Below are 57,671 nucleotides of genomic sequence, written 5' to 3' on the forward strand. Positions count from 1 at the left end.
GAGGCTCGCCGTCTGAGCAGCGGTATCCCCCCCCCCCGAGAGAGAGAGAGAGGGGGGCGTTAGAGATCGTCCTCCCCCGGCCCTCCCTCAAGGAAACCTCAACTGGCCCGGGAATCCGGTGAATTCCTTTCCGCCCAGGTCGGCCCCGGGCGGCCTGTTCCGCCTTACAGCCGGTTTACGCGCGTAACGGGCAGGATGGATGCGCACAGCCAGTGCTCACACACCTGCCCCGATCATGGGTGACGGGCCCAGAGGAAGGATCACGACGTGCGCGTACTCGTCGTCGAGGACGAGCAGCTGCTCGCCGATGCGGTGGCCACCGGACTGCGCCGGGAGGCCATGGCCGTCGACGTCGTGTACGACGGCGCCGCGGCGCTGGAGCGCATCGGGGTCAACGACTACGACGTGGTCGTCCTGGACCGGGACCTCCCGCTGGTCCACGGCGACGACGTATGCCGCAAGATCGTCGAGCTGGGCATGCCGACCCGCGTGCTGATGCTGACCGCGTCCGGCGACGTCAGCGACCGCGTCGAAGGCCTCGAACTGGGCGCGGACGACTATCTCCCCAAGCCCTTCGCCTTCAGCGAGCTCACCGCGCGCGTGCGGGCCCTCGGCCGGCGTACCACCGTGCCGCTGCCGCCCGTCCTGGAGCGCGCCGGGATCAAGCTCGACCCCAACCGCCGCGAGGTCTTCCGCGACGGCAAGGAGATCCAGCTCGCGCCCAAGGAGTTCGCCGTACTGGAGGTCCTGATGCGCAGCGAGGGTGCGGTCGTCTCGGCCGAGCAGCTGCTGGAGAAGGCCTGGGACGAGAACACCGACCCCTTCACCAATGTCGTGCGGGTGACCGTGATGACCCTGCGCCGCAAGCTCGGCGAGCCCCCCGTGATCGTCACCGTGCCCGGTTCCGGCTACCGGATCTGATCCCGGTGACCGCGACCCCCGCGCCTCCCGAGGCGCCTCCGAAACCGACCTGGGACCCGCGCGACCCGGTCCGCCCCCTGCTGCGCCCCACGATCCGGATACGCCTCACCCTGCTGTACGGCGGGATGTTCCTGATCGCGGGGATACTGCTGCTCTCGATCATCTATCTGCTCACCGCCCAGGCGCTGCAGGTCAGCGTCGGCGACCTGCCGTTCAGGATCGAGACGGGCCGGGTGCAGCCCACCACCTCCTGGTGCCAGCTGCCCGAGACGGGGACCGGCGAGCAGTTCAACCAGGCCGTCGCCAGCTGCCTCCAGCACCAGCGCGAGATGGCCCTGGACGACCTCCTGCGCCGCTCGCTGTTCGCGCTGCTCGGCCTGAGTGTCATCGCCTTCGCCTTCGGTTACGCGATGGCGGGCAGGGTCCTCTCGCCGCTCGGCAAGATCACCCGCACCGCACGTCAGGTGGCCGGCTCCGACCTCTCGCGGCGGATCGAGCTGGACGGCCCGGACGACGAGCTCAAGGAGCTCGCGGACACCTTCGACGAGATGCTGGACCGCCTGGAGCGCGCCTTCAGCGCTCAGCAGCGGTTCGTCGCGAACGCCTCGCACGAACTGCGTACCCCTCTCGCGATCAACCGCACGCTGCTGGAGGTCCACCTCTCCGACCCAGGGGTGCCCGCGGAGCTCCAGCAGCTCGGCAAGACGCTGCTGGCCACCAACGAGCGCAGCGAGCAGCTCGTGGAGGGTCTGCTGCTGCTCGCCCGCAGCGAGAACCAGATCGTCGAGCGCAAGCCGGTGGATCTGGCCGAGGTCGCCACGCGCGCGGTGGACCAGGTCCGCGCCGAGGCAGACGCCAAGGACGTCGAGATCCGCGGGGAGTGCGCGCCCGCCGTCGTCCAGGGCAATGGCGTCCTGCTGGAGCGGATCGCCCTGAACCTCGTGCAGAACGGCGTGCGCTACAACGTCCCGGAAGGGGGCTGGGTGGAGGTCACGACCGAGATCCAGCACAGCCAGGCGGTCCTGCTGGTCTCGAACACGGGGCCGGTGGTTCCCGCGTACGAGATCGACAACCTCTTCGAGCCCTTCAGACGGCTGCGTCAGGAGCGCACCGGCAGCGACAAGGGCGTCGGCCTGGGGCTTTCGATCGCCCGGTCGGTCGCCCGGGCTCACGGAGGCCGTATCATCGCGGAGCCTCGTGAGGGCGGTGGCCTCGTGATGCGAGTCACCTTCCCGGTCTGAGATGCTGACCGACGCGAATCGCTTCGTTCGCTTTACGCGGAATTTTCGGGACCCGTACCCGAGAGGGCCGTGTGGGATCGATCACAAAGGCGAATTTCAGGCCATCTACTCTCAGTGATCAAGACTCTTGCCGGAAAGCCGGGAAAAGTCCGGGTTTCCGGGGGTCGAGATCACGGGAAGTACACGGGGTGGCGCCCGTGAAGTGCGACATTCGGACCGTGTACGGTCCCGATCGCCATCCAGTCCGATCACTCTCGGGGGATCCGGTTGGGTGTCGATTGAGTAACAGACCTTGATGTGAGGCAAAATCTCCGCCTCGGGTCGGGCACAAGTCCGGCCTCTCACGCGTTACGTGCGCTGGAGACACCGCAGACACCCAGAGGGGGAGAGCGACATGGCAACGGACTACGACACCCCACGCAAGACCGACGACGACGTCGATTCGGACAGCCTTGAGGAACTGAAGGCCCGTCGGAACGACAAGACGACGTCGTCCGTCGACGTCGACGAATTCGAGCAGGCCGAGGGCCTGGAGCTGCCCGGAGCGGACCTTTCCAACGAGGAACTGTCCGTTCGCGTGCTGCCCCGGCAGGCGGACGAGTTCACCTGCATGAGCTGCTTCCTGGTGCACCACAGGAGCCAGCTCGCCCGCGAGAAGAACGGCCAGCCGATCTGCCGCGACTGCGACTGAGGTCCGGTCGGCCGTGGCAGGCGAGACACCGTCCGGGAAGCGGCGTTTCCGGCGTCAGAAACCGCCGGAGACGCACCGGGGCGGTACGGGCCCGGCGCAGGACGCGAAGGCGTCTGCCGAGCACTCGGCCGCCCTGCTGCCCCACGGCGCAGCAGACGAGGACGAGCGGGGCCGTGGGGCCTCGCTCGAAGCAGCCGGTCAGGCGGTGCCCACGACAAGGGCATCACGCCTGACCGCCGTGCGGCAGGGGGTCCACAAGGGCCGCGTGGGCGTCAGAGTGGCGCTCGCGTTCATGGCCGACCGGATCATTGAGAACGCACCACGCGTGCCGGTGCGTGATCTGGCGACCCTGCGCAAACAGTTCCCCGGACTCGGTCCGGAACAGCTCGCGGACAAGCTGGTCGCGGGCGCGGCGAACGGCACCTCAACCGTGGGTGCGGGTATCGGCGCGGCCGCGATGCTGCCCGTCCCCCCGGCGATGCCGGCCGAACTGGCCACGGAGATCATCAGCGTCGCCGCCATCGAGCTGAAGCTCATCGCCGAGCTCCACGAGGTCTACGGCATGCGGCCGCAGGGCACCCTCAGGGAGCGCAGCATCGCGTATCTGACCTCCTGGACGGAGGAGCGCGGGATCGACGTCAGGAAACCGGCGACGATCGATGTCGCGCTGGGCGGCCGGTTCAAGCGCGAGCTGCGGCAGCAGATCATGAAGCGCATGATCCGCAATCTGCCGAACCTGATTCCGTTCATGGTCGGCGCGGCCGTCGGCGCGGTGATGAACCGCCGTGACACCAAGAAGGTCGCGGACCGCATCCGCAAGGACCTGCGCAGCAGACAGATCCCCTGGGACGCGCTGCCCGCGCTCCCGCCGCTGGAACAGCCCGAGGACCCGCTGGAGGCGCTCCGGGCACCGCGCGAACTGGGCCCCTGACCCGGGTGGCCTCTCAGGCCGCGCGCACAGCCGTCAGCGCTGCAGCCAGCGCCTTCGGATTCCGGGTCGACAGATAGACGTACGGCGTCGGGTCGGCCGGGTCCGTGACCTCGATCCGCAGTGCCGTCGGCACATAGCTGCGCAGCAGCATGAAGGCCCGCGGGTCGGCCTTGTAGGAGCGCCAGGCGCGCGCTTCCTCCGCATCCAGCACCTCGGCCTCACCGAGCGCCGTGAGCGGGATCCGGGCCTCACCCGCGACCAGCGAGCCGGCCACCACCCGGATACGGACCGAGCCGTACGAACTCACCACGACGGCGGCCACCGCGGCGGCGCCGATCAGCCCGCCGAGCATCGGCAGGGGACCGAGCGGCAGCACGACGAGGCCGCCCGCGATTCCCACCAGGGCGGTGATGACCCACCACGAACGGGGCGCGGTCAGACGTTCTTCGTAGTGCGGGGCGGAAGGCTGCATGAATCCAAGCTTGGCACGGTGCGACCGGCGGGTAGCCGCGCGGGTAAGGTCTGGGCCTGTGAGTACTGCGAAATCCCGGGGGGCGGCCCCCGGTCCCTCGGCCCGGGCATCGGCTCTGACCCCTCCGGCCGATGCCGCACCGCCGGTACGGCATCCCGACGCCCCGGCCCCCGGTGAGCTCCTCGGCGCGCACTACGAACACTGCTTCGGCTGCGGCGATGGACAGCCCCACGGACTGCACCTGCAGGCGCGGGCCGGTGAAGGCGTGAGCATCACGGCCGAGTTCACCGTCAAGCCCGCCCACCAGGGCGCACCCGGCCTCGCGCACGGCGGCGTGCTGGCCACGGCGCTGGACGAGACGCTCGGCTCACTCAACTGGCTGCTGCGGACGATCGCTGTCACCGGCCGGCTCGAGACCGACTTCGTACGCCCCGTGCCCGTGGACACCGTGCTGCATCTGCAGGCCGAGGTCACCGCTGTCGCCAGGCGCAAGATCTACTCCAGTGCTGTGGGCCGGATCGGCGGCCCCGAAGGGCCCGTCGCCGTGCGCGCCAACGCCCTCTTCATCGAGGTCAAGGTCGACCACTTCATCGACAACGGCCGTCCGGAGGAGATCCAGGCAGCCATGTCCGACCCCGACCAGATCAGGCGCGCCCGCGCCTTCGAGGTGAACCCCTGATGCGCAACCCTGTCGATGTGCTGATCCGCCGTGTGGATCCCGAGGTGCCGCTGCCGTCCTACGCGCACCCGGGCGACGCCGGCGCCGATCTGGTGACCTGTGAGGCCGTCGAGATCGCCCCCGGCGAGCGGGTCGTTCTGCCGACCGGAGTGTCCATCGCGCTGCCCGACGGATACGCCGCCTTCGTGCACCCTCGTTCCGGCCTTGCCGCCCGCTGCGGAGTGGCCCTCGTGAATGCCCCGGGGACGGTGGATGCCGGGTACCGTGGGGAGATCAAGGTAATCGTGGTCAATCTCGACCCGCGCGAGAGTGTGCGGTTCGAACGGTTCGACCGGATTGCCCAATTGGTTGTCCAGCAGGTCGAGAAGGTGCGCTTCCACGAGGTGGCGGAGCTTCCCGGCTCGGCGCGGGCCGAGGGGGGCTTCGGGTCCACCGGCGGTCACGCCGTCGTGGACGGCTCAACGGGTGGGAATCGATACGCTTCGGTCGTATCCGACCGGGAAGGACAGTGACGTGTTCGGACGTCGCAAGAAGAGTGGTTCCGCCGGGGACGCGGCGGACGCAGCGGGCGAGGCCGAGCAGGTCGTCGACGAGCGCGACACGGAGTACTCCGACGAGGAAGGCAAGCCCCGCCGGGTGAACCTTCCGCCGGCGCCCCGGCCCGACGGCCCCTGGGACGTGTCCGAGGTGTCCAAGCCCGGCGAGGGCCGGGTCGATCTGGGCGGTCTTTTCGTGCCCGGAGTCGAGGGAATGGAGCTGCGCGTCGAGGTCGCGGGTGACGCGATCGTCGCCGCCACCGTCGTACTGCGCGACAGCGCCGTACAGCTGCAGGCCTTCGCGGCGCCCAAGAAGGAAGGCATCTGGGGCGAGGTCCGCGAGGAGATCGCCTCCGGCATCACGCAGCAGGGCGGCATCATCGACGAGGTCGAGGGCCCGCTCGGCTGGGAGCTGCGGGCGCAGGTGCCCGTACAGCTGCCGGACGGCACCGGCGGTGTGCAGCTGGTGCGCTTCGTCGGCGTCGACGGGCCCCGCTGGTTCCTGCGCGGAGTGATCTCCGGGCAGGGCGCGGTGCAGCCCCAGGCCGCCGGTCTGCTGGAGCAGATCTTCCGGGACACCGTGGTCGTACGGGGCGAGGGCCCGATGGCGCCGCGCGACCCGATCGTCCTCAAGCTGCCGGACGATGCCCAGATGGTGCCCGAGGGCGTCCAGCAGGAGGACCAGGAGAGCTCCCGCTTCTCCGGTGGCATGGGGCAGCTGCAGCGCGGCCCCGAGATCACCGAGGTGCGCTGACCCTTTACCGGGGACGCGCCGGCATTCAGCCTGCGGCCCGCGGTGGTTCCGGCTTCCGGACCGCCGCGGGCCGTTGTGCTGCCTGGGCGTCAGAATCGCGTCAATACGTACCTGAGGGGCGCCCCATGCCCTGAATGTCTGGATCTCTGGCCTTAGGGTCGACGCAGCGTACGCAGCTGAAACTGAAAGACAATGGGGCCATGGGACGCGGCAAGCTACGGATCTACCTCGGCGCGGCGCCGGGCGTCGGCAAGACGTACGCGATGCTGTCCGAGGCGCACCGGCGCGTGGAGCGTGGCACCGACTGCGTCGTGGGCTTCGTCGAGCACCACGGACGCGCCCGCACCGAAGTGATGCTGCACGGCCTCGAGCAGATTCAGCGCCGCGAGATCGAGTACCGCGGCACGGTCTTTACCGAGATGGACGTCGACGCGGTGCTGGAGCGCCGCCCGGCCGTCGCCCTGGTGGACGAACTGGCGCACACCAATGTGCCGGGCTCACGCAACGCCAAGCGCTGGCAGGACGTCGAGGAGCTGCTCGCGGCCGGTATCGACGTCATATCGACCGTCAACATCCAGCACTTCGAGTCGCTGGGCGACGTGGTGGAGTCGATAACCGGCGTACGGCAGCGGGAGACCGTCCCCGACGAGGTCGTCCGCCGTGCCGACCAGCTCGAACTCGTCGACATGTCGCCCCAGGCGCTGCGCCGTCGGATGGCCCACGGCAACATCTACACGTCGGACAAGGTCGATGCGGCCCTGTCGAACTACTTCCGCCCCGGCAACCTCACCGCGCTGCGCGAGCTGGCCCTGCTCTGGGTCGCCGACCGCGTCGACGAATACCTCCAGCAGTACCGCGGCGAGCACAACATCCGCACGACATGGCAGGCCCGCGAGCGCATCGCCGTCGGCCTCACCGGCGGACCCGAGGGCCGCACACTGATCCGCCGCGCCGCCCGCCTCGCCGAGAAGGGCGCCGGAGGCGAGGTGCTGGCGGTCTACATCGCCCGCAGCGACGGACTGACCTCCGCATCGCCCAAGGAACTCGCCGTCCAGCGCACCCTCGTCGAAGACCTCGGCGGCACCTTCCACCATGTCATCGGCGACGATGTCCCCTCCGCCCTGCTGGAGTTCGCGCGCGGAGTGAACGCCACCCAGATCGTGCTCGGCGCGAGCCGCCGCCCGGTGTGGCAGTACGCCTTCGGCCCCGGCGTCAGCGCCACCGTCGCCCGCGACTCCGGTCCCGACCTCGACGTACACATCGTCACGCACGACGCGGCGGGCAAGGGCCGCGGGCTGCCGGTGGCCCGCGGCGCCCGCCTGGGCCGCTCCCGGATCATCGCCGGCTGGATCACCGGCGTCGCCGGTCCCGTACTGCTGTCACTGCTGCTCACCAGCCTCGACGACGTCGGGCTCGCCAACGACGTCCTGCTCTTCCTCTTCCTGACCGTCGTGTCCGCGCTGCTCGGCGGGCTGCTGCCGGCGCTCGCCTCGGCCGCCGTGGGCTCGCTGCTGCTGAACTACTACTTCACCCCGCCCACCCACACCCTGACGATCAGCGACCCGAAGAACATCGTTGCCATCGTGATCTTCTTCGCCGTGGCCGTCGCGGTGGCCTCCGTGGTGGATCTGGCCGCCCGCCGCACCCATCAGGCCGCCCGGCTGCGCGCCGAGTCCGAGATCCTCTCCTTCCTCGCCGGGAGTGTGCTGCGGGGCGAGACCACGCTCGACGCCCTGCTCGAACGGGTCCGCGAGACCTTCTCCATGGAGTCCGTGGCGCTGCTGGAACGGCAGAGCGACGTCGACCCGTGGACCTGCGCGGGCAGCGCCGGCAAGAGCTCCGTCGTACGCCCCGAGGACGCGGAGGTGGACATGCCGGTCGGCGACCATATGGCGCTCGCGCTCTCGGGCCGGGTGCTGCCCGCCGAGGACCGCAGGGTGCTTGCCGCGTTCGCCGCCCAGGCCGCCGTCGTACTGGAGCGCCAGCGCCTGGTCGGACAGGCGGAGGAGGCCCGCAGGCTGGCCGAGGGCAACCGCATTCGCACCGCCCTGCTCGCCGCCGTCAGCCACGATCTGCGCACACCGCTCGCCGCGATCAAGGCCGCCGTCTCCTCGCTCAGGTCCGACGACGTGGCTTGGTCGGAGGAGGACGAGGCGGCACTGCTCGAAAGCATCGAGGACGGCGCCGACCGGCTCGACCATCTCGTCGGCAATCTCCTCGACATGTCCCGCCTCAGGACCGGCACCGTCACCCCGCTGATCCGGGTGACCGATCTCGACGAGGTCGTCCCGATGGCGCTCGTCGGGGTGCCGGTTCAGAGCGTGGAGCTGGACATACCCGAGACGCTGCCGATGGTGGCCGTCGACCGCGGACTGCTGGAGCGCGCCGTCGCCAACATCGTCGAGAACGCCGTCAAGTACAGCCCCGACGCCATGCCCGTCACGGTGGCGGCGAGCGCCCTCGGCGACCGGGTCGAGGTGCGCGTCGCCGACCGCGGCCCCGGCGTCCCCGATGACGCGAAGGAGCGGATATTCGAGCCGTTCCAGCGTTACGGTGACGCGCCGCGCGGAGCCGGAGTGGGCCTCGGTCTCGCGGTCGCCCGGGGCTTCGTCGAGTCCATGGGCGGCACCCTCACCGCCGAGGACACACCCGGCGGCGGGATGACGATGGTCCTCACCATCCGGGCAGCGCCGGGATTCGCGCCGGTCGGCCCCGATCTTCCCGCCCGGCTCATCTCATGACCGGGACGGCAGTGACAGTGTGGAAAGGCAGGCCCGCATGACCCGGGTGCTCGTGGTCGACGACGAGCCGCAGATCGTACGCGCCCTCGTGATCAACCTGAAGGCGCGCAAGTACGAAGTGGACGCGGCTCCCGACGGTGCGACAGCCCTCGAGCTGGCCGCGGCCCACCACCCCGACGTGGTCGTACTCGACCTCGGGCTGCCCGACATGGACGGCGTCGAGGTGATCAAGGGCCTGCGCGGCTGGACCCGTGTCCCGATCCTGGTCCTCTCGGCCCGTCACACCTCCGACGAGAAGGTCGAGGCGCTGGACGCCGGGGCCGACGATTACGTCACCAAGCCGTTCGGCATGGACGAGTTGCTGGCCCGGCTGCGGGCCGCGGTCCGCAGGGCCGAGCCGGTCGGCGGCGGGGAGGACGACCTGGTGATCGTCGAGACGGACGGCTTCACCGTCGATCTCGCGGCGAAGAAGGTCCACCGGGACGGGCGCGATGTGCGGCTCACCCCTACCGAATGGCATCTGCTGGAGGTGCTCGTACGCAACACCGGCCGGCTGGTCAGCCAGAAGCAGCTGCTCCAGGAGGTCTGGGGCCCCTCCTACGGCACCGAGACGAACTATCTCCGGGTCTACATGGCGCAGCTGCGGCGCAAGCTGGAGAGGGACCCCTCGCACCCCGAACACTTCGTCACCGAGCCGGGTATGGGATACCGCTTCGAGCGCTGATTCGGTGTCGGTGATGGCCGGTAGGCTTGACGCATGAGTGCCGTACCCCGTTCCGACAAGGCCGAGAAGCCGGCCGGCCGCTTCCGCCGCATGCTCGACCGACTGTCCAGCTCCCCGCAGGACCTCGAGTCCGAGGAGCTTCAGGAGGATGCGCAGGCATCGGGGTGTACCCGCATCGCGGAGTGCCACGACCGCCAGATAGTCCGGGTGACTGGTACCTTGCGCACCGTCACCCTGCGTCCGCGGGCCGGCGTGCCCGCGCTGGAGGCGGAGCTCTTCGACGGTACGGCCCCGCTGGACGTCGTCTGGCTCGGCCGCAGGTCCATCGTGGGCATCGAACCGGGCCGCAGGCTCATCGCCTCGGGCCGGATCTCCATGAGCCACGGCCGCCGGGTGCTGTTCAACCCCAAATATGAACTCCGACCGCTCGGACAGGAGTAGCCGGTGACGTCTCTCGACAAGCCGACCACCAAGACGAACGACCAGCAGCAGGACAGCGACGCCAAAGCAATCACGGAGGCGGCGCTGTTCGAGGCCTTCGGCGGCGTGCGCGGCATGGTGGAGACGGTCCTGCCCGGACTGCTGTTCGTCACGATCTTCACGGTCAACAAGAACCTGCACATCTCGGCGATCGCGGCGCTCGCCCTCTCGCTGCTGCTCGTCGCAGTCCGGCTGATCCGCAGGGACACCGTCAAGCACGCCTTCAGCGGCGTCTTCGGGGTGGCCTTCGGTGTCGTCTTCGCGATGATGACCGGCAATGCCAAGGACTTCTATCTGCCGGGCATGATCTACACCCTCGGCCTGGCCGCGGCGTACATCGTCACGACCATCGCGGGCGTCCCGCTGATCGGTCTGATCCTGGGTCCGGTCTTCAAGGAGAATCTCTCCTGGCGGACGCGGAATCCGGGCCGCAAGAAGGCGTACGCCAAGGCGAGCTGGGCGTGGGGGCTGATCCTGCTGGCCAAGTGCGCGATCCTCTTCCCGCTCTACTGGTGGGCCGACACCACCCAGCTCGGCTGGGTGCTGGTCGCTCTGAAGATCCCGCCGTTCCTGCTGGCCGTGTATCTGACCTGGGTCTTCCTGGCGAAGGCACCGCCGCCCATCGACGTCTTCGCGGAGATGGAGGCGGAGGAGCAGGCCGAGAAGGAGCGCAAGCGCGCCGCGGCCGCGCCCGAGGTGTAATCCGCGAGCCTCGCACGCAAGCGCCGGGCGGGCTCGGAATTCCGAGCCCGCCCGGCGCTTGCGTTCTGGGGTCCGGGGCGGCGCCCCGGAAGGGTCACGAGGCGCGTCGGACCGACAGCAGGTCTTCCAGCTGTTCCTCGCGCGCCTGCGCGGCCACGAACAGCAGCTCGTCGCCCGCCTCCAGCGTCTCCTCGGCGCCCGGCGTAAGCACCCGCGAGCCGCGGATGATCGTGACCAGCGAGGTGTCCTCGGGCCAGGCCACATCGCTGACCTGCGTACCGGCCAGCGCAGACTCCGGCGGCAGGGTCAGCTCGACCAGGTTCGCGTCGCCGTGGCTGAAGCGCAGCAGCCGTACGAGATCGCCGACACTCACCGCCTCCTCCACCAGTGCCGACATCAGACGCGGCGTGGAGACCGCGACATCGACGCCCCATGACTCGTTGAAGAGCCACTCGTTCTTGGGGTTGTTGACGCGGGCGACCACCCTCGGCACCCCGTACTCGGTCTTCGCGAGCAGCGAGACGACCAGATTCACCTTGTCGTCGCCGGTCGCCGCGATCACGACGTTGCACCGCTGCAGCGCCGCCTCGTCCAGCGACGTGATCTCGCACGCGTCGGCAAGCAGCCACTCCGCCTGCGGCACCCGCTCCACCGAGATGGCGGTCGGCGCCTTGTCGATCAGGAGCACTTCGTGCCCGTTCTCCAGCAGCTCACCCGCGATGGAACGGCCCACCGCACCGGCGCCCGCAATAGCGACCCGCATCAGTGACCGCCCTCCTCAGGGCCCTCGGCGAACGCCGCCTCGACCTTCTCGGTCTCGTCCGTACGCATCATCACGTGGACCAGATCGCCCTCCTGCAGAACCGTCTGCGACGTCGGCAGGACGGCCTCGCCCAGCCGGGTGAGGAAGGCGACGCGTACGCCCGTCTCCTCCTGCAGCTTGCTGACCTTGTGGCCGACCCAGGAGGCCGACGTGTGCACCTCGGCGAGCTGCACACCGCCGCTCGGGTCGCGCCACAGCGGCTCCGCGCCGGACGGCAGCAGCCGCCGCAGCATCTGGTCGGCGGTCCAGCGGACCGTGGCGACCGTCGGGATGCCGAGCCGCTGGTAGACCTCGGCGCGCCGGGGGTCGTAGATACGGGCCGCGACGTTCTCGATGCCGAACATCTCGCGGGCGACCCGCGCGGCGATGATGTTGGAGTTGTCGCCGCTGCTGACCGCTGCGAAGGCGCCGGCTTCCTCGATACCCGCTTCACGCAGGGTGTCCTGGTCGAAACCGACTCCGGTGACGCGGCGGCCGCCGAACCCGGAGCCCAAGCGGCGGAAGGCCGTGGGGTCCTGGTCGACGACGGCGACCGTGTGCCCCTGCTGCTCCAGGGTCTGCGCGAGAGCGGATCCCACTCGCCCGCATCCCATGATGACGATGTGCACGACCGTCCTTCCGGCTGTCCATGGTCCTGCTGAGACCTAACAGGGTCAGGGTCTCAGACCGCGGCCCAAGCTACACACGCGCGGTCCGCCCAGGGACCCCTTGTGCGGCGGAGCGAGAGATTCCGCTGCGGAGAGAGGTGAGGTGGGTGGGCCTGGCGCATATCGAACGCTTACGATCCTCTGCGTGTCCAAACTGACCGACCTCCCCAAACGGATCCTGATCGGAAGGGCGCTGCGCAGCGACAGGCTGGGAGAAACGCTCCTGCCCAAGCGCATCGCACTTCCCGTCTTCGCCTCCGACCCGCTGTCCTCGGTGGCGTACGCACCAGGAGAAGTCCTTCTGGTGCTCTCCATCGCGGGTGTGTCGGCCTATCACTTCAGCCCGTGGATCGCCGCGGCCGTCGTGGTGCTGATGTTCACGGTGGTGGCCTCCTACCGTCAGAACGTCCACGCCTACCCGAGCGGCGGCGGCGACTACGAGGTCGCCAACACCAACCTCGGCCCCAGGGCCGGCCTCACCGTCGCCAGCGCGCTGCTCGTCGACTACGTCCTCACCGTGGCCGTGTCGATCGCCTCCGGCGTGGAGAACCTGGGCTCCGCGGTCCCCTTCGTGGTCGAGAACAAGGTCCTCTGCGCCATCGCGACGATCATCCTCCTCACGCTGATGAATCTGCGGGGCGTGAAGGAGTCGGGCAAGCTCTTCGCCATCCCGACGTACGTCTTCGTCGCAGGCGTCTTCATCATGATCGCGTGGGGTGCCTTCAGGGGCTTCGTCCTCGACGAGACCATGAAGGCCCCGACCGCCGACTTCACGATCAAGCCCGAGGAGCAGGGACTCGCGGGCTTCGCGCTGGTCTTCCTGCTGCTGCGAGCCTTCTCCTCCGGCTGTGCCGCGCTCACCGGCGTCGAGGCGATCAGCAACGGCGTCCCCGCCTTCCGCAAGCCCAAGAGCAAGAACGCCGCGACCACCCTGGCCCTCATGGGCGGCCTGGCCGTCACCATGTTCTGCGGCATCATCGGCCTGGCCATGGCCACCGACGTGAAGATGGCCGAGACGCCCGCCGACGACCTCTTGCAGGGAGGCACGCCGGTCGGCGCCGACTACGTCCAGAACCCGGTGATCTCCCAGGTCGCGGCCGCCGTCTTCGGTGACGGCACCTTCTTCTTCGTACTGCTCGCCGCGGCCACCGCGCTGGTTCTCTTCCTGGCCGCCAACACCGCGTACAACGGTTTCCCGCTGCTCGGCTCGATCCTCGCGCAGGACCGCTATCTGCCCCGCCAACTGCACACGCGAGGCGACCGGCTCGCCTTCTCCAACGGCATCGTGCTGCTGGCCGGTGCGGCCATCCTGCTGGTCTGGATCTACGGGGCGGACTCGACGAAGCTGATCCAGCTCTACATCGTCGGCGTCTTCGTCTCCTTCACGCTCAGCCAGACCGGCATGGTGCGGCACTGGAACCGCCATCTGCGGACCGAGAAGAACCAGGCCAAGCGCCGGCACATGATCCGCTCCAGGGCGATCAACACCTTCGGTGCCTTCTTCACCGGTCTCGTGCTGGTCGTCGTCCTCGCCACCAAGTTCACGCACGGCGCGTGGGTGGCGTTGCTCGGCATGGTGATCTTCTACGGGACGATGTCCGCGATCCGTAAGCACTACGACCGGGTCGCCGAGGAGATCGCCGCCGAGGAGGAGCGTCCCGACGACTATGTGCGCCCCTCGCGCGTGCACTCCATCGTGCTGGTCTCCAAGATCCACAAGCCGACGCTGCGCGCCCTCGCGTACGCCAAGCTGATGCGTTCCGACCGGCTCGAAGCGCTCAGCATCAGCGTCGACGCGGCCGAGACCAAGGCGCTCAGGGACGAGTGGGAGCGGCGTGGCATCAATGTGCCGCTGAAGATCCTCGACTCCCCGTACCGCGAGATCACCCGGCCGGTCATCGACTACGTGAAGGGGCTGCGGCGCGAAAGCCCGCGGGACGTGGTCAGCGTCATCATCCCCGAGTACGTGGTGGGGCACTGGTACGAGCATCTGCTGCACAACCAGAGCGCCCTGCGGCTCAAGGGGCGGCTGCTGTTCACGCCCGGCGTGATGGTGACCTCGGTGCCGTATCAGCTGGTGTCCTCCGAGGCCGCGAAGCTGCGGGCGAGGAAGCGCCAGGAATGGAACGCGCCCGGCTCTGTGCGGCGCGGACCCGTGGACCAGCGCCCCAAGGAGCCCACCGGCAAGGGCTGAGGGGTCCGCGCACCCACGTAGACTGGGGGGCTGCCGTCCGCACACGGACGGCAGCCCCCTCATCCCTGGAGTCACCCCGTCATGCAGAACGCATCCGAGTCGTCGCTGGTCGGGGAGGAGTACGAGGTCGAGGTGGGCCCCGTCGCACACGGCGGCCACTGCATCGCCCGCACCGAGGAGGGGCGGGTGCTCTTCGTACGGCACACGCTGCCCGGTGAGAAGATCGTCGCCCGTATCACCGAGGGCGAAGAGGACTCCCGCTTCCTGCGGGCCGACGCCGTACGGATCATCGAGGCGTCCAAGGACCGCGTCGAGGCTCCCTGCCCCTACTCGGGTCCGGGCAACTGCGGCGGCTGCGACTGGCAGCACGCCAAGCCGGGCGCACAGCGGCGGTTCAAGGGCGAGGTGATCGCCGAGCAGCTGCAGCGGCTCGCGGGCCTCACTCCCGAGGAAGCTGGCTGGGACGGCACGGTCATGCCGGCGCCGGGGGACAAGCTGCCCCCGGGCGAGGTGCCCGCCTGGCGCACGCGCGTGCAGTACGCGATCGACACGGAGGGCCGGGCGGGCCTGCGCAAGCACCGCTCGCACGACGTTCAGCCGATCGACCACTGCATGATCGCCGCGCCCGGCGTTACCGAGCTGGGCATCGAGAAGCAGGACTGGCCGCAGATGGCCACGGTCGAGGCGATCGCGGCGACGGGTTCGAACGACCGCCAGGTCATCCTCACCCCGCGCCAGGGCGGCCGGCTGCCGCTGGTCGAACTCGACAAGCCGGTCTCGGTGTTGCGGGTCGAGGAGTACGACGGCGGAGTGCACCGGGTGCACGGCCGCGCCTTCGTGAGGGAGCGGGCCGACGACCGGACGTACCGCGTCGGCATGGGCGGCTTCTGGCAGGTCCACCCGCAGGCCGCGGACATCCTGGTCAAGGCCGTGATGCAGGGGCTGCTGCCGCGCAAGGGAGACATGGCGCTCGATCTGTACTGCGGCGTGGGCCTGTTCGCGGGCGCGATCGCCGACCGGGTGGGCGAGAAGGGCGCGGTACTCGGCATCGAATCGACCAAGCGCGCCGTCGAGGACGCCCGCCACAACCTCCAGGACTTCGAGCGCGTACGCATCGAACACGGCAAGGTCGACCAGGTCCTGCCGCGCACCAAGATCACCGAGGTGGACCTGATCGTCCTCGACCCGCCGCGCGCGGGGGCGGGCAAGCAGACGGTGAACCACCTGGCGGGCCTCGGAGCCCGGCGCATCGCGTACGTGGCCTGCGACCCGGCGGCACTGGCGCGGGACTTGGCGTACTTCGGGGACGCGGGCTACAAGCCGCGGACGCTGCGGGCGTTCGACCTGTTTCCGATGACGCATCACGTGGAGTGCGTGGCGATCCTGGAGCCTGCGGCGAAGGGGGCCTGACCTGCGGCTCCTTCGCGTGCGATCGGGCAGGTCGCCTGGGGCACCGACGGGTCGCGGTCGGTGAAGGCGACCTCACCGTCCTGGTCTAGCAGCGCTACCAGCCTCGGTGCGGCCTGATTTGACGCACCGTCAGGTGCACTCGCCGGAGCCGGCCGACCCGGGCCGACCCTCTGGACCAGCGTTCACATCTCGATGCGAGGCTGCCCGCTCATCGCGCTGAGGCCACCGTCGACCGGAACCTGAGCGCCGGTCATGCAGCGCGCGTCGGAGCACGCGAGGAAGGCGACGACACCCGCGATCTCCTCGGCTTCGGCGACGCGGTCGAAGGGGATCACCGCCATGGCGCGCGTGAGGTTGACCACCGCGCCTTCGGCGGTGTTGTAGTCGACCAAACGCCCGCCGAGTACGCCCGCTCGTCCAGCGGCTCCGCCGCCGGGATCCTGCGATCGTCCTGACGGCCGCGCGGTCATGGGCAGAGACACATCCTCACCGAGCCGGGCGGTAGTCGCAGCGGACGCACACGAGTTGGCTCGCTGTGGCGCGTGCCACAAGTTCCATGGGGAACTCGCGCGTTGGCGCCATCGACTTCTGCGAAGAGGCTGCGGCTCGCGGGAACGGTGAAGGCGGGGACAGGTGTGGGCGAGGGGGACCCGCTTCCATGGATCCCGGCGGGCGGGCCCGGATCCAAATCGTCCGAACCACACCGATGAGGAGAACTGAATGAGCCTGAACCGAAGGGACTTGCTCCGGGCCTCGACCGCCCTCGGCGTCACCGGCGCGGTCGCGGGAGCCGCCGGACTCGGAGCCGGCCCGGCTGCCTCCGCGGCCGAGAGCAGCACCGCTGGGGGCGGGAAACCCTTCAAGGTGCACATCGTCATGTTCGACGGGGTGGAGGAACTCGACTTCGCAGCGCCGTACGAGGTCTTCTCAGCCTCCCGCTTCTTCACGGACCGGGCGGTCGAGGTCCGCTATGTCACCGCCTCTCACCCCGGTTTCGTCCGCGCTGCGTACGGAACGCGAGTCCGCGTCGAGCACGGCTGGGCCCCGGACGAGGCCGACATCATCGTGGTGCCGGGCGGCGGCTACGCCCGCCGCGAGGACCCTGGGGTGTGGGCCGAGATCCGGCGGGGCACCCTTCCCCGCGCACTGGAAGCGGCGACCCGCCCAGGGCTCACCATCAGCGCACTGTGCACGGGCGTCATGCTGCTGTCCGCCGCCGGACTGACCCGAGGCCGGCCCTGTACCACTCACCACAAGGCGCGCCCGGACCTGGAGCGGCAGGGCGGCGTGTTGAAGAACGCGCGTGTCGTGGACGACGGTGATCTGGTGACGGCCGGGGGCGTCACCTCGGGCCTGGAGCTCGCCCTGTGGCTGGTCCGCCGCGAACTGGGCCCCGACGCGGCGACGAGCGTCGAGACCATGCTGGAGTACGAGGCCCGCGGCACCGTGTGGTCCCGGTAGGCGCGACCGCAGCGCGAGCCGGGCGCGTTGCTCGGCGGTCTCGTCAGGTCAGGGGCAGGTGGCACGTGCTGTCGCATACCCGACGCACATGACGCATGTCTGACGCACATTCTGATGGTGCGTCAGCATTGTTGATGCGCAGGTCAGATGGGCTGCGGGGAGGCGGATCCCCGCTGCGGTAAGGACACACCTCCGGCCCAACTGGTGAGCGCCATCCGGACGGTGGCCCGGGGCGAAGCACTGATGGCGCCCGCCGTCACGCGCGCGGCCTACCGGGTGGGACTGGTGTCCGGCAGACCGTGAATCGGCACGGTCGTGGCGGCTGCGGCTCCGGCCGGGTGCGGCGACGTCGGCGCTCAAAGGCAGTTGCTGCGTCCTATCTGCGGACTGCGGCGACCGCCTCGTCGAAGGCCCGTTCCATGTCGACCGTGCCGCTGCTCCGGACCCAGGCTTCCGTTGCTGCTTCGGAGCAGGCCAGGGCACAGGCGACGAGCGCGCCGGCGCGCAGCTGCGTCATCGGGTCCGCGTCGGCGCCCAGTCGCCGAGCGATGTCCGGCACGAGCAGTTCTGTCCACTGCTGACGTTTCTCCAGCTGACGTGCTCGGAGCGAGGGTGACGCGTGGAGCATGCTGGTGATCTTGAGGAAGTCCTCCGGTGAATAGGGGAGCGACTCGAAGAGTGTCTTGAGGGCCGCCCGCAGTGCGTCCCATGGAGACTCGCCCGCCGGACGGGCTTCCAGTGCGGCCTGCAGGACCCTGCCGCTTGCGGCGTGGTCACCCAGCACGATGTCTTCCTTCGTGCCGAAGTAGCGGAACAGCGAGCGCCGCGAAATGCCGATCTCGCCCGCGATCTGCTCCATGGTCGTGGCCTCGAAACCGCGCTCGAGGAACAGCCTCATCGCGGTGGCGACGATCTCGGCCTGCACTGCTCGCCGCGTGCGCTCTCGCAGTCCGGCCGGGCGGCCCTCGTGATCGTTCATGGGTAAGCAGCCTACCACCTTCAACACCGAGTGCCATATTGACACCGAGTGACAGTTTAGGCTTACAGTGCCACCATGAGCATATCCGCCGTCCTTTGGGAGCAGCCATGAGCGCCGTCGACTACCGCGGTCAGACCACCCTCATCACCGGTGCCAGCGCCGGCATCGGTACAGAGTTCGCCCGCCAGATCGCCCAGCGCGGATCGCACGTCATCCTTGTCGCCCGGCGCCAGGAACGGCTCGACAAGCTCGCCGCCGAACTCACCACGGCCCACGGCATCGAGGCCACGGTCATACCGCTCGACCTGAGCCTGCCCGCCGCGGGGCAGACGCTCGCCGAGGAGGTGGCGCGGCGCGGCCTGACCGTGACGAGCGTCGTGAACAACGCGGGGTTCGGCACCTTCGGTCCGTTCCATCGAGAGGACCCGCAGCGCCTGCGGGAGGAGATCAGCGTCGACGTCGCAGGCGTCATCGACATCAGCCGGGCGTTCATCGAACCGCTGCGGACCGGCGGCACCGGGGTGCTGATCAACGTCGCGAGCATGGCCGCGTACCTTCCCGTCCCCAACATGGCCGTCTACGCGGCGGCCAAGGCATTCGTGCTGAGCTTCACCGAAGCCCTGTGGCACGAATCCCGCGGCACCGGGCTGCGCGTGCTCGCACTGTCTCCCGGTGCGACCAGCACCGAGTTCTTCGACGTCATCGGTGCGGATGCCGCGGACGGCGGCTCCAAACGCCAGTCCCCTGGGGAGGTCGTGACGACGGCGCTGCGGGCCCTCGACCGCCGCACACCACCGCCGAGCGTCGTCTCCGGCCGGCTCAACCGCGTGATGGCCAGCCTGGGCCGGGGGTTGAGCAGGCGTCGTGCGGTCCTGGTCATGGGATTCATGACCGCTGCCCGCTAGATGAGCGGCCGGCTCGGCGTGGAACGCCATGGCACCGTCGAGATCACGGACTTGGCTGGCGCAGCCAGGCCGGGCGCACCGTCAGAGCCAGACGGTTCCCAGCCATACGGACACCACAGCGAGCACCAGAAGAACGATGTTGAGCCCGGTGTCCCGGACTTCACCCCGGGACAAGTGCAGCGCCATACCGCCGATTTGGACAAGGGCCAGACCGACCGCGGCCGCAACGGCGAGCCACGCCGCAATCCCCGTCAGAGGCGGCAGGAGCAGACCGAGCGCGCCGAGGACCTCCAAGGCCCCGATGAGCTTGACGAGCGGCATGGGCACGCTGTCGACCCAGCCCATCATGGGACGCAGTTGCTCCTGATCCTGGAGGAGTTTCTTGCCTCCCGCATAGATATAGAACAGCGCAAGGAGCGCGGCGACGATCCAGTACGCGACATGCATGGGTTCCCTCCCGATAGTTACGAACCGTAAGTTGCCTCATCATGAGTCACTATCGGGAGGCCTGCAAAAGGCACACTGATGTGAGCAAGGCACAGGGAGCTGTCATGTCGCAGTACGAACACACCTGCATGATCCGAGGCGACGGCGGTCGGGCGATCCGTGGCGTACTGGACCGGATCTGCGACAAGTGGACGATGCTCATCGTGGCCACGCTCGACGAGGGGCGTCTGCGCTTCACCGAACTGCACAAGCGGATCCCCGGCATCTCACAGCGGATGCTCACACTGACCCTGCGCAACCTCGAGCGCGACGGACTGGTATCCCGCACCGTCTACGCGGAGGTTCCGCCGCGCGTCGAGTACACGCTCACGGCCATGGGGAAGAGCCTCATCCCGCCCGCCCTGGCGCTCGCTGCCTGGGCCATCGCGCACAACGCGCGGATCCAGGCCAGCAGAGCCGCGTACGACACCCCGCCCGCGTGACCGGCCCCCGGCTGAGGGGCGGGAACCGGTCCGGTCCTGCGTGCCTGCGGAAAGGGATCTTTGTCCAACTCGCCTGCTACGAGGGCACGCTGACCCCCGCCTGCCCCGCGGGCGGACGGCGCTACAGCTGAGACACGACCTAAGCGGCGGCGGCCTGCCTGATCAGGTCGACGACCGCGCCGGGCTGCGACACGTAGATGGAGTGGCTGCCCGGAGCCTCGGCGACGGTGGCACTCGCACGTTCGGCCATCGCCCGCTGGGCCGGGGGAGGGATCATGCGGTCGTCGGCAGCGACCAGGTACCAACTCGGCTTGGTTCGCCACGCGGGCACGCCGACGGCGCCGCTCAGGGCTTCGACTCCCCACGGCACCTGGGAGTCGGCCATGAACCGTGCCTGTGCCTGGGGCAGGTCACCGGCGAAGGAGGCGGGGAACCGCTCGCGGTCGAGGAAGAGGTGCCCGTCCTTCGGAGGGAGGATCGGTGGAACGGGCGCACCCGGAGGCGGGTCCGCGATCAAGGTGTTGACGGATTCGCCCTCGTCCGGTGCGAATGCCGCGATGTAGACGAGTGCGGATGCGATTCGTCTTCATTCCTGCGTGTGGCCCGGTGCGCCTGATCATCCTCAGATCCGAGGGTGTGATGCAGGACACTGTGTGGACGTCGAACTTTTCGGCTCTCTTCGCGTCATGTAGCTGATCGTGTCCGACCACTATCGGAGGTCTCATGGCATCTCCTGCACCGCCTGCCCCGGGAGGCGACCAGAACCACGCCGGCGCTTCCCGTGTGAACCCGGCGGGTCGTCTTTTTGGACGGTCAAGGGAGCTGGCGACCATCGACAGGCTTTTCGGGGCAGCGGTCGTGCGGGGTACCGCGCTGATGCTGTCCGGAGAGGCCGGGGTGGGTAAGAGCGCGCTGCTGGACGCCGCGGCACTGCGCGCGTCCGAGAGGGGCTTCCGGGTTCTGCGTGTCGCCGGCTCGCAGTTCGAGGAGAGTGTCAGCTTTTCGGCGCTGAATCAGGTATTGCAGCCGCTGGCCGAAGAGATTCCCGCTTTGCCTGTGCGGCAGACGGAAACGCTCCAGGCGGTCCGGGGGCTCGCCGAGGGGCAGCCGACCGAGCTGCTCGCCGTCGCGAACGCTGTGCATGTTCTTCTGTCCCGGGCCGCCACTGAGAGCAGTCCTCTTGCTCTGATCATCGATGACGTGGCGTGGCTGGACCGGCCCAGCGGCGCGATTCTGGGAACCGTCGCCCGCTACATACGCACCGGTTCCATCGCCTTGCTCGCGGCGTCCCGGACCGGCGACGAGTCGTTCCTGAGCAGCACCGGGACACCAACGCACGAGGTTCAGCCCCTGGATGACGAATCGGCCCACGCATTGGTGACAGAGCAGTTCCCCGCCATGGCGGCCAGGGTCCGCCGACGTCTTGTCGCAGAGGCCCGGGGAAACCCTCTGGCGTTGCTGGAGCTGCCCGTCACGCTCAATGACGCTCAGCAGACGGAGCGAGGAACGCTGCCGACCGTGCTGCCGTTGACCGAGCGGCTCAAGAGGATCTTCTCCGCCCGGGTCGACGCGCTCCCGGACGCCACCCGTCAACTGCTTCTGCTCGCCGTCCTGGACGGCTCGGGTGACCTGCACGTTCTTCGGCAGGCCAGGGGCGGTCCTGACGGCCTGGCCGAGCTGGGTCCTGCCGAGAGGGCCGGACTCGTGCAGGTAGACGCGCTTACAGGCCGGCTGGTCTTCCGGCACCCGCTCACCCGCTCGGCAGTCATGGACCTGTCGACCAGCGCCGAGCGCCGGTGGGGACATCTGGCGCTCGCCGGGGAGTTCCCGGAAGGATCCGAACGCCGGGCCCGGCACCTCGCCAACGCGGCCGTGGGCCCCGACGATCGGGTGGCCGCCCTCCTGCACGAGGTGGCCTACAGCACCCTGCGCCGTGGTGACGCCGTCGGTGCCGTCACCACCCTGTTGCGCGCCTCGGAGCTGAGCAGCAAGGGGACGGCCAAGGGACGAAGGCTGGCCGAGGCGGCCTGCCTGGGCGCCAACATCACCGGTGATCTCCGCAACGTACAGGCTCTGCTGGACCATGCCGGCCGCGCCGATCCGGTCGGCACCGACTCCCTGGCGGCCGCCGCGGCAGCGGCCAGCCAACTCCTCAACGGCGAAGGGGATGTGGACACCGCTCACCGGCTACTCGTCGGCGCCATCGAGAGCCGTGACCTGCCTGGCGGGGGCGACGACAACATCCTTGGTGAAGCACTGAACACCCTGCTGTTGGTGTGCTTCTTCGGCGGACGGCCGGAACTGTGGCACCCGTTCGACAGCGCCGTGACGCGCTTTCGGATGGGATCTTCGGACCCCCTGCTCCCGGTGTTGCGGGGCGCCTTCGGTGATCCGGCCCACGCGGCATTGTCGGTGCTCAACGGTCTCGATGAGCTCATCGCCGGTCTCCATCAGGAGACCGACCCCACCCGCATCATTCGGACCGCTGTCTCCGCGGCCTATGTCGACCGCCTGCCAGGCTGTCGCAGCGCGCTGCGGCGGGTTGTCGACGACGGCCGAAACGGCGGAGCCATCACGTTGGCCATCGAGGGGCTCTTCCTCCTGGCGAACGACGCCTACACCAGTGGGCAGTGGGACGAGCTCCTGGAGGCCACTGACGAGGGCCTCGGCTGGTGCGCGACGTACAACTACCGCCTGCTGGCATGTTCAGGCCAGTTCCTGCGGGGTCTGCTGGCCGCCGCGCGAGGTGACAGCGACACCGCGCGAGAAGTCGCGGACCGCCTCATCTCCTGGGGGAATCCCCGAGGGCTGGGAGTGCTCCGTGTCTACGCCTCCCATGTCCGGGCCCTGTCGGCGCTCGGCAGCGCCGACTTCGAGGCTGCCTACCGCCTTCTGAGCGTGGTGGGCACGCCCGGTCGGCTGCCAGCGCACGTGCCGCACGCTCTGTGGCTCCTGCTGGACTTCACCGAAGCCGCGGCGCGCACCGGCCGCCACGTGGAAGCAGCCGCGCACGTCGAGGCGGTCAGAAAGACCGACATCCCGTCGATCTCGCCGCGGCTGGCCATGCTGACCGATGCTGCCGAGGCCATGGCCACCCCGGGCTTCATCGATCATGATCTGTTCCAAGCAGCCATCGCCACGCCCGACGCCGAGCGATGGCCGTTCGACTGGGCCCGGATCTGCCTGGCCTACGGCGAAAGACTGCGCAGAGCCAAAGCGGGCGGCGCGGCCCGCGTACACCTGGACGCCGCGCTCCGCACGTTCGAACGCCTGGGAGCGGCGCCTTGGAGTGCGCGAGCGGCGAACGAGCTGCGGGCGAGCGGAATCCCGGTCACGGCTGTCGTCATCGGCGTAGACCTGCACTCACCGCTGACTCCGCAGGAGCGGCAGATAGCGCGGCTGGCTGCTACGGGGCTGACCAACAAGCAGATAGCCGCACAGCTCTTCCTGTCTCCTCGCACCGTGGCCGCCCATCTGCGGGGCGCTTTCCGGAAGTTGAGCGTCACCTCGCGTGCCGGACTCCGTGACGCTCTGACCGGCCTGTCCCAGCCGCCTCCACCACCTGCGCCCGAAGACAGCGCGCCCCCGCCCCCGTGAATCGGCCGCCGGCGTAACAGGCTTCCTCAGCGCTCGTCGGGCGTGAGCCGCCAGCTCCAGTTGCGGCGTTCGTAGGCCACTTGGAAGCCGAGTCGGAGCATGTTGTGAAGGGATGAGTTGTGGGTCCCCGGGGCCTCGACGCCTGTCTCGGCGATGAGCAGACGGCACCTCAGCTCCTGTGCGACTCGGGCCCGGGCGGCCAGCAGAGCGGTCTGGCCACCGCGGTTGCGCGCGTGGGGCAGCACGGCGCCGGCGAACATCTGCGCCGTCTCACCGCGGACGTACAGGGTTCCGGTTCCGACGATCTCCCCGTCCAGCCAGGCGGCGAAGGGATGCCATCCCGGCCGGGTCGCGGTCGCGGCGCCCATTTCCCCGTACTGCTCGACCGGCATGCCGAATGCCCGCATCATGACCCTTCCCCATTCAGGGGCTCGGCCCGTCTCCAAGGGGGCAACGCTGATGTTGTCGGGGGACACCTCCAGGGCGTCGGCGCGGGCGACAGCCTCGTCGGTCGGGCAGACGAGCTTCACCCAGGACGAATCCGGGACGATGCCTTCCCGCTCACATATCTCCGGCCACTCCTCGGGCAGGAAGGCGGGTGCGATCTGGAAGACGGCCCGCGGAGTCCGCTCCGCCCGGTAGAAGTCACAGACTTCGCTGATCAGCTCGGCAGTGACCGGTGTGGTGACACCGAAGCCGAGGGCCTTGCTCCAGAAGTGGGTGGTGTCCTCGCGCATCGAAAGCACCACTGCGCCACCGATCCGCGCGGCGCTCATTCCCAGGGCGGTACGGACGGTTTCGGAAGCCTCCGTCTCGAATCGGAAGAGTGCTTCCGCCTCGGACTGCTCCGCGACGGACGGCTGAACGAGACTGGTCATGAATCTTCTTCTTTTCAGAAAGCGAAGCGGACAGCCCGCCTGGGAACAGGCGGGCTGTCGCGGAGGAGTGACGGCGATCAGCGCGTGCCGCGGTCGGCTCTCTTGATGAGCTTGGTGACCGCGCCGGGGTGGCTGATCATGACGGAGTGGGAGGCACCCGAGACCTCGACCGTGCCAAGGGCATTGGCGCGCTGGTACTCGAAGCGCTGCAGCGCCGGCGGAATGGCCTTGTCCGATGTCGCGACCAATCCCCAGGCGGGGATGGTGTGCCAGGCGGCGGACTCGGTCGCGTCGGAGAAGGACGATGCGCTGAAGGGCCTTTGAGCCGCCTGCATGACGTTGGTGACCGACACGGGAAGGTCCGCGGCGAAAGCGCTGCGGAACTTGTCGGCCTTGAGGTAGAGGTCCGAACCGGTGCTGCCGTCCTGGTTCGGGAACGGCACGGCGTTGACCGCGTCGGGGATCTCGGTGCCCGGGTACTTGTTGATGAGTTCGCCGAGCTTCTCACCCTTGTCGGGAACGAAGGCGGCTACGTAGACAAGCGCCTTGACGTTGGGGTTGCCGGCTGCGGCGTTGGTGATCACCGCGCCGCCGTAGGAATGGCCTGCGAGGATGATCGGACCCTTGATGGACTTGAGGACGCTTGCCAGGTAGGGCACATCGGTCGGCAGTCCACGCAGCGGGTTGGCGGGGGCGACGACCTGGTAGCCGTCGTTCTGGAGCTGCTTGATGACACCGTTCCAGCTCGCGGACGCGTCGGCGAAGCCGCCGTGCACGAGCACCACCGTCGGCTTGGCGGCGTCGGTCCGGGTGGACGCCGGTGTCGCTGAAGCCGTCGATGCCAGAAGGGCAGCCGCTGTGGCGCCCGCAGCGGCCGCGGCAATTATTCCGTGACGTACGACCTTTTTGCGCATGTTCCTGGCTTTCTCCTCAGGCGAAGGCACGAGATCCTGTCGGGATTCGCGAGAGCTCACGCTCGTTGGGGCCGGCGTGGCGCGGCGCCTGCTGTGGAGCAGGCTGGGTGCGGGTTACGCCTGGTGGGCTGCGGCCTGCTTGATCAGCTCCGCCACGGCTTCCGGCTGGGATACGTAGACGGCGTGGCTTGCGGCGGTCTCGCTCACGGTGGCTCCGGCTCGCTCGGCCATCGCGCGCTGCGCCGGCGGCGGGATCATGCGGTCGTCGGTCGCGACGAGATACCAGCTCGGCTTGGCACGCCAGGCGGCTTCCGTGACCGTTCCGCCCAGCGCCCCCACACCCCAGGGAACCTGCGAGTCGGCCATGAACTGGGCGTCCTCGGACGGCACATCAGCCGCGAACGACGCCGCGAACTTCTCACGGTCCAGGAAGAGGAAGCCGTCCTGGGGCGGCAGGATCGGCGGAACGGGGGCGTCGGGAGCCGGGTTGGCGATCAGGGTGCCGACCGACTCGTCCTTGTCCGGTGCGAAGGCCGAGATGTAGACGAGCGCGGCCACGCCCTCGTGCATGCCGGCCTCGGTGATCACAGCCCCTCCGTAGGAGTGGCCGACGAGCACCGCCGGCCCGTCCTGGGCGCCGAGGACCTGGTGAGTGACCGCCACGTCGCCTTCGAGGGAGTGGGTCGGGTTCTGCACGACGCTGACGTTGAAGCCGTCGCGGGTCAGGAGGCGGTACACCGGCTGCCAGCCGGAGCCGTCGACGAATCCTCCATGCACGAGAACGATGTTCTTGACGGTACTCATGCGATTGCTCCTTGAGTGTCGGAAAGCCTTCCGGGCAGGTACAAACTAGGTCGCACCGTGCGCGCGGGCTTCGACCAAATGACCTAGTTATTAGGTATGGGCGCGGCGAACGGCTTCGGCCGGCTGGACGCTCACTGCGTGTTGCGCGCCGTGGTCGTCACGAAACGCGTCACCGCCTGCGAGAAGGCAGCGGGCTCCTCGACGTGACCGAAGTGCCCGCTGTTCTCCAGGATCAGCAGTTCCGATCCAGGGATCAGCCGGTGCAGTTCCTCGGCCCACCGCACCCCGCAGATGACGTCGTGGCGGCCGACGACGACGAGGGTCGGTACGGTGAGTGAGCCGAGGTCCGCACGGTCGTCGACGACATGCGGGGAGAGGTTCTCGTCCAGCCCGGAGATGTGGGCGGACCGCAGCGAGGCACGCAGAGGGGCGAACTCCTCCTCCCGGCCCCAGTAGTCGGCGAAGTACGAGGGCATCAGCCCCTTGGCGACGGCTGTCATCCGTACGTCGTCGGAGATGGTGGGGATGGCCTGGAAAGCCGCCAGGACCTCGGGGAGCTCCGGGTTGTCGGCGTGCCGCGCGGCGAACGACTGCACCTGGAGCATGGCATCGGCGGCGTGTTCGGGACCGGTCACCGGCGCGCTGTCGTAGAGGATCACCCCGGCGACGCGCTCGGGGGCAGTGCAGGGCGTGGTACTGGACGACGAAGCCGCCGTGCGAATGGCCCAGAAGGTGTACGTCGGGGACGCCGAGGTGCTCGACCAGCGCACCGAGGAACCGGCTGTAGCGGGGCCGGGTGTAGCCGTGGGGGTGGGACGGCAGACGGCCGGAGGCGCCGGTGCCGACCGGCTCCGGATAAACGACCGTCAGGTGCCGCTCCAGCGCGGGCATGCGCAGGTACTCCCAGAAAATGCCCGGCCCGCCGGAATGCGCGACGCACACCGGTCCCGTGCCGTGCACGTGGTAGCGCTGCACGACTCCGTCGACTTCGACGGTGTGGGTTCCGACGGCCAGAGGATCGGTTATAGAGGTCGTCATGGGGTCTCCGTATCCGGCAGGTGTCAACGACACCGACAGGACGCTGGAGACGGAATGAAGTTCGACCCTTCTCGTGTGATGGCCGTCACGCGAGAAGGAGCGGGTTGGTGGCCCGCTCCGGCCTGGGGTGAAACAGGCGCAGCCGGTGCACGCGGCCGGCCTCGTCCAGGGTCATGAGCCAGGCCACCTCGGGCGGGCAGTGCTCGGGGTTGTCGGCGGGGTTGAGGATGTCCATCTCCCAGATGACGAGCGAGCGCGCGGCCACGGCATGAACGAGGCGCTGCCGTACACCGGCCTCGACGTCGCTGTCCATGGAGCGCACCAACCGGCTCCAGCCGCCCACCGGATCGTTCCCCCTGAGCAGGGCGACCTCGGGGGACCAGCGCTCTGTGAGCAGCCTGCCGAAGTGTCCGCTCTCGGCGGCGGCCAGTGTCTCGCGCGCTTCGACACGGCTGGCGCGCGTGCGCTGCGCGGTGTCGCCGTGCGGGGCGTCCGCCGTGGCGGCGAGGGCGGTCGCCAGCTTGGATCGTCCCTGGCTGAGCCGGCTGCGGACCGTGCCGACCGGGACCCCGCAGGCGACGGCCATCTGCTCGTAGGACGTGACGTGGGTACTGAAGTGACGCAGCACCAGGGGCAGCCGCAGTGCGGGGGAAAGCTCTTCTATGGCCTCCCAGATCCAGTCCCGCATCGCGTGGTGCTCCAGCCACCGCTCCGGACCGGCGTCAGTGGAGGGCACCTGCAGATCGTCGAGCGGTTGGAAGGGAACGGAGCCTCGCACCAGGGAACGGCTGGTGTTGCGCACGATCATCCGCAGCCATGGGCCTACGGCCGCCGGGTCGCGGACGTCGCCCACACGACGGAGCGCGGTCACCGCCGCGTCCTGGACCACGTCGTCGACATCGGGACCCGGCCCCAGAATGCTCACCGCCACGGCGCGCATACCCGCCCGGTGTCGTTCCAGCAGCAGACCGAGGGCAGCGACGTCACCTGCCTGCGCGGCACGCGTGAGCGGCGCGTCCTCGAGGCGTACGGTTTCGCCTGCGTTCGGGCTCATGGGGTTCCTCTTCCAGTCTCCCGTCGTGCGTGTGACGGTACTGCGCGCGGCTCAGTGGCGTCACGGCCTGCCCGGGTGAGCCGCGTCGCCGGACCTGCCCGCGCGGGTGGCGGCGTACTGCCTTCAGGGCAGCCGGACTTGGTCCCGGGCCCCGATGGCGGAGCGAAGCCCCAGATGCTCCGAACCGTGCCTGTCACGTACTCCGTGCCTGCAAGCTCGGCGGCCACAGCAGCTCGGATCTCGGACTCGATGGTCGACGCACAGATCACAAACCCGGATCTCTGATGCGCCAGCATCCGTCGCAGATGTATGGGGCCAGCCTCGCAGCGATCTCACCCTTCCGGCACCCGATGGGTCCGGATGCGCGGCCGGTGCGCGCATGGGCGAACGCGGGACGACCGGGCCGACACGAGTGACGTGCACGCCGGTCCTGCCGCTCCTCGACGCACCAGTCCAGGCGGGGCGCAGGGCCTCGTCGCTGGAGGGCGCCTACGTGTGCAGGCGGAGATGCGGAAAATCAGGCGGATTCTGATATCTCGCCTGGGCGGGGGCGCTCGTCGGGAAGAATGATCGACGATGACACCCCGGATCGAGGGCCCCGAGCAGCCCGACTACGGCCCCTTCGCCCACCTCACCGTTCCCAACGCCGCCCTCTACCGGCAGGTGATGCGTGCGTTCCTCGCCGCCAAGGAGCGGTTCGCGGTGCATCTGCGGCCGGAGGACGTGTACGCCGCACTGGACGCGGGGAGTCGGCCGGCCGACGTGGAGTCGGTGGTGAAGGCGTTGGACAGTCTGGTCACCTGGGGCAATCTGCGGGCCGATCCGGACACCGCGCGGGTGACGGCGGTCGAGGACTTCTACCGCAAGCGGTTCATCTACCAGCTCACGCGGGCCGGTGAGGCGGCCGAGGCGGCGCTGGGGACGTACGACGAGGTGCTTGGGCGGCGTGGCGAACTCCAGGCGGTCGCCCTGCACGACATCGTCACGCAGCTGCGGGCGCTGCTCGTGATCGCGTCGGAGGACGAGCCCGACCCGGCCAAGGCATACGTCGCCCTATCCGTGCTGACGGCGCGCTTCACCGACCTCGCGGACAACGCCCGGGCCTTCATGGGGTCGCTCCAGCGCACCATCGACCTGCACGACATCGAGGTCGAGGCGTTCCTCGCGTACAAGGACCGGCTGATCCAGTACCTGGAGCGGTTCATCCAGGACCTCATCACCCTCGGCGGCCGGATTGCGCTGCTGATCGGTGAGTTGGAGGCGCAGGGTCGGGTCGGGCCGCTGCTGCGTGTCGCCGCCGCCCGGGACGCCGCCGATGCCGCTCCCGAGGACGCCGAGCATGCGGAGGCGGCGGCGTACGAGAAGTGGGCCGCTCGGTGGTCCGGGCTCGCCCAGTGGTTCGTGTCGGCGGAGGGGCGTGAGTCGCAGGCCAGGCTGCTGCGCGGGCGGGCGCTCGGTTCGATTCCGCAGCTCCTGGCCGTCGTACGGCAGTTGAACGAGCGGCGGGCCGGGCGATCCGATCGCTCTGCCGACTTCCGCGCGCTGGCGCGCTGGTTCGCCCAGGCGCCGGACGATGCGGCGAGGCACCGGCTGTGGCGGGTGGCGTTCGGGCTGTATTCCTCCCGGCACCTCACCGTCGACGCCGACACCCTTGCCGAACGGACGGCCGCCCCTGAGCCGGCCTCGACCCCGTGGGGCGAGGCGCGACCGCTGCGGATCAGCCCTCAGCTGCGCCGTACCGGCAGCTACGAGAGGCGCGGCAAGCCGCGCAGGGTGGCAGACCGGGGCGAGGCGAAGCGCAGGCTCGCCGAGATCGCCGCCCGGCAGGCGGAGCAGGCCGGCGCGGCACGGGACCGCCTGGCGACGGGCGGCCCGGTCCGGCTCTCCCGTCTGGGAGAACTCGACCCACTCGCCTTCCAGTTGTTTCTGCGCCTGCTCGGCGACGCCCTCGCCACCTGGCGGCCGGGCATGACGACCACCGCGGCCACCAGCGGGGACGGCACGATGGAGATCCGGCTGACCGCGCTCGACGACGGCTCGACGGCCGAAGTGCACACACCGGACGGCGTGCTCAGCGGTCCCGACCATCTGATCGACATCATCGACCTCACGGCGGGGATGGGCGGCGGGGTCGGTGCGCCCGCCGGGCCGTTCTCTGCCCAGGCCGTGTCGGGTCCGCAGCCCGCGACCGTGTCCGTCCCGCGGCAGGGCGCTGCCCTCCAGCCCTCCCGCGACACCCGACACTTCACGGAGGACCGATGACCGGCCCCCTGGCCGAGGTCCTGGACGGCCAGCGCGAGGCCGACCTCCAACGGGCAGCGCGAGCCCTGCTGAAGGAGCCGCTGCTCACCGCCGACGGGCCGTACGCCGACGAGTTCCGGCTCGTGCGCCGGCACGCTGCCGAACTGCGGCAGTGGTTCGAGCGCAACGTCGGCTGGACGCTGCGCACGGACGCCGACGCCGCACGACTGCGCAAGACGCCGGGCACCCTCACCGACGCCACGCACCCCGCACGCGAGGCCGCCCGGACCGCCCTGCCGTTCACCCGCCGCCGTTACGTCCTGTTCTGCCTGACGCTGGCCGCGCTGGAGCGGGGCGAGTCGCAGGTGGCGCTCGGACGCCTCGCTGAACAGGTCGTCCTGGCCGCGGCCGATCCCGAACTCGTCGCCGCCGGGATCACGTTCACCCTGGAGCGGCGCGACGAGCGCCTCGACCTCGCGGCTGTCGTACGACTGCTGCTGCGGCTCGGTGTGCTGCGGCGGGTGGCCGGTGACGAGGAGGCATATGTCAGTGGATCAGGGGACGTGCTGTACGACGTGCGGCGGCGCGTGCTGGCCGGGATGCCGGCGTCCCTGCGCGGCCCCTCCATGATCGACGCCGAGGACTTCGAGCAACGCCTGGTGGAGATGACGGCACAGACCGCGCTCGACAGCGACGAGCTCAGGTTCCGTGCGATCCGCTGGAAGCTGACCCGTCGGCTCCTCGACGACCCGGTGCTCTACTACGACGACCTGACCGACGACGAACTGGCTTACCTCACGCGGCAGCGCGGCTTCATCACCGCCCGCATCAGTGAACTGACCGGACTGGTAGCGGAGGTCCGTGCCGAAGGCATCGCCCTGGCCGATCCGATGGACGAACTGACGGACGTGCGCATGCCGGAGCAGGGCACACACGGTCACATCACCCTGCTGCTGGCAGGACACCTGGCGCGGGCCGCCGGGCCTGTCGAACCGGCGGAGCTGGCGTCCCGCGTACGGGAACTGGCTGTGGAGCACGGCGGTTTCTGGTCCAAGTCGGCGAGGGAGCCGGGAGCGGAGCCCGAACTCGTGGAGCAGGCGCTGACGAAGCTGGTGGCGCTGGGACTCGCCGAGCGCACGGTACGGGGCGTCGTGCCGCGACCGGCCCTCGCGCGGTACGCGGTCGGCGAGCCCGTCGTCAGGGAACCAGGACCAGCCCGCCACTCGGCCGTGCTGCCGGACACGACCCCGAAGGACGAAAGGTGAACCGCGCCTTGACCGCGCTCCCCAGCCCCGCGCCCGGCCGGTGGCGGCCCCTGCGCATCGGGCTCGTCGACCTGTTCCACTACGACGTCGAGGAGTTCTGGTTCCGCGACGGCCGGCTGCTGCTACGTGGCAACAACGGCACCGGCAAGTCGAAGGTGCTCGCCCTCACCCTGCCGTTCCTGCTGGACGGCGACCTCTCCGCCCGACGCGTCGAGCCCGACGGCGACCCGGGCAAGCGCATGGAGTGGAACCTGCTCCTGGGCGGCGAACACCCGCATCCGGAACGGCTCGGCTACACCTGGATCGAGTTCGGACGACTTGACGAGAGCACCGGCGAGCCGCATTTCCGTACGTTGCTCTGCGGGCTGAAAGCGGTCGCCGGACGCGGCATCGCCCGCCACTGGTTCGCACTGACGGACCAGCGGATCGGCGCCGGCCTCGACCTGCTGGACGCGACCGGCACGGCTCTGTCCCGGGACCGGCTTGCGGAGGCCGTCGGCAGCCGCGGCATGGTGTACGACACTGCGAAGACGTACCGCAGAGCAGTCGATGAAGCCCTGTTCGGGCTCGGGGAGCGGCGCTACGGCGCGCTCGTCGACCTCCTGATCCAGCTGCGCCAGCCCCAGTTGTCCAAGCGCCCCAACGAAGCCGCCCTGTCCCGGGCGCTGACCGAGGCGCTGCCGCCGATGGACCAGGCGGTGATCGCCGACGCGGCGGAGGCGTTCAGGTCGCTGGACGAGGAGAAGGAGGAGCTACGAGCGGCCCGCGAGGCCGAGCAGGCCTCGTCGGGGTTCCTCGACCACTACCGGCGCTACGCCCGTATCGCCTCCCGGCGCCGGTCTCGCCTGCCCCGCCGCGAACACGCCCGGTACGAGCACCTCCAGCGTGAACTCCTCAAGGCACAGGGCGACCGCGACCGGGCTGTGGCGGACCTGAAGGAGGCCCAGGAGAGGGGCGTCGCACTCGACGAGCGGGCCGCGCGGCTGAGCGCCCAGGACGCCGCACTGCGGTCCGGACCCGAGATGCGCGACGCCCACGCACTCGATCAGGCGGCGGTCGACGCCTCCCGCACGGCAGGAGAACTGACGCGTGCCAAGGCGGACCGGCAGACGGCGGCCGAAGCACACACCCGGGCCCTGGGCCGGCTCGCCACCGCGAGTAATCGGCTCACCGCGGGTCAGGAGGCCCTGGACGACATCCAGAGCCGCGTGGCGGAGAGTGCCGCGGCGGCCCGGCTCGATGTCCCCAGGACACAGGGAGCCCCCGATGCGGCCTTGCGCCGGGAAGCGGACGAGGCGACAGCGAGCAGGCGGCGCGCCGTCGACCACATGGAGGAACTGGCCACGCGAGCCGAGCGGGCCGAGGAGACGTGCAGGGCCGCCCAGTTGCGCGCCGATGAGGCTGACGAGGAGGTCGTGCACAGCGGGGAGCGGCTGGCCGAGGCGGAGGAGAGCGTCACCGAGGCAGGACGTGTGCTGATCACGGCCGTGAAGGAACATCTCTCCGGGTGTGTGGAACTGCGGGTACCTGGACTGGCGGGGGTCCTGGACGCGGTTCAGGACTGGGCGAGCAGTCTGGACGGCCCTCACCCGGCACGGACGGCGGCTGCCGCATCCCATCGCGCCGTCGCCTCCCGGCTGGCCGACCGGGCGGCAGGTCTGGCTCACCGCGAGGTGGCGAGGGCGGAACGGCACCGCCTGGCGGCAGAAGAGCTGACCGCCCTTGAATCGGGCGGGGAGCGCGGTCCGGCCGCTCCGTACACGCGCACACCCGATGTCCGGGACCGAGGCCTCGGTGCCCCGCTGTGGCGGCTCGTCGACTTCCGCCCCCACGTGACCGAGGCCGAACGCGCGGGACTGGAAGCCGCGCTGGAGGCGTCGGGGCTCCTCGACGCCTGGGTACGGCCGGACGGCTCCGCGGTCTCAGCGGACGGCCACGACGTGTTGCTCGACCCCATGGGCCCGCCCCGAGGGGGCGGCCTCGACCGCGCGCTGTGCCCGGCGGTCAACCACGCGGACGTGCGCGCCGCCGCCGTGGGGGAAGGGACGGTCGAGCGTCTGCTCGCCTGGATCGGTCTGGCCGGAAAGAACGGCGACAGGTCCGAAGAGGCATCGTGGGAGGCCGACGGCAACGACACCTGGGTCTCCACGGACGGGCGTTTCCGCGTCGGCGCGCTGACCGGAAACTGGGCCAAGGACAGTGCCCAGTACGTGGGAGAAGGGGCGCGAGAACAGGCGCGCCGCGCCCGGATCGGCGAACTGCGAACCGAACTTGAGGCGTTGGAGGCGGAGCGGGAGCAACTGGCCAAGGAACTACGCGCCGTGGCCGAGCGCCGTGGCGTGCTCGACGCCGAGCTCGCCGCGGTACCGGGTGACGACGACCTGCGTCATGCGCACGCACGCGTCACCGCCGCGGCCGACGCGGCCCACCGTGCCCGTACCCGACAGGACGAGCGGGCCGCAGAACTGGCCCTGGCGGCCGGGAAGGCCGACCGTGCGGCGGTCGGGCTCACCGAGACCGCGGCCGCCCTGAACCTTCCCACCGACAGGACGGGACTGGGTTCCGTGCGCCAGGCGCTCGCCGACCACGCCGCTCTCCTGGCTGCGCTGTGGCCCGCGCTGCGTGAACGCGCGGAAGCCGAGCGCTCGGTCACCGGCGAGCAGGTGGAGACCGGCCGGGCCGAACTCCGCGTGTCCGAACTCGCGGAGCGCACGACGGAAGCGGCCCGTCTTGCCGCGGCGTCGGACGAACGCCTCACGACACTCCGCTCCACCGTCGGAGCGGCCGTCGCCGAACTCCAGCGGCGGCTGGAGGAGACAGCGGCGGCCGTCCGCGTCTGCGAGAGCGAACAGCAGCGAGCACAGGCGGACTTCGGCGACGCGGACCGGCGTGCCAGCCACGCCGAGGGGCGCATCGAGCGGCTCGCTGAGGATGTCACCGATGCGACCGCCGCGCGTGAACGCGCCATCGCGGCTCTTCAGCGGTTCGCCTCGACAGGACTGCTCGCTGTCGCCCTTCCCGACGTCGTCGTACCGGACGACGACGGCGGGACGTGGGCGGCTACCCCGGCCGTCAACCTCGCTCGCGCCATCGAGTCCCAGCTCTCCTCCACCGACGACTCGGACGCGGCTTGGGAACGCGTGCAGAAACGGCTGAGCGAGGAGTTCGGCAGACTGCAGGACGCGCTGTCCCGGCATGGCCACACCGCCACCGCCCGTCCGAGCGAGGACGGCATGCGGGTCGACATCGTCTACCAGGGCCGTGAACGGGCCGTTCCTGAACTCGCCGACGCCCTCGCCACCGAAGTCGCCGAGCTGACCCGCATCCTGTCCGCGCACGAGCGCGAGATCCTGGAAACCCATCTGATCACCGAGGTCGCCGGCACGCTCCAGGAACTGATCGGTGCCGCCGAACGGCAGGTGCGCGCCATGAACACGGAACTGGAGGAGCGCCCGACCTCGACCGGAATGAAGTTGCGGCTGGTGTGGCGGGCGTCCCGCCGGGCCCCCCAGGGACTGGCACATGCCCGTGAAAGGCTGCGCCAGTCCGCCGACGCCTGGTCGCCACAGGACAGGGCCGCGGTCGGCGCATTCCTCCAGGAGCAGATCGCACGTCGGCAGGCCGACGACAGCGTCGGCAGCTGGCTGGAGGATCTCACCGCCGCCCTCGACTACCGGGCCTGGCACGAGTTCGGCGTCGAACGTCACCAGCACGGGAAATGGGTACCGGCCACCGGGCCCGCCTCGGGCGGCGAAAGGGTCCTGGCGGTGTCCGTGCCTCTCTTCGCCGCGGCGTCCTCCCACTACGCGAGCGCGGGCGGCGCTCACGCCCCACGCCTGGTCACCCTCGACGAGGCGTTCGCCGGCGTGGACGACGACTCGCGCGCCAAGTGTCTCGGCCTGTTGCGCGCCTTCGACCTCGACGTCGTCATGACCAGCGAACGGGAATGGGCCTGCTACCCACAGGTCCCCGGAATCGCCATCGCACAGCTCGCGCGCGTCGACGACATCGCCGCCGTGCTGGTGACCCGGTGGGAGTGGGACGGCAGCGATCGACGGCGCGGCACGGAGCCCGGTGGACAGGTGAGCGTGTACACAGGGCCCTCTCTTGCCGCCGTCTCCGACGGAGTGGCCGCTGAGGCGAACAAGCCGTCAGCCGGGCCGGGACGGACTGTCGTCGCCGACGGCACCGGAGAACAGGAGTCCCTGTGGACGTGAATGCTCCGGTGCCTCCGTCCTCGCAGACCGGTCAGCTGCCCGGAACCTGTGGACGGGCCGGGCGGGAGAGGCCGGCGGACACCGTGGCAGTAGTGCCTTCCGCGACACCGCCGAACGGCGAACAGGTCGACGCCGAACGCCTCGGCCGGTTGCTCGGTGATCCCGGCCTGGCCTGGCTCGTGGACCGCACCCGGCAGCGGATGGCACGTGGCCGACCAATCACCGGCCCCGTCACCCTGTCCCACCCCGACGAATCCCAACGTCGCGCTGCGGAGAGTTTGTTGGGACGCCTACCACGAGCCGGTCGTTCTCTGACCGTTCGCCTCGACACCGTGGACGCGATCCTGCGCCGCTCCGGTGTCAGCCCTGACGGCCTGGGTGCGGCCGTGGTGGCACTTACGGGCCCCGTCACCCTGCACGCGGCGACGCGGGACAAAGAGGAGCGGGCCTGGGAGGAGGCGTACGCCCCGCTCGGCACCCTCGACGCCGAGCTGGCCGACTGGGCGGAGCGGATCCGCAAGGACGGTCTTGTACGGCGCCTCGCGCGCACACCGGAAGCCGCCGGGCCCCTGGTGGACGCTGCCGTGCGCGCGCTGCGTTCACTGCCCGTGTCACCCCCGATGTCACGCGCCACGTTCGCCGCACGAAACCTCTCGGGCGCCCACGCCCTGGACGAGGGGACACCGCTCGCCGCTCTCGTCCTGTCGGGGCTCCGTTCCCTCACGGGCTTCCCTGACGGTGCCGGTGCCGAATGGCGACGGGAGGCATGGGCTTCGGCGGGTCTGCTCAGGGACGACGTGTCATCGACCGTCCTCTCCCTCAACCTGCGCGGTACCCCGTCCCTCGACTGGATGGCCGACGCCGGTGAGCCCGCGGTCCTGACATTGCGTTCCCTCACCCGTCACATGCCAATCCCAGCCGTCACGACGACGGGAACCGTCCACGTCTGCGAGAACCCGGCCGTCCTGTCCGCCGCCGCCGACACCTTCGGCCGGGCTTGCCCGCCCATGGTGTGCCTCCAGGGACAGCCCTCAGCCGCCGCGCTGACTCTGCTGCGTGGCCTGTCCGCCCAGGGAGCGGGGCTTCTTTACCACGGCGACTTCGACTGGGGCGGCGTGCGCATCGCAACGGCGCTGCGGCGAAGTGTCCCGTGGCGGCCATGGCGTTACACAGCCGCTCACTATCGGGCGGCGGCGGCCAGGCTGACCGAGGTCCCGGACCTGACGGGCGCACCCGCTGCGACTCCGTGGGATCCCGCCCTTGCCGCCGCTCTCGCCGAACGCGGTGTTCGTGTCGAAGAAGAAGTGGTGCTCGACGATTTGCTTTCGGACCTGGAGAGGCAGGCTCGTTGAGACGAATCCCATCATCGAGGGCACGCCCACTGCCTGACCTGGCCCGCACAAGGCAGAGCCACCGCCCGCGCCGGCTCTGCCTCGCTGTGCGACCCGGCCCGTTCGACGAGCAGCCGTCTGCCGTGAACGGTCACCTTGAGCCCGCGGACGGGGGGAACTGACGCGCGGCACTCTGCCGACGCCTGGGGAGGCAGCACCGCGGCCCGAGGTTCCGTACCACGGTACCGACAGCTTGCCCCGGCTGTCAGGGCCGTGACCGGGGGCTGTGGCCACGGCCCTGGGCACGGCCCGGGACCTGGTCTTCGAACGCCGCGGGCCGGCCTGGGCAATTTCGTACGACTCACAACTGTGCGCGGTCCGGCTGCCGTTCGCGCAGAACGGCCGCGATCCGCAGGCACCAGGCGCGGTTGTCCTCCTCGAAGGCCAGACCGCGCAGACAGGTCAGATACGGCCCGATCCGCTCGCCCCGGCGCAGGAACTCCTCCTCGTCCATCTCGCCCCGCATCTTCCGCAGAAGCTTGCCGAAGAGCTCGATCTTGGCGGCTGCGACGGACGCGCGTTCTTCGAGCTGTTCGATCACCGGCCCGGTGCCGATGCGGTCGGCGGCCTGGACCTTGACGAGCAGGTCGTCGCGGATGAAGGAGGGCTTGGACGCGGTCGCGGCGAACTGCTCCAGCTCGGCGAGACCTGCGTCGGTGACGGTGAACAGGCGCTTGTTGGGCCGGGTTTCCTGCACCACCTTCCGACCCGTGACCAGCCCGTCCTTCTCCAGTCGGGCCAGCTCGGCGTAGAGCTGCTGGGGCAGGGCGTGCCAGAAGTTCGCGACGCCGACGTCGAACGCCTTGGCCAGTTGGTAGCCGCTGTGTTCGCCGTCCAGCAGCGCCGCCAGCACGGCATGTCGCAAAGCCATCGCGGCAGCCCCTTCCCTCGGTCTCTGTCCGCATGATACTCAAGAAAGTGACTAGTCAGATTCTTGAGTAATCAGTCCCGGTAAGAATGCGGGCATCAGGAGGAATCATGGAGACTGCCGAACGCTTCCGCGCCGCCGTGGAGAAGCGGGATCTCAGCGCACTGGAAGACCTGTTCACCGAGGACATCCGCTTCTACAGCCCGGTGAAATTCACCCCCTTCGAAGGGCGGCCGATGGTGCTCGGTCTCCTCGGGGTCCTGCTGCGTACCTTCGAGGACTTCCGCTATGTCGGACAGCTCGCCGGCACGGCACAGACCAGCACGAACGGCGACGAGACCCCCTCGGAGATCCTGATCTTCCGGGCCGTAGTGAACGGCAAGGAGATTCACGGCCTCGATCTCCTGCAGTTCGACGAGGCGGGCCTGATCAAGGAGTTCACCGTGATGGTCCGCCCCCTGTCCGCTGTCGAGGTCATGAGGGACGCGGTCTTCGCGGGTCTGGTCGCCGCCGGCCTCGTCCCCGACCCTGCCGCGGGCTGACCCCGCATCGGGCCGCTGTCGATGCGCGCATCGATCCATGGCCGACTCGCCCGTGTCGCTGTTGGGCCGAACGGGTGAGGGGCGCGAGGATGGGGCGCATGAGTAGGTACGAGAGGTACGACGTCACTGACGAGCAGTGGGAGGGCCTGGCCCAGGTCGTCCCACTGCGCAGCCGTAACGAGTGGCCCTCGCGAGTCGACCACCGCACGGTTCCGCAGGACTACGCGGCGGCCGAGCAGCGTCGTTTCGTCGTGCTGCGGGTCCAGGTCTTCGCCGACGCGCGCGAGGTCGCCGAATACCTCGTCGCGCAGATCCCGGTGCTGCTCGATCTCACCGGAGCCGACACCGAAGTCGCCAAGCGCATCCTGGACTTCAGCAGCGGAGTCGTCTTCGGACTCGGCAGCGGGATGCACCGGGTCGACCGGAACGTCTTCCTCCTTGCGCCGATCGGCACGGAGGTCGAAGGGATCGCGGCGGCCGCAGTCCCCCGTTCGTAGGAAGGTCGTGCAGAGGGAACGGTTCCGCGCGCTGCGCGCTGCGTACCGTCCCGATCATGAACGCGACCTCCCCCACAGGGCCCCCGCTCACGCCCGCACGCACCCGACCCGCACACATGCCGCCCACCGGTGCGAACAGCGCCCGCCCCACCGTCACCGAACTGCGGCTCTCCGCCTTCAGGACCCACCGGGGCGCCAACTTCCCCCTCGGTCCGCTGACGCTCTTCGCGGGCGCCAGCGGCAGCGGTAAATCGAGTGCCCTGCAGGCGTACGAGGCACTGGCACGGCTGGGCGCGGGCGAGGAGCTCGAAAGCGTCTTCCCCGATCCCTCGGCATGTGTGCCGGAGTCGGCCGAGGTCGACGGACAGGGGCGGCGGGGATTCAGGATCGGCTGCACGGTCGACGGCCCGGCCGGTCCCGTACAACTCGACCTCGCCGTGCAGGCCGAGCCCGAACTGCGCGTCGTCGGTGAACGGTTGACCAACGGCGGACGGATCCTGCTGGCCACCGCGCTGCGCGATCCCGGACGGTCCACGGTGCAGGCGGCATGGCACACGGCCGGTGCGGTCGCGGTCACGCGCGCACCGCTCCCGGACGACCGGCTCGGCACGGCGCTGCTGCCGCTGCGCGTGGCCGGCAAGACGCAGGGCCAGTTACAGGTGCTTGCGGCCGCCGAGCAGGTCGTCGTCGCGCTGAGGTCGGTCTTCGCCTGCGATCCGCAGCCGCACCGGATGCGCGAGCCGGTCGCGGCGGGCGAGGGACGGCTGCGGCGCGGCTGCGACAACCTCGCCGAGGTGCTGCACCGGACGCGGAGCGAGTGCGCCATCCGGCACGCGCGGCTGGCCGCGGCGGCACGGCTGGGGTGCGCGGGCACGGTGCAGGAGCTGGCAGTCGAGGAGTTGGGCGACGGGACGGTACGGGCGCTGCTGGGCCGGGGCGGAGCGCGCGTCGCGACCCCCCTGGGGCGGCTCGGCGAGGGCGAGTTGAGATATCTGGCCCTCGCCCTGGTGCTGCTCACCGGGCCGGGGGTGCTGGCCATGGACCAGGCTGCCGAGGTCCCGGCCGCCTACCAGGCGCTCACGGTGCTCTCGGACGGCTTCGACCGCTGCATGGATCCCCGGCAGGCGCGCCAACTGGTGGCACTGGGCGTGGAGATGGCGGCGAGGGGGCATGTCCGGCTGGTGGGGGCGGTCGCCGACGCGTCGTATGCGCGCGGAGTTGACGGTGTGACGGTGGTAGACCTGGTGACGTGACGAGAGAAGACGACGGACTGGATGTGGCGGGGTTGCAGCGCCGGCTCGCGGAGTTCGCGGCGGCGCGGGGCTGGGAGCCGTACCACACCCCGAAGAATCTGGCGGTGGCGCTGAGCGTCGAGGCGTCCGAACTGGTTGAGATCTTCCAGTGGCTCACGCCCGAGCAGTCGGCCCGGGTGATGGACAAGGAGGACTCGGCGCACCGGGTGCGGGACGAGGTCGCCGATGTGCTCGCGTATCTCCTGCAGTTCTGCGAGGTGCTCGGCATCGACGTGCTGGCGGCGCTCTCCGAAAAGATCGACCGGAACGAGATTCGCTTCCCGGCGAAGTGATTCCGGGCGGGTCTCATACCCCGGCAATCAGGGCGTCGTCACTCTATGGAGTTGTCGAGTTATCCACAACGGCCTTGGTGTCCACAGATTTCCGAATTCCCCTGGCGTTCAGGCTCAACCGCCTTCACTCTGGGTAATAACTGAGTGGGCAGTAAGTCGTACGAACGGGGGCGGCGTACACATGGACGCGGAGCGGCTCATCGGGCTCAGTCGGCACGCCTTGGCGCAGAGCCGTGAAGTGCCCGACATCGTGGCGGAGGCGTGGCAGGCGCAAGCCCTCGCCCAGGCGATCGGAAGCAGGCTGGCGGCGTACGGACCGCCGGAGTTGAGAGGTGAGGCAAGAGGGCTCAGCGAGATCGGTGGACGCGGGTGCGGGGTGCTCGACCATCCGATGGTGCGCAGCGGTGGGGTCAGAGCCGCGCAGCTGTCCGAAGTGGCTGATGCGCGAAGGACGTTGATCGGGCTGAGTGTGCTGCTGGCGGATGTAGGCATCGCCCTGGTCGGGGTCGCGTGCTCCACCGACGAGGAGGGGCTGTACTGGCAGTGCATCGAGGCGATCGACGCCGCCGACGAGTCGAGCGACCGGGTACGCGGGATGCTGCGGCGGCTCACGGTGCGGGACGGCGACAGACCTCCCGAAGCGGTCCTGGGCAGAGCGGGTCCGGCGGCCGCACCGGAGGTGCGGGAGGCTCCCGTGGTGTCGAAGGGGCCGAGGGTGTCCGGGGTGCGGGAGCCGTCGGGCCCGCCGGCCCCCTCCCGCGCGCCGGGCTCCCCCGGACGGTCGGGCTCCTCGGGCCCGCCAGGCTCCTCCGGACTTCCGAGCCCGTCGGGACTTCCCGGCTCTTCCGGATCGGCGGACGGCGCGGGCATATCCGTCGACGCGGTGGACGCGTCGGCGGGGTCGGCGTGACGTCGGAGGCGCTGGGCGGGATGGGCAGCGGGCGCCGACGGGCTGAGGACTCTCACTCGACCGGGCCGGTGCGGGTCTGGCCAGGATCGTGGGGTTGACGGCCGTTCGAAGGTGCAGGATGGATGCATGGATCTTCGAATCTTCACCGAGCCCCAGCAAGGGGCGAGCTACGACACCCTGCTGACCATTGCCAAGGCCACCGAGGACCTCGGATTCGACGCCTTCTTCCGCTCCGACCACTATCTCGCCATGGGGTCCGCCGACGGGCTGCCCGGACCGACCGACGCCTGGATCACCCTGGCCGGGCTGGCCCGCGAGACGAAGCGGATCCGCCTCGGCACGCTGATGACCGCGGGCACGTTCAGGCTGCCGGGCGTGCTGGCCATCCAGGTCGCGCAGGTCGATCAGATGTCGGGCGGCCGGGTCGAGCTGGGCCTCGGCGCGGGCTGGTTCGAGGAGGAGCACAGGGCGTACGGCATTCCCTTCCCCAAGGAGAAGTTCGCGAGGCTGGAGGAGCAGCTGGCGATCGTCACCGGGCTGTGGGACACGGAGACCGGAAAGACGTTCTCGTACGAGGGCAGGCACTACCAGCTCGCCGACTCGCCCGCGCTGCCCAAGCCGGTCCGGGGGAAGGTGCCGGTGCTGATCGGCGGGCACGGGGCGACCCGCACTCCGAGACTGGCCGCGCAGTACGCCGACGAGTTCAACATCCCGTTCGCCTCGATCGAGGACAGCGAGCGGCAGTTCGGCCGGGTCCGCGCCGCCGCTGAGGCGGCCGGGCGTGGCGCGGACGACCTGGTGTATTCCAACGCCCTGGTCGTCTGCGTGGGCAAGGACGACGCAGAGGTGGCGCGCCGCGCCGCCGCCATCGGACGGGAGGTGGAGGAACTGAAGGCGAACGGCCTGGCCGGCTCGCCCGACGAAGTGGTCGACAAGATCGGGCGGTACGGCGCGATCGGTGCGTCCCGGATCTACCTCCAGGTCCTGGACCTCGACGACCTCGAGCACCTGGAGCTGATCTCGGCCCAGGTCCAGTGCCAGCTGAGCTGATCCCTGTGCGCCCGGCCCGCCCCCTCGCCGCCGCCCTGGCCGAAGGTGTCGTCGTCCTCGACGGCGGCCTCTCCAACCAGCTGGAGGCACAGGACTGCGATCTGTCCGACGAGCTCTGGTCGGCGCGGCTGCTCGCCGACGATCCCCGCGAGATCGAGACGGCGCACGCAGCCTATGTGCGGGCGGGCGCGCAGGTGCTGATCACCTCCAGCTACCAGGCCACCTTCGAAGGCTTTGTGCGGCATGGAGTCGCGCGGGAGGAGGCAGCGGGGCTGCTCGCCCGAAGTGTCGAACTGGCCCGCACTGCAGGCGAGTTGGTTCCGGGCGAGGTGTGGGTCGCGGCATCGGTCGGGCCGTACGGGGCGATGCTGGCGGACGGCAGCGAGTACCGGGGGCGGTACGGGCTGTCCGTGCGGGAACTGGAGCGTTTCCACCGGCCGAGGATCGAGGCTCTCGTCGCGGCGGGCCCCGATGTGCTCGCGCTGGAGACGGTGCCGGACATCGACGAGGCGGAGGCCCTGCTGAGGGCGGTGGATGCGTACGGGCTGCCGGTCTGGCTCTCGTACACGATCACCGGCGAGCGCACCCGGGCCGGGCAGGAGCTGGCGGCGGCCTTCGCCCTGGCCGCAGGACGCGACCAGGTGATCGCGGTGGGGGTGAACTGCTGCGATCCGCGCGACGCGGACCGCGCGGTGGAGCTGGCGGCGGCGGTCACCGCCAAGCCGGTCGTCGTCTATCCGAACAGCGGGGAGCGGTGGAACGCCGAGGAAAGGGGGTGGCGGGGCGGGTCGACATACAACCCGGGCAGGGTGCGGGACTGGCTGGCGTCCGGAGCCCGGCTGGTGGGCGGCTGCTGCCGGGTGGGGCCGGGGCAGATCGCCGAGCTCGCGAGGGCCGTCACGGAGGTCACCGAGGGCGGCGGCCGGTAGGGGACGCGGGGGCGCGGTGCGGGTCGGACAGCGCGCCCCGGGCACGCACGCACGCGGCGGGAATTCCCTGGTCGGGACGGGTGAATCCGGCCATACTCGGACGCGTGTTCCTGACGATCAGTACGACCGGTACCCCAGAGCGTCCCGCGACCGACCTCAGCTTTCTGCTGCACAAGCATCCCGACAAGGCGCAGACGTTCTCCACCTCGCACGGCACGGCGCATGTCTTCTATCCCGAGGCATCCGCCGAGCGCTGCACGGCCGCGCTGCTGCTGGAGGTGGATCCGGTGGCGCTGGTGCGGCGCGGCAAGGCGAAGGGCCGCGGCGGAGCGCCCGATTCGGCGCTCGCGCAGTACGTGAACGACCGGCCCTACGCCGCGTCCTCGCTGCTGGCGGTCGCGCTGAGCAGCGTGTTCAAGAGCGCTCTGCGGGGCGTGTGCGCCGCGCTGCCCGGGCGGGCCGAGGCCCCGATGCCACTGCGTGTCGAGGTGCCCGCGGTGCCCGCGCGCGGTGGCGCCGAGCTGGTCCACAAGCTCTTCGGGCCGCTGGGCTGGACATCGGTCGAGGTGGAGCCGGTCGCGCTGGACGAGCAGTTCCCGCAGTGGGGCGACTCGCGTTACGTACAGCTGGTGCTGGAGGGGGAGCTGCGGCTTGCCGACGCGCTGCGCCAGTTGTACGTCCTGCTGCCGGTGCTCGACGACGCCAAGCACTACTGGGTCGCGCCCGACGAGGTGGACAAGCTGTTGCGGGCGGGCGAGGGCTGGCTGGCCGAGCACCCCGAGCAGAAGCTGATCACCAGCCGCTATCTGTCCCGGCGCTGGGGGCTGACGCGGCAGGCGATGGAGCGCCTCGAGCTGGTACGGCTCGCCGAGACCGACGACCTGGAGGTCGAGGCCGTCGACAACGCCGTGGACGAGACGACGGACACGGAAGACAAGCCGGTGCCGCTGGCCGAGCAGCGGCGGGACGCGATTCTCGAGGCGCTCCGCGGTGCCGGGGCGAGCCGGGTGCTCGACCTGGGCTGTGGGCAGGGCCAGTTGGTGCTGGCGCTGCTCAAGGACGTTCGCTTCACCGAGATCGTCGGGGTGGACGTCTCGGTGCGTGCGCTCACCATCGCCGGGCGGCGGCTGAAGCTGGACCGCATGGGCGAGCGGCAGGCCGCGCGGGTCACGCTGCTCCAGGGCTCGCTCACGTACACCGACAAGCGGCTCGCGGGCTATGACGCGGCCGTACTGAGCGAGGTCATCGAGCACCTGGATCTGCCGCGGCTGCCCGCGCTGGAGTACGCGGTATTCGGATCCGCGCGGCCGCAGACGGTGATCGTGACCACGCCGAACGTCGAGTACAACGTCCGCTGGGAGACGCTCCCCGCCGGGCATGTGCGCCACGGTGACCACCGCTTCGAGTGGACGCGCGCGGAATTCCGCGCATGGGCCGGGGCAGTGGCCGAACGAGACGGATACGACGTCGAGTTCGTGGCCGTGGGGCCCGACGACCCGGAGGTGGGGCCGCCCACCCAGATGGCTGTGTTCAGCAGAAGCGACAAGACCGAGACCGAGAAGGAGGCGAAGGCCGCATGACCACGTCCGCCACGACCACCGCGCCCGTGAAGCGCAGGCTCCCGGTGACCGACCTGTCCCTCGTCGTCCTCGTCGGCGCCACCGGATCGGGCAAGTCCACCTTCGCCCGTAAGCACTTCAAGCCCACCGAGGTCATCTCCTCGGACTTCTGCCGCGGCCTCGTCGCCGACGACGAGAACGACCAGAGCGCGAGCGGCGACGCCTTCGACGTACTGCACTACATCGCGGGCAAGCGCCTCGCGGCCGGACGGCTGACCGTCGTTGACGCCACGAACGTCCAGCCGGAGAGCCGCAAGCAGCTGGTGCGGCTGGCGCGCGAGTACGACGTGCTGCCGATCGCGATCGTCCTGGACCTCCCGGAGGAGGTGTGCGCCGAGCGCAATGCCGGGCGCCCCGACCGGGCCGGGATGCCCCGTCATGTCATCCAGCGCCACCGCCGCGAACTGCGCCGTTCGCTGCGCGGCCTGGAGCGCGAGGGCTTCCGCAAGGTGCACGTCCTGCGCAGCGTGGAGGAGGTCGAGGCCGCCGAAGTCGTCCTGGAGCGCCGCTACAACGACCTCACCCACCTCGCCGGCCCCTTCGACATCATCGGCGACATCCACGGCTGCAGCTCCGAGCTGGAGACCCTGCTCGCCAAGCTCGGCTATGTGGACGGAGCACACCCCGATGGCCGTACGGCCGTGTTCGTGGGTGACCTGGTCGACCGGGGACCCGACAGCCCCGGCGTCCTGCGCCGTGTGATGAGCATGGTCGCCTCCGGCCATGCCCTGTGCGTGCCGGGCAACCACGAGAACAAGCTCGGACGCTGGCTCAAGGGCAGGAACGTCCAGCACACCCACGGACTGGCCGAGACCGTCGAGCAGCTGGAGAAGGAGGACGACGCTTTCCGTGAGCAGGTGCGGGAGTTCATCGACGGACTCGTCAGCCACTACGTCCTCGACGAGGGCAAGCTCGTCGTCTGCCACGCCGGTCTGCCCGAGAAGTACCACGGACGCACCTCGGGACGGGTCCGCTCGCACGCGCTGTACGGCGACACCACCGGCGAGACCGACGAGTTCGGCCTGCCCGTGCGCTACCCGTGGGCAGAGGACTACCGGGGCCGGGCCGCTGTGGTCTACGGCCACACCCCCGTGCCCAACACCTCATGGATCAACAACACCATCTGCCTGGACACCGGAGCGGTCTTCGGCGGCAAGATGACCGCGCTGCGCTGGCCGGAGCGCGAGCTCGTCGACGTACCGGCCGAGAAGGTCTGGTACGAGCCGGTCAAGCCGCTCGGCACCGAGGCTCCGGGCGGTCGCGAAGGCAGGCCGCTCGACCTCGCCGATGTGCAGGGGCGCCGGGTCGTGGAGACCCGGCACATGGCCCGCATCGGCGTGCGCGAGGAGAACGCCGCGGCGGCGCTCGAAGTCATGAGCCGTTTCGCGGTCGACCCGCGGCTGCTCACCTACCTGCCGCCGACGATGTCGCCGACCGCAACCTCGAAGGAGGAGGGCTATCTGGAGCACCCGGCCGACGCCTTCGCCCAGTACCGGGCGGACGGCATCGCCAAGGTCGTGTGCGAGGAGAAGCACATGGGCTCGCGGGCGGTGGCGCTGGTATGCCGTGACGCCGGGGCCGCGCGGGAGCGGTTCGGGGTCGACGGCCCCACGGGCGCGCTGCACACCCGTACGGGACGACCGTTCTTCGACGACCCCTCGGTCACCGAGGAGATCCTCGACCGGCTGCGCACGGCCGTCACCGCGGCCGGGCTCTGGCAGGAGCTGGCTGCATCCGACAGCGCCTCCGGCGCGTGCGACTGGCTGCTACTGGACGCCGAGCTGATGCCTTGGTCGCTCAAGGCGGCCGGGCTGCTGCGCTCGCAGTACGCGGCGGTGGGAGCCGCCTCCGGCGCTGTCTTCCCGGGCGCCACGGCTGCCCTCGAAGCGGCCGTCGCACGCGGCGTCCCGGTGGACGCGCTGCTCGCCAAGCAGCGCGACCGGGCCGCCGACGCCGCGGAATTCACCGAGGCGTACCGGCGCTACTGCTGGACGACCGACGGGCTGGACGGGGTGCGTCTCGCGCCGTTCCAGATTCTCGCCGCGCAGGGGCGTTCGCTCGCCTCCGTACCGCACGACGAGCAGCTGGCCTGGCTGGACCGGCTGGTGGAGCACGACCCGACGGGCCTGCTCCAGGTCACCCGTCGCCTCCTCGTCGACACAGCCGACGAGGCCTCGGTCGGCGCCGGTGTCGACTGGTGGCTGGAGATGACCGGCAGGGGTGGCGAAGGCATGGTCGTCAAGCCGCTGCAGGCCCTGGCGCGGGATGGAAAGGGCAGGCTCGTGCAGCCGGGCATCAAGGTCCGCAGCCGCGAGTACCTGCGGATCATCTATGGCCCCGAGTACACCCGCCCGGAGAACCTGGAGCGGCTGCGCAACCGGTTCCTGAACCACAAGCGCTCGCTGGCGCTGCGGGAGTACGCGCTGGGGCTCGAGGCCCTGGACCGGCTTGCCGACGGGGAGCCGCTGTGGCGGGTCCACGAAGCGGTGTTCGCGGTGCTCGCACTGGAGTCGGAGCCGGTCGACCCCCGCCTCTGAGGGATGTCCGGCGGATCGGGCTCGATCCGCCGGACCCAGCTCACTGATCCGGCCCGATCGACCGGACAGGACCCTAATCGGACTCCTGATCGACGGTATGAGGGGCGCACGGGTGCGGGTGAGGGGCGCACGCCGGTTTCGCGTTGACGCTCAAGTCCGGGACACCTAGCGTTTTTCACCCCGCCGTGTGACGTGGAATCAACTCTGAGACTGAGAACGCCACTTGACGTGGGAGGAAGCAGACACCGACAGAAGCCGTGGTCCCCCGGAAAAGGGCCAGAAAAATCGTTGTGGGGGAGCGATGAGTCTGTTCGGCCAGGACCGCTCGTTCCTCGACGCCCTCGGCGTCCAGGACCGCCGGGCGCTGCTTGCCGAGGGCGCACCCCGTACCTACGAACCCGGCGACGTGATGATCCGCGAACGGGACACCACGACCTATGTGCTGGCGCTGCTCTCCGGATGGGCGGTCGTCTCGGTCGAGACGGAGCGCAGCGCACGGCTCATACTCGCCCTGCGCGGCGCGGGCGAGGTCGTGGGTGATCAGGCCGCCGTCGACCAGGGTTCCCGCAGCGCCACCGTCACCGCACTCGGCCGGGTGGAGGCGGTGGCCGTGTCCGGCGTGCGCTTCCGGGGCTTCCTCGCCGCCCGGCCGCACGCCACATCGCTGATCATGCGTCAGCTCAGCACGAGGCTGCGCAGCTCCGACATCGAGCGCCGCTCCCTCGCCTCCGGGACCGTCATGCAGCGGCTGGCCGCCCGCCTCGTCGAGCTCGCCGAGCGAGCCGGCCGCCGTGCCGACGAAGGCATCGTGCTCGAACTTCCCTTGCCGCAGCACGACTTGGCGGCAGCCATAGGAGCGACCCGGGAGGCGGTCGCCAAGGCATTGCGCCTGCTCAGGGAGCAGGACGTCGTCCGTACAGCCAACCGCACGGTGATCGTCACCGATCTTCAGGTGCTCCTGCTGCTCGCCCAGGGCCGGGGGCAGCCACCGGGGACACGCCCGCCGGAGAAATCTCCGCCGGCTGTGTAAACGGCTACATCGCCGGTTGCCCAGCGCGGCAAGAGTTGTCCTGTCACCAAGCGCCACAGCACACGCAGGGAGTCCTAGTGAGCAGTGCGGGAGCCGTCCACAGACTGGTCGTCTTCGGAGACGCCTGTGGATCGGGGGAGTTGGGCCTGGACGCCAAGAAGCGCATGCGCGCCGCGATGTACGAGGCGTTCGCGGAGGCGTACGCGTCCGTCGGCATCGAGCCGGGCCGGGTCCACCAGGAGGACAGGGGAGACGGCATACTCGCGGCCCTGCAGCCCGAGGTGCCGCCGACCCTCATGGTCGGCAGGTGGGTAGACACCCTCTACGAGAGCCTGCGTGAGCTCAACGACGGCAGCGCACAGCGCCTCCGGTTACGCGTCGGCATGAACGCGGGCCTCGTCCTCAACGACGGCAAGGGCCTTGTGGGACGCGCGGTGGATCTCGCATGCCGGCTGTGCGACAGCGCCGCGGCGAAGCGGGTCATGACCAACGCCGCCGACGCCGACCTGCTGATCGTGGTCTCCGACTGGCTGTACGCCAATGTGGTCGCGGAGGGCGGGCGTTATGTCGAGCCGGGCCACTACCGCCAGGCGCCGGTGAAGAACAAAGAGACCGACGAGGCGGCATGGTTCCTCATTCCCCGCCGGCCGGAGCCGCCGCTCGACGGTCCGGCCGGGCATCAGACCGGCGGTGGGCCGAAGGGGGACGGCCCACCGCCTCCTTCCCCGCCGCAAGCGAATCCCGCAGCGGGCGATGAGGCGCCCACGAAGCTGACGAAGCCGGCGAAGCAGTACAACGCCCAGGGAGACATGCAGATCTTCGAGGGCAACAAGATCCACGGTGGATTCACCGGCATCCGCAAAGACCGCCCGGGCACGGGAGGCGACGCCGCATGAGCGACCAGGACGACGCCCCGCCCCAGGACGACAAGAGCGAGGATGCGCAGCCGCAGCCCTCCGCATCCGAGAACAGCGGCGGCGACTCGGGCGAGCCGCAGCAGACCGAGGCCAACCCCTTCGAGAAGGCCGGACGCAACCCTCTCGGCGGCGCGGGCGGCACCGGCGGCGCGGGCACCGCGCACGCCGCCCGGCGCACCTTCGCACCCGGCCGTGCCGAGCGCACGTACGACATCCGCGGCGACGGCCAGGTGTATGAGGGCAATCTCTTCATCGGCCAGTTCGGCCCCGACAGTCAGCCCGTGGTCCAGGGCAGGGTCCCGCAGGAGACGTTGAATCATCTCGCCGACGTCTACTGCGAGGCGTCCGGCTACCACCGGATGAAGCAACTCCTGCGCACCGACGGCCTTCTGGTGCTGTGCGGCGAACCGGGCAGCGGTCGCAAGGCCACCGCGCTCGCCCTGCTCTCCGAGCTGACGGGCAACCAGGTCACCCGACTCGACCCCACTCACGCGGTGCACGAGATCAACGAGCAGATGATCGAGAGCGCGGTCGGGCATCTGCTGGAGCTGCCGCAGGACGACGGGCGGCGCGAACCCGAGCGCGGCCGGGGCGAGCACCGTAGGGAAACCCGCAGGCCCGGCCGCCTCTCCGAGCTTCACCTCGACCGCTTCGCCGAACTGCTGCGCAAGGCCGATGCGTACGGAGTTGTGCTGATCGAGAGCGGAGACCTGGCCGACCGGGTGCTGCGCGGCCGCTACGGCATGTACTGCCCGCCCGCCCCCGCCGACGAGGTGCTCCACCGCCACCTGAGGGTGCTGCTCAAGGGCGAGCCGGAAGGTGCCCTGGAAAGCGCGCGAGCGCTGGCCGCTCGTACTGATGTGACCGAGGCACTCGGCCTCGACGAGCTGCGGCCGGGGGAGGCCGCCCGGCTCGCCGACCATCTGGCGCGCCGCCAGAAGGGCGAGCTGACGGACGAGCAACTGCTTGACGACTGCGCCTCCTTCGTCCGTGCACAGGCACGTGCGTGGTTCGCGGGGGCCGACCGGCCCGGCACCCTTCCCGAGGCGCAGCCGACGCTGAGCGCCGCCGCCTTCCGTATCGCCGTGGCCGTGTTCAACGGCTCTCCCTACAGCCTCACGGCGGAGGCAGCCGAACTGCTGGCGTGGGAGCTTGCGGTGACCCTCGACCCCGAAGAGCCCACGGGGCGACGGCTCTTCGGCACGCATGCCGAGATCCGCCCGATGCTCGCCCGCTCGGTGCTGGAGGACGGCGAACTCGACCTCGGAGACGCCAAGGTCCCCATGCGGGCCATCCGTTTCCAGGGCGAGGCGCTCGCGACCGCCGTGCTCCGCGAGGTGTGGCACGGCTATCACAATGTGCGCGGCCCCATGGCCCGCTGGCTGCGGGTCCTGTGCGACGACCCGCGCCCCGAGGTGTGGGTGCGCGCCTCCATCGCGGCCGGTGTTCTGTGCTCCTGGGACTGGATCTACGGATTCGGTGAACTGGTGCGCCCCATGGCCACGCTGGACGGCGTCGTCCCGCAGATGGCCGCGGCCACGGCGCTCGCCGAGGCGGCGCGCGAGCCGAAGGTGCAGCCTGCCGTCAAGGCGCTGGTGAAGGAGTGGGCGAAGAGCGAGAACGACGCGCTGCGCGACACCGCCGTACTGGCCCACGGCTATGCCCTGCCGGCCGGATCGGTCAGGTCCTCGCTCGACGCGCTGGCGAGCGTGGTGCGCAAGCTCGACGACGAGGACGCCGGCGTGATCGGCACGGCGTCGTTCAGCGTCATGCGGCTCCTCGCGTCCGGTGAGCCCGAGACGGTCGTCGAACGGCTCGTCGACTGGGTGGAGGACGGGCGCCGCAAGCTCGTCGATCTTGTGCTGATCTCCATGATCGGGACGCTGACCATGCGTACCACCTACCTCTGGGGCCTCGACGAGGTCCCCGAACTCGAGCCGTACGACGCACAGCCGCTGATCGTCGCGCTGCTGGCGACCCGGCCGGAACTCGCGCCGGATCTGGCGGACCTGGTGCGGCGCGCCGTGTCCACCGCCCGCGCCGGAGGGACGGCGCTCGACGAACTGAGCAGCCTGCTGCGCCGGGCCGCCCGCAATGAGGAAGCGCTCGGGCTGGTCTGCGGGTTCCTGCCGCTGCTCGCCACGACGCGCAGGGACCGCGACCGGCTGCGGAGTCTGCTGGCGGACCTCGTCAGGGACCGCGACAGGCCGATGGACAAGGCGGCGGCGGGGCGGATGTGGGACGCCGTGGGCGCAGGAGCTGAGCGATGACCACACGCGGGGAGGACGAGGAGCCGGCGGCGGCGAAGCAGAACCAGGGCTGGGAGTGGAAGCAGAACCAGAACCAGACACCGCAGCAGGAGCAGCGCCAGGGGCAGCCCGCGCAGCCGCCGCAGGAGCGGAATCCGGCGCAGAACCCGGCGCAGAACCGGGAACAGCGCCCCTGGCAGCGCGCGGAGCAGGACGGGAACAGGGACAGGGATATGGACCGGGACAAGGACCGGGAGCAGCACCGGGAGCGTCCCAAGGGGCCACTCGTACGCGAGTGCTCGCCGCCGTACCGACGCCGCAGCGGCCAGATCGTGGCGGTCGTGATGTACGGCAGCGGCGGACACAGCGTGGTGTGGCCGGGGCGCCGCGAGAACCACGAGAGGCGGTGGCTGCTCAGCCGCGCCTACACCGTGTTCGAGGTGCTTCTCGGCCGGAACGTCACCGAGTTCGACCTCCGGCTGCCCGCCTCGGGAGACGGGATCTTCTTCGACGCGTCGGCGAAGGTGCACTGGGAGGTCACGGACCCTTACGTGGTGGTCACCCAACGGGTCTGGGACGTCGCCGAGTTGCTGCACGACGAACTTCTCGACGGGCTGCGCGCCGTGTCGCGGCGATTCGCACTCACCGATGCGCAGCGCGCGGACGAGGCGGTACGGGAGGAACTGCGGGCCGGCCGGCTGGTCCTGGGCCGCGACCTCGGCCTGCGTACCTGGGTCCATGTCTTCATCGATCTCAACACGGTGGTCCAGCAGAACGTCCAGAAGCAGTACGAGGACGCGGCCGCACGGCGGATGGTCGCCGAACGGGCCCGTGAACTGGAGATCCTGCTGCGCCGCGGCGAGGAAGCCGAGATCGCGCACCACATGGCGCAGAACCCCGACAAGCAGTGGGAGATCCGGCGCGCAATCCGGCAGGAGAAGCGTGATGGCCAGGCCGACTTCCTCGCGGTGTTCAACCGGCTCATCGACAGTGGCGTCCTGGAGCGTCACGACATCGGAGAACCGATGTACGAGGTGCTGCAGTTCCTGCGGGAAAGCACCGGCGGTGTGCTCGGCGGGGTCGTCGACCATGTGCTGCCCCGGTCGGGGGCGCCGCGACCCGCGCTGGAGGAACGGGCGATGCGGCCGGAGCCGCGGCGGCCCTCCTGGGACGAGGAGGCCCCGGCCGGGCTCGGTTCGGGCTCCGGTTCGCGCGACGGCTCGGTTTCCGGTTCGGGTTTCGGTCCGCCCGACGGTTCGCCCGACGGCTACGCCGCGGGCCCGGGCGATCCCCACGTGTACGAACCGACCCGGGTGGAGTCGGCCGCGGAGCGGGACCTCGACGAGCGCCGCCGGTCCCGGCGGCCTCCCACCAAGCCGAGCGAGGCATTCGACGACTGGGACGACGAATGAGCTCCGGCGCCTTGGGGCCCGGCCGACCGGGGCCCACCGCGCCCGAGGATGTCCGCTTCATGGCGGAACGTCTGCTGACCTCGGTCCGCGAGGACATCGGCAGAGCCGACACGAAGGCGGCGATCCTGCTCTCCGGCGCCGTCGCCTTCCTCGCCGTCGTGGCCTCCAAGGGCCAGACCCCGCTGCCCGCCGCGGACTCGGTGCCGCCGCTTCTCGTCGTGGGCGGACTGTTCTGGAGCGCGGGCGTGCTGATGCTCGTCGCCGTGATCCTTCCGCGCACCCGGATCGGCGCCGACCGCACCCTGCTGCGCGACCTGGCGACTCGCGCCACGTCCGAACAACTGCTGGCCCGCCTCGCCGCGTCGGGCGAGGACGTCACCGGCTGGCTGCTCGACCAGGCGAGCGTGCACGGAGCGGTGCTCGCCGCGAAATACCGGTGGCTGCGCCTGGGCGTGTGTTCCCTCGCGCTCGGCGCGCTACTGGCCCTCTTCAGTGAACTGTGGTGAGAAGACGATGCAGCTGAGAAGCAAGGCGGGCGCGCTGGTTGTGACCGGTGTGCTGCTGGCCCTGTCCGGGCCGCCGAACGCGACGGCGACGGAGCCCGCCCGCGCGCCCGGCGCAGCCGAAGCCGCGGCCGCCGAAGGCCCGGATCCGATCGACTTCGCCGTGGTCGTCGACCAGTCGAAGTCTCTCGCCGACAAGGATCTGATACGCGAGGTGGAGGCGGCGGCACTGCTCAGCCAGGGCGAGATCTCCGAGCGTTCCCGCGCCGCCGTCATCGGCTTCGGCAGCTCCGAGAAGGCGGGACAGTCACCGGTGCGGGAGGTGTGCGGGCTGACGGTCGCCGACGCCGCCGGACGGCAGCGCCTGAGCGACTGCGTACAGCAGTTGTCCCGCAGAGACCCCCAACACACCGGCCCCGGAACCGACTTCCCGGCCGCGGTGCGCCAGGCCGTCGACCGGCTGTCCGAAGGCACGGACACCGCCGTCCCGAAGGTCGTCTTCCTGCTCACCGACGGCAAGCTCGACGTCAGTGACAGCCCGGAGTACGGCACCGACGCAGCCAGCCGCCAGGCCAACGGCGCCAAGCGGCTGACCGAGGAACTCGCCCGCGCCCGCAGCGAGTCCGTCCAGATCTGGCCGCTCGGCTTCGGCAGCCAGATCGACAAGGCGGCCCTGACCGCGATGGCCCAGGGCGGCTACCGCAACGGCTGCGCCGATCTGCCCGGCGCCACCCCCCGGATGCGGGTGGTGGACAGCTCGGCGGAGATCGACAAGGCGCTCCAGGAGACCTTCGCCGCGGCCCGCTGCGCCCAGATCGCGCACGGAACGGTCGGAAAGCCCCCGGCCGATTTGACGGTGACGATCCCGCCGATCGCCACCGACGGGTCGATCACCGTCAGCAAGCACGACCCCAAAGTGTCGGTCACGTACTACGACCCGAGCGGCCGAAAGGTGCCCACCCAGGGGGAGTTCGACGGCTCGACCTTCGAGACCAGCGGCCAGGACGGACCGGTCGAGGCGCTGCGGGTGAAGAACCCGCTGCCGGGCCGCTGGCGCGTCCATGTCGAGGCGCCCGAGGGTCACCGGGACCGGGAGGTCGCGGTCCGCGCCATCTGGCAGGGCAGGCTGCGTTCAGCGGTGACCCTGGACCCGGCATCCCCGAGGGCGGGAGAGCGTGCCGTCGTCGAGGTACGGATGCAGACCAGGCGTGGTGTCGTGGTCACCGACCCGCGCCAGCTGGCGGGCGTCAAGGTCTCCGCGCGGCTGTCCGGAACCGGATTCGCCCCGGTCACCGTGAGCCTCGCGGACGACGGCCGGGAACCGGACCGCCAGGCCCAGGATGTGCGCTTCACGGGCACGCTCACCGTGCCGGCCGGCGCCTCGGGCGATCTCGAACTCACCACGCAGATGGCCGCCCCCGGGGTCACCGCCGACCACCGCCCCCTGCACGCCCGTGTCGCCTTGGGCACCGAGAAGGTCACCGCGGGACTGACCGTCGAGCGGAAGACCGTGCACCCCGGCGACACCGTCGAAGGCACCCTCGACGTCACCAACAACGACACCGTCCCGCACACACTGCGCCTCGCCCTCGACGAGCAATCGCCCGGGTCCGCGGTGCGTATCAGCCCGGCCACCGTCACGGCGGCCCCAGGTGAGCGCACCCGCGCCGGGTTCACCCTCTCGCTGGGCCGCGGCACCCCGCTCGGTGAGGTGGGCGGAAACATCACGGTCGTCGACACCGGCGACAAAGGACGGGTGCTCGACACCTCGTTCCTCGATGTCCGCGTCGAGGCGCCGCCCACCTGGTGGGACCGCTGGTGGGGCCCGGTGACCGGCGGTGCGACGCTGGCGCTGCTGCTCGCGGCCTTCGCGGTCGTACGTCTCGCGGCACGCAGGCGGCGCCGTGATCTGTCCGGCGTACAGCTGGAGTTGAGCACGGACGGCCGCGCGCTCGACGAGCTGACCATCCGGTCGGGGCAGAGCACCGGCGGCGAATTCCACTTCACCGTGGACCGGGCCAGGGGCGCCGCGCCCTCGCTGCAGCGCAGTGCCCCCGGAGCGTCCGGGGCCCACCGGCTGCGGCGCACCGGAGGGGGCGAGCTGCTGCTGCGCCCGCACCAGGGGCGCGAAAGCGCCGTACGCGCGGGCGAGGCCACCGGTATCGCCGACGGCCTGGAGCTCGTCGTACGCGACCGGCGCGCTCCGGCCGCACGGCCGTCACGTGGCTCGAGGTCCGGCAACAGCTGGGGCCGCGGACATGGAGGGTCCGGCAGCAGCCGGGGCGGCGGACGCGAGGGACGGACCGAGGGCGAGGCGGGCAGCGCACAGCCGCGAGGCCGCTGGTCGAGGCCCAACCGTGGCGGCGATGCGCCGGACCGCCCGCGCCCGGAGGCCGACCCGGGCGGCAGTGGAGAACAGCCCGCCGGCACGCGCCGGTTCGACCCCAATTTCTGAGTGACGACGGGCTGTCGCGGACAGCCCCAACGGGAGACGAGATGAAGATCTACCAGCCCATGCTCTTCGTCGGCCTGGGCGGAACCGGCGGTCGGATCGGCGCCGAGCTCGAACGCGGTCTGCGCCGGGAGCTGTGCGGCCCCGACGGCACCAACCTGGTGGCCGCCGGCCGCCGCGCCCCCTTCCAGCTGCCGGACCATCTGCAGTTCGTCTACGCCGACTTCAGCGAGGCGGAACTCGACCGGTTGCCGCAGTTCAGTGCCAAGGGCGTCGAGGCCGCCGCGTATGCGCGTACCTCACGCGTCGTCCATGACCTGCTGCCCACCGGCTACGACAGCTCCCCGGAGGTGACCCGCATGCTGCGGGTCGCCCTGCACGACGAGACCCACAGCTGGCTGCCGCCCCAGGAGCGGCAGCCGCGCGTGGCACCGCTGCACAACGGCGCCGGACAACTGCCCACGGTGGGCCGGGCTGCCCTCTTCGCCACGCTCCGCAGCGGCCTGGAGCCGGTACTGCGCCAGCTGCGCGCAGCCATCAGCACCATCAGCAACTCCGCCGGAGACCTCCGCGACCTGGGCGGGCGGCAGATTCGCGGCTGCGACGTGTTCGTGGCGTTCTCGGTGGCGGGAGGCACCGGAGCCGGGATCTACTACGACTTCATCCACCTGATCGGGCACGAGTTCCGCAAGTCCAAGGTGCCCGGGGTGAAGATCTATCCGCTGGTCGTCATGCCGTCGGCCTTCACGCCGGAAGCGGGCGGCGGACGTGAGGCCGAGCTCAACTCCGCCCGCGCGCTGGTGGATCTCTCCCGGCTGGTCGACGACCAGAACGTTCCCGACGCCCACGGCGAGCTCGGGGATGTGGAGCAGCGCGGCTCGATCAGCGTGCGCTATCCCGTGGACGGGGTCGTCGCGCTGCGCCCCTCGACCGTGCAGACGGCCTTCCTCTT

General features: G+C 70.3%; 48 protein-coding genes and 4 pseudogenes (1 of these 52 running past the window's edge). 38 read left to right on the plus strand and 14 right to left on the minus strand.

Features of this window, described 5'->3' with window-relative positions:
• Positions 1–267 precede the first annotated feature (267 nt).
• The 4 genes from OOK40_RS16625 (at position 268) to OOK40_RS16640 (ending at position 3,784) form a co-directional block, all read left to right on the plus strand.
• Positions 268–921, plus strand: coding sequence for a response regulator transcription factor (locus OOK40_RS16625; protein ID WP_142213241.1), 654 nt, complete (start codon positions 268–270; stop codon positions 919–921).
• 5 nt (positions 922–926) lie between these two features.
• Positions 927–2,162, plus strand: coding sequence for a HAMP domain-containing sensor histidine kinase (locus OOK40_RS16630; protein ID WP_266481841.1), 1,236 nt, complete (start codon positions 927–929; stop codon positions 2,160–2,162).
• Positions 2,163–2,556: 394 nt separating this feature from the next.
• Entirely contained in the window at positions 2,557–2,853 is a 297-nt protein-coding gene (locus OOK40_RS16635; protein WP_142213239.1) for a DUF4193 domain-containing protein, read from the plus strand.
• A 13-nt stretch (positions 2,854–2,866) separates the two neighbouring features.
• Complete coding sequence (locus tag OOK40_RS16640; RefSeq protein ID WP_266481845.1) at positions 2,867–3,784, plus strand: hypothetical protein; 918 nt, start codon at positions 2,867–2,869, stop codon at positions 3,782–3,784.
• Positions 3,785–3,797: 13 nt separating this feature from the next.
• Here the strand turns inward: OOK40_RS16640 and OOK40_RS16645 are convergent, their stop codons facing one another.
• Complete coding sequence (locus tag OOK40_RS16645) at positions 3,798–4,256, minus strand: DUF3093 domain-containing protein (protein ID WP_266481848.1); 459 nt, start codon at positions 4,254–4,256, stop codon at positions 3,798–3,800.
• Positions 4,257–4,314: 58 nt separating this feature from the next.
• Between OOK40_RS16645 and OOK40_RS16650 the strand changes: the two genes are divergently transcribed.
• The 7 genes from OOK40_RS16650 (at position 4,315) to OOK40_RS16680 (ending at position 10,872) form a co-directional block, all read left to right on the plus strand.
• Positions 4,315–4,935: a PaaI family thioesterase gene (locus tag OOK40_RS16650; protein WP_266481851.1), complete on the plus strand. Its 621-nt coding sequence runs from the start codon at positions 4,315–4,317 to the stop codon at positions 4,933–4,935.
• On the plus strand, positions 4,935–5,447 hold the full coding sequence (dut, locus tag OOK40_RS16655) for a dUTP diphosphatase (protein WP_266481855.1): 513 nt from the start codon (positions 4,935–4,937) through the stop codon (positions 5,445–5,447). The genes OOK40_RS16650 and dut overlap by 1 nt, the downstream gene beginning before the upstream one ends.
• Position 5,448: 1 nt before the next feature.
• The gene (locus OOK40_RS16660) at positions 5,449–6,225 is read left to right on the plus strand and encodes a DUF3710 domain-containing protein (RefSeq protein ID WP_266481857.1); all 777 of its coding nucleotides are present in this window, start codon (positions 5,449–5,451) and stop codon (positions 6,223–6,225) included.
• Positions 6,226–6,425: 200 nt separating this feature from the next.
• Positions 6,426–8,966 carry an ATP-binding protein gene (locus OOK40_RS16665; protein ID WP_266481859.1) on the plus strand — a complete coding sequence of 847 codons (2,541 nt, stop codon included), beginning with the start codon at positions 6,426–6,428 and terminating at the stop codon, positions 8,964–8,966.
• Between the two features lie 37 nt (positions 8,967–9,003).
• Positions 9,004–9,690, plus strand: a complete 687-nt coding sequence (locus OOK40_RS16670) for a response regulator (protein WP_266481861.1) — start codon at positions 9,004–9,006, stop codon at positions 9,688–9,690.
• Between the two features lie 33 nt (positions 9,691–9,723).
• On the plus strand, positions 9,724–10,131 hold the full coding sequence (locus OOK40_RS16675) for an OB-fold nucleic acid binding domain-containing protein (protein ID WP_266481863.1): 408 nt from the start codon (positions 9,724–9,726) through the stop codon (positions 10,129–10,131).
• Between the two features lie 3 nt (positions 10,132–10,134).
• Entirely contained in the window at positions 10,135–10,872 is a 738-nt protein-coding gene (locus OOK40_RS16680) for a DUF3159 domain-containing protein (RefSeq protein ID WP_266481865.1), read from the plus strand.
• 94 nt (positions 10,873–10,966) lie between these two features.
• On the opposite strand, the gene OOK40_RS16685 is transcribed toward OOK40_RS16680, so the two are convergent.
• Both OOK40_RS16685 and OOK40_RS16690 read right to left on the minus strand, forming a co-directional pair.
• Complete coding sequence (locus OOK40_RS16685; protein ID WP_266481867.1) at positions 10,967–11,635, minus strand: TrkA family potassium uptake protein; 669 nt, start codon at positions 11,633–11,635, stop codon at positions 10,967–10,969.
• Positions 11,635–12,303, minus strand: coding sequence for a TrkA family potassium uptake protein (locus tag OOK40_RS16690; protein WP_266481868.1), 669 nt, complete (start codon positions 12,301–12,303; stop codon positions 11,635–11,637). The genes OOK40_RS16685 and OOK40_RS16690 overlap by 1 nt, the downstream gene beginning before the upstream one ends.
• 184 nt (positions 12,304–12,487) lie before the next feature.
• Here OOK40_RS16690 and OOK40_RS16695 point away from each other — a divergent pair, with 184 nt between their 5' ends.
• Positions 12,488–14,536, plus strand: coding sequence for an APC family permease (locus OOK40_RS16695; RefSeq protein ID WP_266481871.1), 2,049 nt, complete (start codon positions 12,488–12,490; stop codon positions 14,534–14,536).
• A gap of 81 nt (positions 14,537–14,617) precedes the next feature.
• Positions 14,618–15,946, plus strand: a complete 1,329-nt coding sequence (locus OOK40_RS16700) for a class I SAM-dependent RNA methyltransferase (RefSeq protein ID WP_266481874.1) — start codon at positions 14,618–14,620, stop codon at positions 15,944–15,946.
• A 182-nt stretch (positions 15,947–16,128) separates the two neighbouring features.
• Here the strand turns inward: OOK40_RS16700 and OOK40_RS16705 are convergent, their stop codons facing one another.
• The gene (locus OOK40_RS16705; protein WP_266481877.1) at positions 16,129–16,416 is read right to left on the minus strand and encodes an SDR family oxidoreductase; all 288 of its coding nucleotides are present in this window, start codon (positions 16,414–16,416) and stop codon (positions 16,129–16,131) included.
• Positions 16,417–16,672: 256 nt separating this feature from the next.
• Here OOK40_RS16705 and OOK40_RS16710 point away from each other — a divergent pair, with 256 nt between their 5' ends.
• Both OOK40_RS16710 and OOK40_RS16715 read left to right on the plus strand, forming a co-directional pair.
• Positions 16,673–17,407, plus strand: a complete 735-nt coding sequence (locus OOK40_RS16710) for a DJ-1/PfpI family protein (RefSeq protein WP_266484375.1) — start codon at positions 16,673–16,675, stop codon at positions 17,405–17,407.
• A gap of 180 nt (positions 17,408–17,587) precedes the next feature.
• A pseudogene (locus tag OOK40_RS16715) lies at positions 17,588–17,671 on the plus strand (DNA-binding response regulator); the annotation flags it as partial.
• Between the two features lie 112 nt (positions 17,672–17,783).
• Here the strand turns inward: OOK40_RS16715 and OOK40_RS16720 are convergent.
• Positions 17,784–18,386: a TetR family transcriptional regulator gene (locus OOK40_RS16720; RefSeq protein WP_266481880.1), complete on the minus strand. Its 603-nt coding sequence runs from the start codon at positions 18,384–18,386 to the stop codon at positions 17,784–17,786.
• A 107-nt stretch (positions 18,387–18,493) separates the two neighbouring features.
• On the opposite strand from OOK40_RS16720, the gene OOK40_RS16725 reads away from it, so the two are divergent.
• Positions 18,494–19,291, plus strand: a complete 798-nt coding sequence (locus OOK40_RS16725) for an SDR family oxidoreductase (protein ID WP_266481884.1) — start codon at positions 18,494–18,496, stop codon at positions 19,289–19,291.
• A gap of 81 nt (positions 19,292–19,372) precedes the next feature.
• On the opposite strand, the gene OOK40_RS16730 is transcribed toward OOK40_RS16725, so the two are convergent.
• On the minus strand, positions 19,373–19,738 hold the full coding sequence (locus tag OOK40_RS16730) for a DoxX family protein (RefSeq protein ID WP_266481886.1): 366 nt from the start codon (positions 19,736–19,738) through the stop codon (positions 19,373–19,375).
• Positions 19,739–19,842: 104 nt separating this feature from the next.
• Here OOK40_RS16730 and OOK40_RS16735 point away from each other — a divergent pair, with 104 nt between their 5' ends.
• Entirely contained in the window at positions 19,843–20,220 is a 378-nt protein-coding gene (locus OOK40_RS16735; protein WP_266481889.1) for a helix-turn-helix domain-containing protein, read from the plus strand.
• 139 nt (positions 20,221–20,359) lie between these two features.
• On the opposite strand, the pseudogene OOK40_RS16740 reads toward OOK40_RS16735, so the two are convergent.
• Positions 20,360–20,794: pseudogene (locus OOK40_RS16740) on the minus strand (alpha/beta fold hydrolase); the annotation flags it as partial.
• A gap of 149 nt (positions 20,795–20,943) precedes the next feature.
• Between OOK40_RS16740 and OOK40_RS16745 the strand changes: the two are divergent.
• Positions 20,944–23,817, plus strand: a complete 2,874-nt coding sequence (locus OOK40_RS16745; RefSeq protein WP_266481892.1) for an AAA family ATPase — start codon at positions 20,944–20,946, stop codon at positions 23,815–23,817.
• A 26-nt stretch (positions 23,818–23,843) separates the two neighbouring features.
• On the opposite strand, the gene OOK40_RS16750 is transcribed toward OOK40_RS16745, so the two are convergent.
• The 6 genes and pseudogenes from OOK40_RS16750 to OOK40_RS16770 form a co-directional block, all read right to left on the minus strand.
• Positions 23,844–24,695 carry a GNAT family N-acetyltransferase gene (locus OOK40_RS16750; protein ID WP_266481894.1) on the minus strand — a complete coding sequence of 284 codons (852 nt, stop codon included), beginning with the start codon at positions 24,693–24,695 and terminating at the stop codon, positions 23,844–23,846.
• A gap of 77 nt (positions 24,696–24,772) precedes the next feature.
• Positions 24,773–25,609 carry an alpha/beta fold hydrolase gene (locus OOK40_RS16755; RefSeq protein WP_266481896.1) on the minus strand — a complete coding sequence of 279 codons (837 nt, stop codon included), beginning with the start codon at positions 25,607–25,609 and terminating at the stop codon, positions 24,773–24,775.
• A 114-nt stretch (positions 25,610–25,723) separates the two neighbouring features.
• Positions 25,724–26,413 (minus strand): alpha/beta fold hydrolase, encoded by a 690-nt coding sequence (locus OOK40_RS16760; protein WP_266481898.1) that lies wholly within the window; start codon positions 26,411–26,413, stop codon positions 25,724–25,726.
• A 131-nt stretch (positions 26,414–26,544) separates the two neighbouring features.
• Positions 26,545–27,018 (minus strand): alpha/beta hydrolase, encoded by a 474-nt coding sequence (locus OOK40_RS35260; RefSeq protein ID WP_323136085.1) that lies wholly within the window; start codon positions 27,016–27,018, stop codon positions 26,545–26,547.
• Between the two features lie 139 nt (positions 27,019–27,157).
• Positions 27,158–27,451 (minus strand): annotated as a pseudogene (locus OOK40_RS35265) (alpha/beta fold hydrolase); the annotation flags it as partial.
• 85 nt (positions 27,452–27,536) lie between these two features.
• Positions 27,537–28,505, minus strand: a complete 969-nt coding sequence (locus OOK40_RS16770) for an RNA polymerase sigma factor (RefSeq protein ID WP_266481900.1) — start codon at positions 28,503–28,505, stop codon at positions 27,537–27,539.
• A gap of 576 nt (positions 28,506–29,081) precedes the next feature.
• Between OOK40_RS16770 and OOK40_RS16775 the strand changes: the two genes are divergently transcribed.
• The 4 genes from OOK40_RS16775 to OOK40_RS16790 all read left to right on the plus strand — a co-directional run bounded on the left by OOK40_RS16775 (position 29,082) and on the right by OOK40_RS16790 (position 37,580).
• Entirely contained in the window at positions 29,082–30,767 is a 1,686-nt protein-coding gene (locus OOK40_RS16775) for a TIGR02677 family protein (RefSeq protein ID WP_266481903.1), read from the plus strand.
• Positions 30,764–32,011 (plus strand): TIGR02678 family protein, encoded by a 1,248-nt coding sequence (locus tag OOK40_RS16780; RefSeq protein ID WP_266481905.1) that lies wholly within the window; start codon positions 30,764–30,766, stop codon positions 32,009–32,011. The genes OOK40_RS16775 and OOK40_RS16780 overlap by 4 nt, the downstream gene beginning before the upstream one ends.
• Complete coding sequence (locus OOK40_RS16785; protein ID WP_266481907.1) at positions 32,008–36,228, plus strand: TIGR02680 family protein; 4,221 nt, start codon at positions 32,008–32,010, stop codon at positions 36,226–36,228. The genes OOK40_RS16780 and OOK40_RS16785 overlap by 4 nt, the downstream gene beginning before the upstream one ends.
• A gap of 92 nt (positions 36,229–36,320) precedes the next feature.
• Complete coding sequence (locus OOK40_RS16790) at positions 36,321–37,580, plus strand: TIGR02679 family protein (protein WP_266481909.1); 1,260 nt, start codon at positions 36,321–36,323, stop codon at positions 37,578–37,580.
• A 340-nt stretch (positions 37,581–37,920) separates the two neighbouring features.
• Here the strand turns inward: OOK40_RS16790 and OOK40_RS16795 are convergent, their stop codons facing one another.
• Positions 37,921–38,490 carry a PadR family transcriptional regulator gene (locus tag OOK40_RS16795; protein WP_266481911.1) on the minus strand — a complete coding sequence of 190 codons (570 nt, stop codon included), beginning with the start codon at positions 38,488–38,490 and terminating at the stop codon, positions 37,921–37,923.
• A gap of 107 nt (positions 38,491–38,597) precedes the next feature.
• Here OOK40_RS16795 and OOK40_RS16800 point away from each other — a divergent pair, with 107 nt between their 5' ends.
• The 16 genes and pseudogenes from OOK40_RS16800 to OOK40_RS16875 form a co-directional block, all read left to right on the plus strand.
• Positions 38,598–39,029 carry a nuclear transport factor 2 family protein gene (locus OOK40_RS16800; protein WP_266481913.1) on the plus strand — a complete coding sequence of 144 codons (432 nt, stop codon included), beginning with the start codon at positions 38,598–38,600 and terminating at the stop codon, positions 39,027–39,029.
• Between the two features lie 98 nt (positions 39,030–39,127).
• Entirely contained in the window at positions 39,128–39,526 is a 399-nt protein-coding gene (locus tag OOK40_RS16805) for a cell division protein SepF (protein WP_142213204.1), read from the plus strand.
• A 116-nt stretch (positions 39,527–39,642) separates the two neighbouring features.
• Complete coding sequence (locus tag OOK40_RS16810; RefSeq protein ID WP_266484377.1) at positions 39,643–40,779, plus strand: ATP-binding protein; 1,137 nt, start codon at positions 39,643–39,645, stop codon at positions 40,777–40,779.
• The gene (locus OOK40_RS16815) at positions 40,776–41,111 is read left to right on the plus strand and encodes a nucleotide pyrophosphohydrolase (RefSeq protein ID WP_266481919.1); all 336 of its coding nucleotides are present in this window, start codon (positions 40,776–40,778) and stop codon (positions 41,109–41,111) included. The genes OOK40_RS16810 and OOK40_RS16815 overlap by 4 nt, the downstream gene beginning before the upstream one ends.
• A gap of 181 nt (positions 41,112–41,292) precedes the next feature.
• Positions 41,293–41,742, plus strand: a pseudogene (locus OOK40_RS16820) (DUF6099 family protein); the annotation flags it as partial.
• 405 nt (positions 41,743–42,147) lie between these two features.
• Complete coding sequence (locus tag OOK40_RS16825; protein ID WP_266481921.1) at positions 42,148–43,071, plus strand: LLM class F420-dependent oxidoreductase; 924 nt, start codon at positions 42,148–42,150, stop codon at positions 43,069–43,071.
• Positions 43,072–43,076: 5 nt separating this feature from the next.
• Entirely contained in the window at positions 43,077–44,000 is a 924-nt protein-coding gene (mmuM, locus tag OOK40_RS16830) for a homocysteine S-methyltransferase (RefSeq protein WP_266484379.1), read from the plus strand.
• Between the two features lie 104 nt (positions 44,001–44,104).
• A complete protein-coding gene (locus OOK40_RS16835) occupies positions 44,105–45,580 on the plus strand; it encodes a 3' terminal RNA ribose 2'-O-methyltransferase Hen1 (RefSeq protein WP_266481924.1) in 1,476 nt (491 codons plus the stop codon).
• Positions 45,577–48,156, plus strand: a complete 2,580-nt coding sequence (locus OOK40_RS16840) for a polynucleotide kinase-phosphatase (protein WP_266481927.1) — start codon at positions 45,577–45,579, stop codon at positions 48,154–48,156. Before OOK40_RS16835 ends, OOK40_RS16840 begins: the two co-directional genes overlap by 4 nt.
• Positions 48,157–48,457: 301 nt before the next feature.
• Entirely contained in the window at positions 48,458–49,186 is a 729-nt protein-coding gene (locus OOK40_RS16845) for a Crp/Fnr family transcriptional regulator (RefSeq protein ID WP_266481930.1), read from the plus strand.
• Between the two features lie 77 nt (positions 49,187–49,263).
• Positions 49,264–50,082 (plus strand): hypothetical protein, encoded by an 819-nt coding sequence (locus OOK40_RS16850; protein WP_266481932.1) that lies wholly within the window; start codon positions 49,264–49,266, stop codon positions 50,080–50,082.
• Entirely contained in the window at positions 50,079–52,373 is a 2,295-nt protein-coding gene (locus tag OOK40_RS16855) for a hypothetical protein (protein ID WP_266481934.1), read from the plus strand. The genes OOK40_RS16850 and OOK40_RS16855 overlap by 4 nt, the downstream gene beginning before the upstream one ends.
• Positions 52,370–53,764, plus strand: a complete 1,395-nt coding sequence (locus OOK40_RS16860; RefSeq protein WP_266481943.1) for a hypothetical protein — start codon at positions 52,370–52,372, stop codon at positions 53,762–53,764. The genes OOK40_RS16855 and OOK40_RS16860 overlap by 4 nt, the downstream gene beginning before the upstream one ends.
• Positions 53,765–53,823: 59 nt before the next feature.
• Positions 53,824–54,270, plus strand: coding sequence for a Pycsar system effector family protein (locus OOK40_RS16865; protein ID WP_266481952.1), 447 nt, complete (start codon positions 53,824–53,826; stop codon positions 54,268–54,270).
• Between the two features lie 7 nt (positions 54,271–54,277).
• Positions 54,278–56,722 (plus strand): vWA domain-containing protein, encoded by a 2,445-nt coding sequence (locus OOK40_RS16870; protein WP_266481957.1) that lies wholly within the window; start codon positions 54,278–54,280, stop codon positions 56,720–56,722.
• A gap of 41 nt (positions 56,723–56,763) precedes the next feature.
• Positions 56,764–57,671 carry the 5' end (the start) of a tubulin-like doman-containing protein gene (locus tag OOK40_RS16875; protein WP_266481961.1) on the plus strand. The gene runs 2,422 nt beyond the window's last position, so the window shows 908 of its 3,330 coding nt (coding positions 1–908); its start codon is at positions 56,764–56,766; the stop codon falls past the right edge of the window.

Source organism: Streptomyces sp. NBC_01481 (assembly GCF_026339995.1).
Taxonomy (GTDB): domain Bacteria; phylum Actinomycetota; class Actinomycetes; order Streptomycetales; family Streptomycetaceae; genus Streptomyces.

Coding starts and splice junctions, on each gene's coding strand:
- OOK40_RS16795 (WP_266481911.1), bottom strand. CDS start 38,490: ATGGCTTTGCGACATGCCGTGCTGGCGGCGCTGCTGGACGGCGAACAC.
- OOK40_RS16845 (WP_266481930.1), top strand. CDS start 48,458: ATGAGTCTGTTCGGCCAGGACCGCTCGTTCCTCGACGCCCTCGGCGTC.
- OOK40_RS16635 (WP_142213239.1), top strand. CDS start 2,557: ATGGCAACGGACTACGACACCCCACGCAAGACCGACGACGACGTCGAT.
- OOK40_RS16810 (WP_266484377.1), top strand. CDS start 39,643: ATGCCGCCCACCGGTGCGAACAGCGCCCGCCCCACCGTCACCGAACTG.
- OOK40_RS16665 (WP_266481859.1), top strand. CDS start 6,426: ATGGGACGCGGCAAGCTACGGATCTACCTCGGCGCGGCGCCGGGCGTC.
- OOK40_RS16870 (WP_266481957.1), top strand. CDS start 54,278: ATGCAGCTGAGAAGCAAGGCGGGCGCGCTGGTTGTGACCGGTGTGCTG.
- OOK40_RS16780 (WP_266481905.1), top strand. CDS start 30,764: ATGACCGGCCCCCTGGCCGAGGTCCTGGACGGCCAGCGCGAGGCCGAC.
- OOK40_RS16675 (WP_266481863.1), top strand. CDS start 9,724: ATGAGTGCCGTACCCCGTTCCGACAAGGCCGAGAAGCCGGCCGGCCGC.
- OOK40_RS16865 (WP_266481952.1), top strand. CDS start 53,824: ATGGCGGAACGTCTGCTGACCTCGGTCCGCGAGGACATCGGCAGAGCC.
- dut (WP_266481855.1), top strand. CDS start 4,935: ATGCGCAACCCTGTCGATGTGCTGATCCGCCGTGTGGATCCCGAGGTG.
- OOK40_RS16750 (WP_266481894.1), bottom strand. CDS start 24,695: ATGACCAGTCTCGTTCAGCCGTCCGTCGCGGAGCAGTCCGAGGCGGAA.
- OOK40_RS16770 (WP_266481900.1), bottom strand. CDS start 28,505: ATGAGCCCGAACGCAGGCGAAACCGTACGCCTCGAGGACGCGCCGCTC.
- OOK40_RS16755 (WP_266481896.1), bottom strand. CDS start 25,609: ATGCGCAAAAAGGTCGTACGTCACGGAATAATTGCCGCGGCCGCTGCG.
- OOK40_RS16670 (WP_266481861.1), top strand. CDS start 9,004: ATGACCCGGGTGCTCGTGGTCGACGACGAGCCGCAGATCGTACGCGCC.
- OOK40_RS16840 (WP_266481927.1), top strand. CDS start 45,577: ATGACCACGTCCGCCACGACCACCGCGCCCGTGAAGCGCAGGCTCCCG.
- OOK40_RS16725 (WP_266481884.1), top strand. CDS start 18,494: ATGAGCGCCGTCGACTACCGCGGTCAGACCACCCTCATCACCGGTGCC.
- OOK40_RS16760 (WP_266481898.1), bottom strand. CDS start 26,413: ATGAGTACCGTCAAGAACATCGTTCTCGTGCATGGAGGATTCGTCGAC.
- OOK40_RS16730 (WP_266481886.1), bottom strand. CDS start 19,738: ATGCATGTCGCGTACTGGATCGTCGCCGCGCTCCTTGCGCTGTTCTAT.
- OOK40_RS16805 (WP_142213204.1), top strand. CDS start 39,128: ATGAGTAGGTACGAGAGGTACGACGTCACTGACGAGCAGTGGGAGGGC.
- OOK40_RS16705 (WP_266481877.1), bottom strand. CDS start 16,416: ATGACCGCGCGGCCGTCAGGACGATCGCAGGATCCCGGCGGCGGAGCC.
- OOK40_RS16685 (WP_266481867.1), bottom strand. CDS start 11,635: ATGCGGGTCGCTATTGCGGGCGCCGGTGCGGTGGGCCGTTCCATCGCG.
- OOK40_RS16775 (WP_266481903.1), top strand. CDS start 29,082: ATGACACCCCGGATCGAGGGCCCCGAGCAGCCCGACTACGGCCCCTTC.
- OOK40_RS16860 (WP_266481943.1), top strand. CDS start 52,370: ATGACCACACGCGGGGAGGACGAGGAGCCGGCGGCGGCGAAGCAGAAC.
- OOK40_RS16700 (WP_266481874.1), top strand. CDS start 14,618: ATGCAGAACGCATCCGAGTCGTCGCTGGTCGGGGAGGAGTACGAGGTC.
- OOK40_RS16720 (WP_266481880.1), bottom strand. CDS start 18,386: ATGAACGATCACGAGGGCCGCCCGGCCGGACTGCGAGAGCGCACGCGG.
- OOK40_RS16855 (WP_266481934.1), top strand. CDS start 50,079: ATGAGCGACCAGGACGACGCCCCGCCCCAGGACGACAAGAGCGAGGAT.
- OOK40_RS16825 (WP_266481921.1), top strand. CDS start 42,148: ATGGATCTTCGAATCTTCACCGAGCCCCAGCAAGGGGCGAGCTACGAC.
- OOK40_RS16800 (WP_266481913.1), top strand. CDS start 38,598: ATGGAGACTGCCGAACGCTTCCGCGCCGCCGTGGAGAAGCGGGATCTC.
- OOK40_RS35260 (WP_323136085.1), bottom strand. CDS start 27,018: ATGCTCCAGGTGCAGTCGTTCGCCGCGCGGCACGCCGACAACCCGGAG.
- OOK40_RS16645 (WP_266481848.1), bottom strand. CDS start 4,256: ATGCAGCCTTCCGCCCCGCACTACGAAGAACGTCTGACCGCGCCCCGT.
- OOK40_RS16745 (WP_266481892.1), top strand. CDS start 20,944: ATGGCATCTCCTGCACCGCCTGCCCCGGGAGGCGACCAGAACCACGCC.
- OOK40_RS16735 (WP_266481889.1), top strand. CDS start 19,843: ATGTCGCAGTACGAACACACCTGCATGATCCGAGGCGACGGCGGTCGG.